The 54629-nt window shown below is 69.3% G+C and carries 58 protein-coding genes and 1 tRNA gene (2 of these 59 running past the window's edge); 37 read left to right on the forward strand and 22 right to left on the reverse strand.

All coding sequences use genetic code 11. The features are described 5' to 3' along the window. The 6 genes from ACFWP7_RS03985 to ACFWP7_RS04010 form a co-directional block, all read left to right on the forward strand. Window positions 1-302, forward strand: the 3' portion of a protein-coding gene (locus ACFWP7_RS03985; protein WP_384375575.1) for an MFS transporter. The gene continues 1150 nt to the left of window position 1, outside the view; 302 of the gene's 1452 nt are visible here — the last part of the coding sequence; its start codon lies off the left edge, out of view; it ends in the stop codon at window positions 300-302. 47 nt (window positions 303-349) lie between these two features. Further along, window positions 350-541, forward strand: coding sequence for a hypothetical protein (locus ACFWP7_RS03990; RefSeq protein ID WP_384375578.1), 192 nt, complete (start codon window positions 350-352; stop codon window positions 539-541). Next, window positions 538-771, forward strand: coding sequence for a hypothetical protein (locus ACFWP7_RS03995; protein ID WP_384375581.1), 234 nt, complete (start codon window positions 538-540; stop codon window positions 769-771). The genes ACFWP7_RS03990 and ACFWP7_RS03995 overlap by 4 nt, the downstream gene beginning before the upstream one ends. A 117-nt stretch (window positions 772-888) precedes the next feature. Further along, a complete protein-coding gene (locus ACFWP7_RS04000) occupies window positions 889-2691 on the forward strand; it encodes a DEAD/DEAH box helicase (RefSeq protein ID WP_384375584.1) in 1803 nt (600 codons plus the stop codon). A 492-nt stretch (window positions 2692-3183) separates the two neighbouring features. Then, window positions 3184-3825, forward strand: a complete 642-nt coding sequence (locus ACFWP7_RS04005) for an IclR family transcriptional regulator (RefSeq protein WP_384375587.1) — start codon at window positions 3184-3186, stop codon at window positions 3823-3825. A 181-nt stretch (window positions 3826-4006) separates the two neighbouring features. Next, the gene (locus ACFWP7_RS04010) at window positions 4007-4795 is read left to right on the forward strand and encodes a S16 family serine protease (RefSeq protein ID WP_384375590.1); all 789 of its coding nucleotides are present in this window, start codon (window positions 4007-4009) and stop codon (window positions 4793-4795) included. A 96-nt stretch (window positions 4796-4891) separates the two neighbouring features. On the opposite strand, the gene ACFWP7_RS04015 is transcribed toward ACFWP7_RS04010, so the two are convergent. Further along, a complete protein-coding gene (locus ACFWP7_RS04015) occupies window positions 4892-5362 on the reverse strand; it encodes an Lrp/AsnC family transcriptional regulator (protein WP_384375593.1) in 471 nt (156 codons plus the stop codon). 122 nt (window positions 5363-5484) lie between these two features. On the opposite strand from ACFWP7_RS04015, the gene hppD reads away from it, so the two are divergent. Further along, window positions 5485-6633 carry a 4-hydroxyphenylpyruvate dioxygenase gene (gene hppD, locus ACFWP7_RS04020; RefSeq protein ID WP_384375596.1) on the forward strand — a complete coding sequence of 383 codons (1149 nt, stop codon included), beginning with the start codon at window positions 5485-5487 and terminating at the stop codon, window positions 6631-6633. Here hppD and ACFWP7_RS04025 read toward each other — a convergent pair. Beyond that, window positions 6578-8116 carry a tetratricopeptide repeat protein gene (locus ACFWP7_RS04025; RefSeq protein ID WP_384375599.1) on the reverse strand — a complete coding sequence of 513 codons (1539 nt, stop codon included), beginning with the start codon at window positions 8114-8116 and terminating at the stop codon, window positions 6578-6580. The genes hppD and ACFWP7_RS04025 overlap by 56 nt on opposite strands. 92 nt (window positions 8117-8208) lie before the next feature. Between ACFWP7_RS04025 and ACFWP7_RS04030 the strand changes: the two genes are divergently transcribed. Continuing rightward, the gene (locus ACFWP7_RS04030; protein ID WP_384375601.1) at window positions 8209-9615 is read left to right on the forward strand and encodes an FAD-binding oxidoreductase; all 1407 of its coding nucleotides are present in this window, start codon (window positions 8209-8211) and stop codon (window positions 9613-9615) included. An 84-nt stretch (window positions 9616-9699) separates the two neighbouring features. Here the strand turns inward: ACFWP7_RS04030 and ACFWP7_RS04035 are convergent, their stop codons facing one another. Continuing rightward, window positions 9700-10176, reverse strand: coding sequence for an SsgA family sporulation/cell division regulator (locus ACFWP7_RS04035; protein WP_384375604.1), 477 nt, complete (start codon window positions 10174-10176; stop codon window positions 9700-9702). Window positions 10177-10408: 232 nt separating this feature from the next. Here ACFWP7_RS04035 and ACFWP7_RS04040 point away from each other — a divergent pair, with 232 nt between their 5' ends. Together ACFWP7_RS04040 and ACFWP7_RS04045 are read left to right on the forward strand one after the other, a co-directional pair. Then, entirely contained in the window at window positions 10409-11872 is a 1464-nt protein-coding gene (locus ACFWP7_RS04040) for an RDD family protein (protein ID WP_384375607.1), read from the forward strand. Window positions 11873-11986: 114 nt separating this feature from the next. Next, window positions 11987-12646, forward strand: a complete 660-nt coding sequence (locus tag ACFWP7_RS04045) for an RDD family protein (protein WP_384375610.1) — start codon at window positions 11987-11989, stop codon at window positions 12644-12646. A gap of 130 nt (window positions 12647-12776) precedes the next feature. Here the strand turns inward: ACFWP7_RS04045 and ACFWP7_RS04050 are convergent, their stop codons facing one another. After that, a complete protein-coding gene (locus ACFWP7_RS04050) occupies window positions 12777-13073 on the reverse strand; it encodes a hypothetical protein (protein ID WP_384376094.1) in 297 nt (98 codons plus the stop codon). A gap of 489 nt (window positions 13074-13562) precedes the next feature. Here ACFWP7_RS04050 and ACFWP7_RS04055 point away from each other — a divergent pair, with 489 nt between their 5' ends. Together ACFWP7_RS04055 and ACFWP7_RS04060 are read left to right on the forward strand one after the other, a co-directional pair. Then, on the forward strand, window positions 13563-15893 hold the full coding sequence (locus ACFWP7_RS04055; RefSeq protein ID WP_384375613.1) for an immune inhibitor A domain-containing protein: 2331 nt from the start codon (window positions 13563-13565) through the stop codon (window positions 15891-15893). 123 nt (window positions 15894-16016) lie between these two features. Further along, entirely contained in the window at window positions 16017-16391 is a 375-nt protein-coding gene (locus tag ACFWP7_RS04060) for a hypothetical protein (RefSeq protein WP_384375616.1), read from the forward strand. 66 nt (window positions 16392-16457) lie between these two features. Here the strand turns inward: ACFWP7_RS04060 and ACFWP7_RS04065 are convergent, their stop codons facing one another. Next, on the reverse strand, window positions 16458-17042 hold the full coding sequence (locus ACFWP7_RS04065) for an isochorismatase family protein (RefSeq protein ID WP_384375619.1): 585 nt from the start codon (window positions 17040-17042) through the stop codon (window positions 16458-16460). A 243-nt stretch (window positions 17043-17285) separates the two neighbouring features. Beyond that, window positions 17286-18614: a nicotinate phosphoribosyltransferase gene (locus tag ACFWP7_RS04070; protein ID WP_384375620.1), complete on the reverse strand. Its 1329-nt coding sequence runs from the start codon at window positions 18612-18614 to the stop codon at window positions 17286-17288. A gap of 112 nt (window positions 18615-18726) precedes the next feature. Here ACFWP7_RS04070 and clpS point away from each other — a divergent pair, with 112 nt between their 5' ends. The 7 genes from clpS to ACFWP7_RS04105 all read left to right on the forward strand — a co-directional run bounded on the left by clpS (window position 18727) and on the right by ACFWP7_RS04105 (window position 23630). After that, window positions 18727-19044: an ATP-dependent Clp protease adapter ClpS gene (clpS, locus tag ACFWP7_RS04075; RefSeq protein WP_384375623.1), complete on the forward strand. Its 318-nt coding sequence runs from the start codon at window positions 18727-18729 to the stop codon at window positions 19042-19044. Window positions 19045-19114: 70 nt separating this feature from the next. After that, window positions 19115-19717 (forward strand): DUF2017 domain-containing protein, encoded by a 603-nt coding sequence (locus tag ACFWP7_RS04080; protein ID WP_384375626.1) that lies wholly within the window; start codon window positions 19115-19117, stop codon window positions 19715-19717. A 389-nt stretch (window positions 19718-20106) separates the two neighbouring features. Beyond that, window positions 20107-21567 (forward strand): amino acid permease, encoded by a 1461-nt coding sequence (locus ACFWP7_RS04085; protein WP_384375629.1) that lies wholly within the window; start codon window positions 20107-20109, stop codon window positions 21565-21567. Between the two features lie 76 nt (window positions 21568-21643). Then, a complete protein-coding gene (locus tag ACFWP7_RS04090; protein WP_384375632.1) occupies window positions 21644-22075 on the forward strand; it encodes a Mov34/MPN/PAD-1 family protein in 432 nt (143 codons plus the stop codon). A gap of 90 nt (window positions 22076-22165) precedes the next feature. After that, entirely contained in the window at window positions 22166-22267 is a 102-nt protein-coding gene (locus tag ACFWP7_RS04095; protein ID WP_384375635.1) for a putative leader peptide, read from the forward strand. Window positions 22268-22383: 116 nt separating this feature from the next. After that, window positions 22384-22662: a MoaD/ThiS family protein gene (locus tag ACFWP7_RS04100; protein WP_384375638.1), complete on the forward strand. Its 279-nt coding sequence runs from the start codon at window positions 22384-22386 to the stop codon at window positions 22660-22662. Window positions 22663-22679: 17 nt separating this feature from the next. Beyond that, window positions 22680-23630 carry a PLP-dependent cysteine synthase family protein gene (locus tag ACFWP7_RS04105; protein WP_384375641.1) on the forward strand — a complete coding sequence of 317 codons (951 nt, stop codon included), beginning with the start codon at window positions 22680-22682 and terminating at the stop codon, window positions 23628-23630. 236 nt (window positions 23631-23866) lie between these two features. Here ACFWP7_RS04105 and ACFWP7_RS04110 read toward each other — a convergent pair whose 3' ends face one another. After that, window positions 23867-24319, reverse strand: coding sequence for a type II toxin-antitoxin system PemK/MazF family toxin (locus ACFWP7_RS04110; protein WP_384375644.1), 453 nt, complete (start codon window positions 24317-24319; stop codon window positions 23867-23869). 263 nt (window positions 24320-24582) lie between these two features. On the opposite strand from ACFWP7_RS04110, the gene ACFWP7_RS04115 reads away from it, so the two are divergent. Continuing rightward, window positions 24583-25335 (forward strand): MBL fold metallo-hydrolase, encoded by a 753-nt coding sequence (locus ACFWP7_RS04115; RefSeq protein ID WP_384375647.1) that lies wholly within the window; start codon window positions 24583-24585, stop codon window positions 25333-25335. 98 nt (window positions 25336-25433) lie between these two features. Here the strand turns inward: ACFWP7_RS04115 and ACFWP7_RS04120 are convergent, their stop codons facing one another. Further along, window positions 25434-26684, reverse strand: a complete 1251-nt coding sequence (locus ACFWP7_RS04120; RefSeq protein ID WP_384375650.1) for a PTS transporter subunit EIIC — start codon at window positions 26682-26684, stop codon at window positions 25434-25436. 273 nt (window positions 26685-26957) lie between these two features. Then, window positions 26958-28244 (reverse strand): PTS transporter subunit EIIC, encoded by a 1287-nt coding sequence (locus tag ACFWP7_RS04125; protein WP_384375653.1) that lies wholly within the window; start codon window positions 28242-28244, stop codon window positions 26958-26960. A 175-nt stretch (window positions 28245-28419) separates the two neighbouring features. On the opposite strand from ACFWP7_RS04125, the gene ACFWP7_RS04130 reads away from it, so the two are divergent. The 4 genes from ACFWP7_RS04130 (at window position 28420) to rdgB (ending at window position 30729) form a co-directional block, all read left to right on the forward strand. Next, window positions 28420-28653: a glucose PTS transporter subunit EIIB gene (locus ACFWP7_RS04130; RefSeq protein ID WP_112449866.1), complete on the forward strand. Its 234-nt coding sequence runs from the start codon at window positions 28420-28422 to the stop codon at window positions 28651-28653. A gap of 114 nt (window positions 28654-28767) precedes the next feature. Continuing rightward, complete coding sequence (gene rph, locus ACFWP7_RS04135; protein WP_384375657.1) at window positions 28768-29502, forward strand: ribonuclease PH; 735 nt, start codon at window positions 28768-28770, stop codon at window positions 29500-29502. Between the two features lie 176 nt (window positions 29503-29678). After that, window positions 29679-30071 carry a hypothetical protein gene (locus ACFWP7_RS04140; RefSeq protein WP_384375660.1) on the forward strand — a complete coding sequence of 131 codons (393 nt, stop codon included), beginning with the start codon at window positions 29679-29681 and terminating at the stop codon, window positions 30069-30071. Between the two features lie 55 nt (window positions 30072-30126). Then, window positions 30127-30729 carry an RdgB/HAM1 family non-canonical purine NTP pyrophosphatase gene (gene rdgB, locus ACFWP7_RS04145; protein ID WP_384375663.1) on the forward strand — a complete coding sequence of 201 codons (603 nt, stop codon included), beginning with the start codon at window positions 30127-30129 and terminating at the stop codon, window positions 30727-30729. A gap of 54 nt (window positions 30730-30783) precedes the next feature. Here rdgB and ACFWP7_RS04150 read toward each other — a convergent pair. The 4 genes from ACFWP7_RS04150 to bcp all read right to left on the reverse strand — a co-directional run bounded on the left by ACFWP7_RS04150 (window position 30784) and on the right by bcp (window position 32846). Next, window positions 30784-30859, reverse strand: a tRNA-Leu gene (locus ACFWP7_RS04150). A gap of 17 nt (window positions 30860-30876) precedes the next feature. Next, complete coding sequence (locus tag ACFWP7_RS04155) at window positions 30877-31581, reverse strand: HNH endonuclease (protein ID WP_384375666.1); 705 nt, start codon at window positions 31579-31581, stop codon at window positions 30877-30879. After that, window positions 31578-32240: an HNH endonuclease signature motif containing protein gene (locus ACFWP7_RS04160; protein ID WP_384375669.1), complete on the reverse strand. Its 663-nt coding sequence runs from the start codon at window positions 32238-32240 to the stop codon at window positions 31578-31580. The genes ACFWP7_RS04155 and ACFWP7_RS04160 overlap by 4 nt, the downstream gene beginning before the upstream one ends. 138 nt (window positions 32241-32378) lie before the next feature. Beyond that, window positions 32379-32846, reverse strand: coding sequence for a thioredoxin-dependent thiol peroxidase (gene bcp / locus ACFWP7_RS04165; protein ID WP_384375672.1), 468 nt, complete (start codon window positions 32844-32846; stop codon window positions 32379-32381). Window positions 32847-32977: 131 nt separating this feature from the next. Here bcp and ACFWP7_RS04170 point away from each other — a divergent pair, with 131 nt between their 5' ends. Both ACFWP7_RS04170 and ACFWP7_RS04175 read left to right on the forward strand, forming a co-directional pair. After that, on the forward strand, window positions 32978-33331 hold the full coding sequence (locus ACFWP7_RS04170) for a DUF3618 domain-containing protein (protein ID WP_384375675.1): 354 nt from the start codon (window positions 32978-32980) through the stop codon (window positions 33329-33331). A 100-nt stretch (window positions 33332-33431) separates the two neighbouring features. Next, the gene (locus ACFWP7_RS04175; RefSeq protein WP_326790934.1) at window positions 33432-33734 is read left to right on the forward strand and encodes a co-chaperone GroES; all 303 of its coding nucleotides are present in this window, start codon (window positions 33432-33434) and stop codon (window positions 33732-33734) included. Between the two features lie 520 nt (window positions 33735-34254). On the opposite strand, the gene ACFWP7_RS04180 is transcribed toward ACFWP7_RS04175, so the two are convergent. The 3 genes from ACFWP7_RS04180 to ACFWP7_RS04190 all read right to left on the reverse strand — a co-directional run bounded on the left by ACFWP7_RS04180 (window position 34255) and on the right by ACFWP7_RS04190 (window position 37368). Further along, window positions 34255-34836, reverse strand: coding sequence for a TetR/AcrR family transcriptional regulator (locus ACFWP7_RS04180; protein ID WP_384375678.1), 582 nt, complete (start codon window positions 34834-34836; stop codon window positions 34255-34257). Continuing rightward, window positions 34833-35981: an MFS transporter gene (locus ACFWP7_RS04185; protein ID WP_384375681.1), complete on the reverse strand. Its 1149-nt coding sequence runs from the start codon at window positions 35979-35981 to the stop codon at window positions 34833-34835. The genes ACFWP7_RS04180 and ACFWP7_RS04185 overlap by 4 nt, the downstream gene beginning before the upstream one ends. A 424-nt stretch (window positions 35982-36405) precedes the next feature. Continuing rightward, a complete protein-coding gene (locus ACFWP7_RS04190; RefSeq protein ID WP_384375684.1) occupies window positions 36406-37368 on the reverse strand; it encodes an NAD-dependent epimerase/dehydratase family protein in 963 nt (320 codons plus the stop codon). Window positions 37369-37426: 58 nt separating this feature from the next. Between ACFWP7_RS04190 and ACFWP7_RS04195 the strand changes: the two genes are divergently transcribed. Then, complete coding sequence (locus ACFWP7_RS04195; protein WP_384375687.1) at window positions 37427-38002, forward strand: TetR/AcrR family transcriptional regulator; 576 nt, start codon at window positions 37427-37429, stop codon at window positions 38000-38002. A gap of 422 nt (window positions 38003-38424) precedes the next feature. Here the strand turns inward: ACFWP7_RS04195 and ACFWP7_RS04200 are convergent, their stop codons facing one another. After that, on the reverse strand, window positions 38425-40932 hold the full coding sequence (locus ACFWP7_RS04200) for a transglycosylase domain-containing protein (RefSeq protein ID WP_384375690.1): 2508 nt from the start codon (window positions 40930-40932) through the stop codon (window positions 38425-38427). Between the two features lie 203 nt (window positions 40933-41135). On the opposite strand from ACFWP7_RS04200, the gene ACFWP7_RS04205 reads away from it, so the two are divergent. From ACFWP7_RS04205 to ACFWP7_RS04220, 4 genes are read left to right on the forward strand one after another with little or no spacing between them, the layout of a single operon-like run. Then, window positions 41136-41936, forward strand: a complete 801-nt coding sequence (locus tag ACFWP7_RS04205; protein WP_384375693.1) for an ABC transporter permease — start codon at window positions 41136-41138, stop codon at window positions 41934-41936. 16 nt (window positions 41937-41952) lie between these two features. Beyond that, a complete protein-coding gene (locus tag ACFWP7_RS04210) occupies window positions 41953-42804 on the forward strand; it encodes an ABC transporter permease (protein WP_384376097.1) in 852 nt (283 codons plus the stop codon). Window positions 42805-42813: 9 nt separating this feature from the next. After that, window positions 42814-43818, forward strand: a complete 1005-nt coding sequence (locus tag ACFWP7_RS04215) for an ATP-binding cassette domain-containing protein (RefSeq protein WP_384375696.1) — start codon at window positions 42814-42816, stop codon at window positions 43816-43818. A 10-nt stretch (window positions 43819-43828) separates the two neighbouring features. After that, the gene (locus ACFWP7_RS04220; protein WP_384375698.1) at window positions 43829-44764 is read left to right on the forward strand and encodes a DUF1707 domain-containing protein; all 936 of its coding nucleotides are present in this window, start codon (window positions 43829-43831) and stop codon (window positions 44762-44764) included. Window positions 44765-44922: 158 nt separating this feature from the next. Here ACFWP7_RS04220 and ACFWP7_RS04225 read toward each other — a convergent pair whose 3' ends face one another. Further along, complete coding sequence (locus tag ACFWP7_RS04225; RefSeq protein ID WP_384375701.1) at window positions 44923-46248, reverse strand: SGNH/GDSL hydrolase family protein; 1326 nt, start codon at window positions 46246-46248, stop codon at window positions 44923-44925. Window positions 46249-46422: 174 nt separating this feature from the next. Here ACFWP7_RS04225 and ACFWP7_RS04230 point away from each other — a divergent pair, with 174 nt between their 5' ends. From ACFWP7_RS04230 to ACFWP7_RS04245, 4 genes are all read left to right on the forward strand, one after another. Continuing rightward, complete coding sequence (locus tag ACFWP7_RS04230; RefSeq protein WP_384375704.1) at window positions 46423-47826, forward strand: DUF445 domain-containing protein; 1404 nt, start codon at window positions 46423-46425, stop codon at window positions 47824-47826. Between the two features lie 172 nt (window positions 47827-47998). Then, the gene (locus tag ACFWP7_RS04235) at window positions 47999-49498 is read left to right on the forward strand and encodes an MFS transporter (RefSeq protein WP_384375707.1); all 1500 of its coding nucleotides are present in this window, start codon (window positions 47999-48001) and stop codon (window positions 49496-49498) included. A 109-nt stretch (window positions 49499-49607) separates the two neighbouring features. After that, complete coding sequence (locus ACFWP7_RS04240; protein WP_384375710.1) at window positions 49608-50087, forward strand: hypothetical protein; 480 nt, start codon at window positions 49608-49610, stop codon at window positions 50085-50087. A gap of 13 nt (window positions 50088-50100) precedes the next feature. Further along, a complete protein-coding gene (locus ACFWP7_RS04245; protein WP_384375713.1) occupies window positions 50101-50478 on the forward strand; it encodes a VOC family protein in 378 nt (125 codons plus the stop codon). On the opposite strand, the gene ACFWP7_RS04250 is transcribed toward ACFWP7_RS04245, so the two are convergent. After that, entirely contained in the window at window positions 50475-50951 is a 477-nt protein-coding gene (locus tag ACFWP7_RS04250; RefSeq protein ID WP_384375716.1) for a hypothetical protein, read from the reverse strand. The two genes, ACFWP7_RS04245 and ACFWP7_RS04250, sit on opposite strands and share 4 nt — an antisense overlap. A gap of 174 nt (window positions 50952-51125) precedes the next feature. On the opposite strand from ACFWP7_RS04250, the gene ACFWP7_RS04255 reads away from it, so the two are divergent. Next, entirely contained in the window at window positions 51126-52112 is a 987-nt protein-coding gene (locus ACFWP7_RS04255) for a GlxA family transcriptional regulator (protein WP_384375719.1), read from the forward strand. Between the two features lie 79 nt (window positions 52113-52191). On the opposite strand, the gene ACFWP7_RS04260 is transcribed toward ACFWP7_RS04255, so the two are convergent. Continuing rightward, window positions 52192-52497 (reverse strand): hypothetical protein, encoded by a 306-nt coding sequence (locus ACFWP7_RS04260; RefSeq protein WP_384376100.1) that lies wholly within the window; start codon window positions 52495-52497, stop codon window positions 52192-52194. A gap of 348 nt (window positions 52498-52845) precedes the next feature. On the opposite strand from ACFWP7_RS04260, the gene ACFWP7_RS04265 reads away from it, so the two are divergent. Continuing rightward, entirely contained in the window at window positions 52846-53409 is a 564-nt protein-coding gene (locus ACFWP7_RS04265; RefSeq protein WP_384375722.1) for an HAD domain-containing protein, read from the forward strand. 48 nt (window positions 53410-53457) lie between these two features. Here the strand turns inward: ACFWP7_RS04265 and ACFWP7_RS04270 are convergent, their stop codons facing one another. Both ACFWP7_RS04270 and ACFWP7_RS04275 read right to left on the reverse strand, forming a co-directional pair. Beyond that, complete coding sequence (locus ACFWP7_RS04270) at window positions 53458-53559, reverse strand: hypothetical protein (RefSeq protein ID WP_384375725.1); 102 nt, start codon at window positions 53557-53559, stop codon at window positions 53458-53460. Between the two features lie 401 nt (window positions 53560-53960). Then, a protein-coding gene (locus ACFWP7_RS04275; RefSeq protein ID WP_384375728.1) for a protein kinase crosses the window boundary here: on the reverse strand, window positions 53961-54629 show its final stretch. 1188 nt of this gene lie beyond the right edge of the window; 669 of the gene's 1857 nt are visible here — the last part of the coding sequence; the start codon falls outside the window, past its right edge — the gene reads right to left on this strand; the stop codon is at window positions 53961-53963.

Consider the following 54629-nt stretch of genomic DNA (forward strand, 5'->3'; position numbering starts at 1 on the left):
GGTTCGGCTGCCTCGGGATGGGGCTGGTGATCGCCTCGACCAGCGTGCTGCTGCTCCATCTCTCGGCGCCCGCGGAGGCCGGCACCAACTCCGCCTCCCTCCAGATCTCCGACGGCCTGGCCAACGTGCTGCTGCTCGCCGCGGGCGGCGCCGCCTTCGCCGCGCTGGGCGGCGGCACGGTGAGCCACACGGCCACCTCGACGTCCGGCTCCCATCCGGCGGCCTTCGCGGCGGTGTTCCTGCCGATGGCGGGGGTGGCGTTGGTGGGGGCGTGGGTCACTACGCGGGTGCGGGAGCGGTGATCGTAAACCCGGTCGAAACCGGCTGGCTCGTGCCCTACGTTCTTCGCATGGAACTTCGCCTCCACCCCGCCCTGGAGAGGGCCCTCGCCGACCTCGCCGACGCGCAGGACCGTCTGCCCGAGGAGGTCGCGCGGGAAGCCGTACGCAGGTATCTGCGGGACGAGGGCGCGGTCGTCCGCTCGCTCGCCACACGGCTGGCGGCCGAGCACGCCGAGTTGCTGCGGAGGTTGGGCGAATGACCCGCCACCTCACCGTCGCCGAAGTGACGGACCTCGCCGAGGTCGCCTTCGGCGGGCGGGTGCCCGAGATGCGCGAGCCCGGGCTGCTGGCCTCGGCCGTGCACCTCGCCGCGAACGGGGTCGATCTCGCGGACTGCGACCAGGACATGGCGTACGACCTGGTCATCGACGTGGCCTCCAGCCGCGAGAGTGACATCGGTGTGATCGCGGGGCGACTGCGCGCTCTGTGACCTGAGTCCCATCCGCCGGTGACCCGGTGTCGTCCGCGCGTTGACGCGTCCGGGTCGCCGGTAGGGTGGCCCGGTTGTCATATGTAGCCGAGCCGCTCGACCCCACACACGGAGACCGTGACTACCACCGCCGCCAGCGCCGCTGCCTCGTCCCACCACCTCTCACCCGCCTTTCCCGGCCGCGCCCCCTGGGGCACCGCCGGCAAGCTGCGTGCCTGGCAGCAGGGGGCGATGGAGAGGTACGTCCAGGAGCAGCCACGCGACTTCCTGGCCGTCGCCACGCCCGGCGCGGGCAAGACCACGTTCGCGCTGACCCTCGCGTCCTGGCTGCTGCACCACCATGTCGTGCAGCAGGTGACGGTGGTCGCGCCGACCGAGCATCTGAAGAAGCAGTGGGCGGAGGCGGCCGCGCGGATAGGGATCAAGCTGGATCCCGAGTACAGCGCGGGGCCGCTCAGCAAGGAGTACCAGGGCGTCGCCGTGACGTACGCCGGAGTCGGTGTGCGGCCCATGCTGCACAGGAACCGGGTGGAGCAGCGCAAGACCCTCGTCATCCTCGACGAGATCCACCACGCCGGTGACTCCAAGTCGTGGGGCGAGGCGTGCCTGGAGGCGTTCGAGCCCGCCACCCGGCGCCTCGCGCTCACCGGTACGCCGTTCCGGTCCGACACCAACCCCATCCCCTTCGTCGCGTACGAGGAGGGGAACGACGGGATTCGGCGGTCCTCGGCCGACTACACGTACGGGTACGGGGCCGCTCTCGGTGACGGGGTCGTCCGGCCCGTCATCTTCCTCTCCTACAGCGGCAACATGCGGTGGCGGACCAAGGCGGGCGACGAGATCGCCGCCAAGCTCGGCGAACCCATGACCAAGGACGCCATCTCGCAGGCCTGGCGCACCGCCCTCGACCCGCGCGGCGAGTGGATGCCGAGCGTGCTGCGCGCCGCCGACCAGCGACTGACGGAGGTCAGGAAGGGCATTCCGGACGCGGGTGCTCTGGTCATCGCCTCCGACCAGGAGTCGGCCCGCGCCTACGCCAAGCTCATCCGCGACATCACCGGGACCAAGGCCACCCTCGTCCTGTCCGACGACACCGGCGCCTCGAACCGTATCGACGAGTTCAGCCACAGCGAGGACCGGTGGATGGTCGCCGTGCGCATGGTGTCCGAGGGCGTCGACGTGCCGCGGCTCGCCGTCGGCGTGTACGCCACCACCATCTCCACGCCCCTCTTCTTCGCCCAGGCCGTCGGCCGCTTCGTGCGCTCCCGGCGCCGCGGCGAGACCGCCTCCGTCTTCCTCCCGACCATTCCCAACCTCCTTGGTTTCGCAAGCGAGATGGAGGTCGAGCGCGACCACGTCCTCGACAAGCCCAAGAAGGAGGGCGAGGAGGACCCGTACGCCGACTCCGAGAAGGAGATGGAGGAGGCGAACCGCGAGGAGGACGAGGACACCGGGGAGCAGGAGCAGTTCTCCTTCGAGGCGCTGGAGTCCGAGGCCGTCTTCGACCGGGTGCTGTACGACGGCGCCGAGTTCGGCATGCAGGCCCACCCGGGGAGTGCGGAGGAGCAGGACTACCTGGGGATTCCCGGGCTGCTCGAACCCGACCAGGTGCAGTTGCTGCTGCAGAAGCGGCAGGCGCGGCAGATCGCGCACAGTCGCAAGAAGCCCGACGAGGACGCCGATCTCCTCGAACTGCCCGCCGAGCGGCGGCCCGTCGTCTCCCACAAGGAGATGCTGGAACTCCGCAAGCAGCTCAACACCATGGTCGGCGCGTACGTCCACCAGAGCGGCAAGCCGCACGGGGTGATCCACACCGAGCTGCGGCGTGTGTGCGGGGGGCCGCCGAGCGCGGAGGCGACGGCGGGGCAGCTGCGGCAGCGGATCGCCAAGGTGCAGGAGTGGGCCACGCGAATGCGGTGACGCCGGGCGCTGTGCCTGGGCGGCGTCGGTGGGGGTGCCCGGCGGTTGTGCCCGGCCGTTGCGCCTGGGCGGCGTCGGTGGGGGTGCCCGGCCGTCGTGCCCGGTTGTCGTGCCTGGGCAGGGCGTGTGGACCGGTGTGTGCGTGGGGCGGGTTTTCGCTGGCCCGGCGTGCACCGTGGCGTGTGCGCTGTGTGTAGGGGTGGTGTACGCCGAGTGGCGAGCGCCGTGCGAATCAGGGCAAACGAAGTGAGTCCGGGCCGGCCGGTGCCCGGATTCTGGACGGAGCCTTCCGCTGAGCGAACCGGCTCGCTACTGTCCCGCTACGCACACGCCCCGTGGCAGCGCAGCCGCGGAGCGCAGCCGTGAAGCGACTCCGCCCGGGAGCACCGGGTCGCCAGCCGACCGGCGGCCTCTGAAGCGCGTCGCCGACGGGACTCGGTGCCGCGACCGCCGCGAGGGGGCCGTCGACCTCACCACTAAGGAGTGGGCGTCGTGACCGCGGAGACCTCTCAGACGCTCGACCGGGGACTGCGCGTCCTCAAGCTGCTCGCCGACACGGATCACGGGCTGACCGTCACCGAACTCTCGAACAAACTGGGCGTCAACCGGACCGTTGTGTACCGGTTGCTCGCCACCTTGGAGCAGCACGCTCTCGTACGCCGTGATCTGGGCGGCCGTGCCCGGGTCGGGCTCGGGGTGCTGCGGCTCGGCCGGCAGGTGCATCCGCTGGTACGGGAGGCGGCGCTGCCCGCGTTGCGCTCGCTCGCGGAGGACATCGGGGCGACGGCTCATCTCACGCTGGTCGACGGGAGCGAGGCGCTTGCGGTCGCGGTCGTCGAGCCCACGTGGACGGACTATCACGTCGCCTATCGCGCCGGGTTCCGGCATCCGCTGGACCGGGGGGCCGCGGGGCGGGCGATTCTCGCTGCGCGGCAGGCGCCGGTGGGGGAGTGCGGGTTCACGCTGACGCATGGGGAGTTGGAGGCGGGGGCCAGTGGGGCCGCGGCTCCGCTGGTCGGTGTGACCGGGGTCGAGGGGAGCGTGGGTGTGGTGATGCTTGCGGATGCGGTGCCGGAGCGGGTGGGGCCGCGGGTGTTGGACGCGGCTCGGGAAGTGGCGGATGCGTTGCGCTGAGCGCGGGCTGGTGGGGGCGAGGCTTGGGCCTGGCCGGGCGGGTGCCCGGGGTGGGGGCTGAGGTCGGGGTGGGTCGCGTGGCCCGGCGCTGTACGGGGTGCCGCTGTGCCCACCCGTGCCGCCCCTGGCGGCACGCATGCCCGCAGCTGGGACGTTTACAGGCTCACGTTAGATTGACCTCGTGCTCTCTCGTCTCACGCGCCCCAAGGCCGTTGCTGTCTGTGCTGTTCCCGTTGTGGCTCTGCTGGCGGTGGCGGTGTTCGCGCCGCTGCCGTTCTCGCTGACGCAGCCGGGGATGACGGCGAATGTCCTCGGGGAGAACAAGGGGGACTCGGTGATCACGATCACGGGCGCGGCCACCCGCAAGACGAGCGGGCAGCTTCGGATGACGACGATCGAGGCGACGGGACCGGACGCGAGCGTCCACCTCGGGGACGTACTCGATGCCTGGTTCCGTACGGACAAGGCCGTGATGCCGCGTGACTCGGTCTACCCCAGCGGCGACAGTGTCAAGGAGATCGAGCAGCACAACGCGGACCAGATGAAGGAGTCGCAGGACACGGCCTCCGAGGCGGCGCTCTCGTACCTGGGCGAGAAGGACGACGTCAAGGTCACCCTCAGGCTCGCCGACGTCGGCGGCCCCAGCGCCGGACTGCTCTTCTCGCTCGGCATCGTCGACAAGCTGGACGGCGACGGCAGCGGCGGCGACCTCACCGGCGGACGCACCATCGCGGGTACGGGGACGATCGACGCCGACGGCAGTGTCGGCGCGGTCGGTGGCGTCGCCCTCAAGACGCAGGCCGCCCGGCGCGACGGCGCGACGGTCTTCCTGGTCCCGAAGGCGGAGTGCTCGGACGCCAAGGCGGAACTGCCCAAGGGGCTGCGCCTGGTTCCGGTGACCACCCTCAAGGGAGCGGTGGAGTCCCTGGTGGCCCTTGAGAAGGGGACCGGCTCGGTACCGAGCTGCTGAACACACCGGGTGTCAGCCCCCGCCACAAACCCCTCCCCCTTCACTGAAGTTCACCCCACTTCACCCCACTTCACCCCATGTCACCCCGGTCCTCGGTCACTGCTCGATCGCGGCTTGCTCCACCAGCGGGATGATCCGCAGCGGAACGGGGTTCTCCATGACGATCGCCGTGGAGGCCCGGACGATGCCATCGAAACCGACAACCCGGTCGATCACCCGCTGGAGATCGGCGTTCGAGCGGGCGACGAGCCGGCACAGCATGTCGCCGCCGCCCGTGGTCGTGTGCAGCTCCAGCACCTCGGGCACGGTCGTCAAGTGGGCTCGTACGTCCGTGCCTTGCCCCTGCCTGATCTGCAGGGTCGCGAACGCCGTGACCGGGTATCCCAGCGCGGCCGGATCCACCTGCGGCCCGAACCCCCGGATGACTCCATGCGATTGGAGCCGGTCGAGCCGCGCCTGCACGGTGCCGCGCGCGACGCCGAGCCGTCGGGACATCTCCAGGACGCCGATGCGCGGTTCCTCGGCGAGCAGCACGATGAGCGCGCCGTCCAGATGATCGATCGCCATGGGGTCCTCCGAGGTGGTCACCTTGTACATACCGCCCGCTGAAACGGGCGATCGTATGAGCATAGTGTCCAGCGAATACTCAAACCATTGCGCACCTTGCCAAGCAGGGGGAGTCTGCGAACATGAGCCAGACCACAGAGCACCGCACTCCCGACACCGCCCGGCAGGCAGATCCCTTCCCGGTGAAGGGAATGGACGCGGTCGTCTTCGCCGTCGGCAACGCCAAGCAGGCCGCGCACTACTACTCCACCGCCTTCGGCATGCGCCTGGTCGCCTACTCCGGACCGGAGAACGGCAGCCGCGAGACCGCCTCGTACGTCCTCACCAACGGCTCGGCACGCTTCGTCCTCACCTCCGTGATCAAGCCCGTCACCACCTGGGGCCACTTCCTCGCCGAGCACGTGGCCGAGCACGGCGACGGCGTCGTCGACCTCGCCATCGAGGTCCCGGACACCCGGGCCGCGTACGCGTACGCCGTCGAGCACGGCGCCCGCTCCGTCGCCGAGCCGTACGAGGTGAAGGACGAGCACGGCACGGTCGTACTCGCCGCGATCGCGACGTACGGCGAGACCCGGCACACCCTGGTCGAGCGCTCGGGCTACGACGGCCCCTACCTCCCCGGCTTCACCGCCGCGGCGCCGATCGTCGAGCCGCCTGCCCACCGCACCTTCCAGGCCGTCGACCACTGCGTCGGCAACGTCGAACTCGGCCGTATGAACGAGTGGGTCGGCTTCTACAACAAGGTCATGGGCTTCACGAACATGAAGGAGTTCGTGGGCGACGACATCGCGACCGAGTACAGCGCGCTGATGTCCAAGGTCGTCGCGGACGGCACGCTCAAGGTCAAGTTCCCGATCAACGAGCCCGCCATCGCCAAGAAGAAGTCCCAGATCGACGAGTACCTGGAGTTCTACGGCGGCGCGGGCGTCCAGCACATCGCGCTGAACTCGGGCGACATCGTGGAGACGGTACGCACCATGCGCGCGGCCGGGGTTCAGTTCCTCGACACCCCGGACTCCTACTACGACACCCTCGGCGAGTGGGTCGGCGACACCCGCGTCCCCGTCGACACCCTGCGCGAACTGAAGATCCTCGCCGACCGCGACGAGGACGGCTATCTGCTGCAGATCTTCACCAAGCCGGTCCAGGACCGCCCGACCGTCTTCTTCGAGATCATCGAACGGCACGGCTCGATGGGCTTCGGCAAGGGCAACTTCAAGGCGCTGTTCGAGGCGATCGAGCGGGAGCAGGAGAGGCGGGGGAACCTGTAGCGGGCGCGGCCCGCGAGGGCTCCGCCGAGGATTCCTCCGCCGGCTCACCCGGCACGTCCTGCGCCGGGGGCTCACCCAGCTCCTCCAACGCCGCCTCCGCCTGCGGGGCGAGCTGGAGCGAGAAGTACGGGTTGATGCGCAGGGCCTCGGCGAGGTGGCGGCGGGCCGGCCCGTACCGCTCCAGGGTGCGTTCGATCTGGCCGCGGTGGTAGGCGTACAGCGCACTGCGTACGCCGCCGCCGTGCTCCCTGTCCATGGCCCTGGTGGCGAACTTCAGGGCCTCCTCGTGCTCCCCGGCCCGGTGCAGCGCCCAGCCCAGCGCGTCCGCGACGGCGATCCCGGGGTGCTGCTTCCACTCCTCGCGCAGCAGCGCCACGGCAGTCGCGGTGTCGCCGTGGTCCGCCTCGAAGAGCCCGAGGACCAGCTCGTCGTCCACGCCCCAGGCGGCCTCCTGCCGCACCCGCTCCCGCAGCAGGTCGTACTGGACGCGTGCGGCCCCCTGGAGGCCGAGCTTCTCGTACAACTCGCCCAGCTCCAGCGCGTACCGCGGCTCGGGCCGCTTGGCGAGCGCCGTCTGGTACGCCCGCAGCGCCTCCGACGTGCGCCCCAGCGCGGCCAGCGCGCGCCCCTGCCCGGCGTGCGCCCCGTACTCGTCCGGGTCGGTGCGCAGCGCGCGCTCGTAGTAGGCCAGCGACTGCTCGCGGTCGCCGCGTTCCCAGGCCAGTTCGCCGGCCTGCTGGAGGAACGCCGCCTGCTCGGCGGGGGTCGCCGCGCGCGTCGCGGCCACGGCGACGGCGGCCGCCGCGTCCTCGCGCCAGCCGCGGTCCCAGTAGACCCGCGCGGCCCGCGCCAGCACCGTCGGCCCGGAGCGCAGCTCCAGCAGCTTGTCGAGGGCCTTGCGGGTGGCCTTGTAATCGCCGAGGCCGTTGTACGCGTCGATCAGCAGCGGATACGTCGTCCAGCGCTTCGGCGACAGCTTCACGGCCGCCTCGCCCCACTTCTTCCCCTCCCGGAAGTCACCGCGGGCGTTGGCGAGTGCCGCGAGGCCGTCGAACGCCTCCGCGTTCCCCCTCGGCCGGGTCCTCAGCGACGTACGCAGCGCCTCCTCCGCCTTCGGGTAGTAGGCGGGTGTCGCGGTCCGCCGCGCCTGCTCCACGTAGGCCGCACCGAGCACGGCCCACGACCGGTCGTCGCCCGGATGGGCCCGCAGATACGCCTCGCGGTCGCCGATGAGCGCCGCCAGATCGGGCAGCGCGGCGGGCACCCCGGAGCCCACCGCCGTCTGCGCCCGCGCCACCGGACCCGGAGCGGGCGGCGCCGGGTCCCGCCCCGCCGAGGGCAGCAGGAACAGCAACGCGCCGAGTACGACACCTCCGGCGACGGCGCCGATCAGCGCGCGCTTGACGAAAGGGGAGAAACGGGACCCGGGAGGCTCGGAATCCTGAGGCCGCGCTGTCGCCGGTCGCTGCTCTTCGATCTCCATGGCGCTCACTGTGCGTCAGTACGAAGACCACATCACGGCAGGCGTCGGTTGCCGCAGACGGGGTTCACACCGATGGCCCCGGGTGCGAGGCTGTGATCATGAGCCGTATCGAAGCCCCGCGTGACGAGGTGACCGGCAACCTCGTGGACCGTCTCCTCGCCGGCCTGCCGACCGAAGCCGTCCTCATCGACCCGGACGTCACGGCCTCATACGCGAACGACATGGCGAGCTTCTGCGAGGCGGGCACCCCCGCAGTCGTCGTCCTGCCCCGCACCGTCGAGCAGGTCCAGCACGTCATGCGTATCGCCACCGAGCTGCGCGTCCCGGTCGTCCCGCAGGGCGCCCGCACCGGCCTGTCCGGCGCCGCCAACGCCTCGGACGGCTGCATCGTGCTGTCCCTGGTGAAGATGGACCGGATCCTGGAGATCAACCCGGTCGACCGGATCGCGGTCGTCGAGCCAGGCGTCATCAACGCGACCCTCTCGCGCGCCGTCAACGAACACGGCCTGTGCTACCCGCCGGACCCCTCCAGCTGGGAGATGTGCACGATCGGCGGCAACATCGGCACCGCGTCGGGCGGCCTGTGCTGCGTCAAGTACGGGGTGACCGCCGAGTACGTCCTCGGGCTGGACGTCGTCCTGGCCGACGGGCGGCTCATGACCACCGGCCGCCGCACGGCGAAGGGTGTCGCCGGGTACGACCTCACCCGCCTCTTCGTGGGCTCCGAGGGCTCGCTCGGCATCGTCGTACGGGCGACTCTTGCGCTGAAGCCGCAGCCGCCCGGGCAGCTCGTGCTGGCCGCCGAGTTCCCTTCGGCGCGGGCCGCGTGCGACGCCGTGGTCAAGGTGATGGAGGGCGGTCACGTGCCGTCCCTCCTCGAACTGATGGACCGTACGACGGTGAAAGCCGTCAACGAACTTGCCCACATGGGCCTCCCGGAGACCACCGAGGCCCTCCTCCTCGCCGCCTTCGACACCCACGACCCGGCCGCCAACCTCGCCGCGGTCGGCGCCCTGTGCGAGGCCGCGGGCGCCACCCAGGTCGTACCGGCCGAGGACGCGGCCGAGTCCGAACTGCTGCTCCAGGCACGGCGGCTGGCGCTCGTCGCGCTCGAAGCGGTCAAGGGCACCACGATGATCGACGACGTGTGCGTGCCGCGTTCCCGGCTCGGCGACATGCTCGAAGGCATCGAGCGCGTGGCCGACAAGTACGCCCTGACCATCGGGGTCTGCGCGCACGCCGGCGACGGCAACACCCACCCCACCGTCTGCTTCGACGCCTCCGACCCCGAGGAGTCCCGGCGCGCCCGCGAGTCCTTCGACGAGATCATGGCCCTCGGCCTGGAACTCGGCGGCACGATCACCGGCGAGCACGGCGTGGGCGTCCTGAAGAAGGAGTGGCTGGCGCGCGAGATCGGCCCGGTGGGCGTCGAGATGCAGCGTGCGATCAAGGCGGCGTTCGACCCGCTGGGGCTCCTCAACCCCGGCAAGCTCTTCTGACGTACCTCTTTGCGGCTAAACCGCCCCGCTCTCGCGGACATGGCCGATCGCCGTTGTGGTTCCTCAATTGATGGTTGCGGTCGCTCACTCTCCTCCGTCCGTCGATTCGTCCGACGGCCAGGGATCCCGCAGCCAAAGGTCGTCGGCCGGAGTCGGGGCAAGCAGCTCGGCGAGGCCGTCGTCGATGCCGAGCTGCTCCGCCTCAGAGCCCGGGGGGACCGCCCGGAGGGTGCGTTCCAGCCAGGCGGACACCTGCGCGGCGGGCGCTTCGAGCAGCGCGTCGCCGTCGGGCGAACTCAGTGCCATCAGCACGACACCGCGGCCCGCGACCTTCGTCGGCCACACCCGCACATCGCCGTGCCCGCACGGCCGGAACACCCCCTCGACGAGCAGTTCGCGGGCGAAGGTCCAGCTGACCGGATGGTCGGAGCCGACGTGGAAGGTGATGTGGACGGCGTACGGATCGTCGGTGCGGTAGCTGAGCCGAGCCGGGACAGGGATGCTGCGCTCGGGCGACAGGACGAGTTTGAGCTCCAGTTCGCGTTCCACCACGGTGTGCATGTCGATGCGTTTCCCTTCTCGTAAGAGGCCCTGTGGGCGGGCCCGTACGAGTGGAGAGCGCGTGCGGGCGGAATCATTACGCGGGTTCCGAGAAGTTTTCTCGCCCTGTCTCCGGACGTAGCGGATCCATGCACGAACGGGGTGGGTACGGCGGGAGCGGCAGTGGCGGGTGCGTCGGTCTGATAGATGTGGATCCCCCAAAAAGCCCCCGAGCAGATACGGGACGACGGACATGAGCGCCCCAACCCCGGCACCCGGTGACGACAGGCCCCGCGAAGGGTATTACCCGGATCCCTCCATTCCTGGATATGTCCGGTATTGGAACGGTGCCGCCTGGGTACCGGGTACGAGCCGTCCGGCACCGTCCGACGGCGTACCTCCCGGCACGCCTGCGGCGTCCGTGCCCGCGCAGGGTCAGGCGCCGGGTCAGGCCTCGGCTCTCGCCGAGGAGACCGGGCCGTACTTCTTCGACGAGGATCCGCAACAGTCCGGCGCTGCCCGGCAGGTGAGCCCGGCCGACGCCCAGCACGGCAGCCGTCCCGAGCCCGCGGCCGCGTGGGGCGCCGACCGCTCCCAGCAGTCCGGGTTCGGCCGCGGCCAGGACCGCCGGGTGTCCTGGGGCGCGCCCCAGGGAACCGCCGACCCGCGCGTGCCCCGGGCCTCGGGACCGGCCGACCCGATCGTCCAGCCCGACGGCCGGTCCTCCCGCACGGACGGCACGGCGACGATCCCACCCGCGGACTCGGGCAGCCCCCAGCACCCGGCGTCCGGCGGCAGCGTGGTGTTCCGGCGCCCGAGCGGACCGGTGCGGCCCGCGGGGGCGGAGGGTCCGTCCGGCACCGGACCCGGCGCCGAGGACCTCCCCTCCGAGGGCACCATGACCTTCCGTCCGGTCTCCCCGCGCACGGCGCCGGAGCAGGGGAGCTCGGGCTCGGCAGCCCCCACGGCGGGTGGCGGCTTCGGAGCCGGCCAGGCCGCCGCCGCCCAGGCGGCCCAAGCCGCGGCCGCCCAGCCCGCTCCCGCCGCCGCGCAGAACCCCGCCGTCCCCCAGCAGGCGGGCGGCACCCCCACGACGTCCGGCATCGGCGGCGGACAGCCCTCCTGGGCCCAGCAGGTGCACCGGCTCGCGGGTGAGGAGGGGCAGCCTGTCGCGCCGTGGAAGCCGCCGGTCGAGGACATCTTCACGGCGGCCGCGCGCAGGCAGTCGGCGACGCGTCCCGCGGGCCTGGGCAGGCGGCTGGCCGCCCGGCTCGTGGACACCGTCGTGCTCGCCGGTGTCACCGCCGTGGCCGCCGTACCGCTGGGCACCAAGGCGATCGACCATGTCGACGAGAAGGTCGACGCGGCCAAGCTCTCCGGCGAGACCGTCACGGTCTGGCTGCTCGACGGCACGACCACCGTCTACCTAGGGATCGTCCTCGCCGTCCTCCTCCTCTTCGGCGTCCTCTACGACGCGCTGCCCACCGCCAGATGGGGCCGCACCCTCGGCAAGAAGCTGTGCGGCATCGCGGTGTGCGACATCGAGGGCCATGAGCCCCCGTCCTTCGGCTCGGCGCTGCGCCGCTGGCTCGTCTACGCCGTCACGGGCGTCCTCGGGGTCGGCGTCCTCGGAGTCCTGTGGTGCCTGTTCGACAAGCCGTGGCGCCAGTGCTGGCACGACAAGGCGGCCCACACCTTCGTGGCGGCGCGGTCGTAAGGCGCGCCGCCGCAGAGGGCGTACACGGCCACGGCTCATCGGCGTACCTGATCCGGTAGCCCGGACGGCCGCTCGCCGGATGCGGAGCCGGAGGGTTCGCGGTCCACTCGGGCCATGAGCAGCGAACCGCCGCCTCCAGGCTCCGGCCGGTCACCGGACGACGACCCGTTCAAGAAGCAGCCCCCGCCCGACGAGGGCGGCGGCTCCCCGTACGACCCCCCGTACGGCAGCCAACCCCCGCCGCCCGGCGACCAGCCGCCGCCGCCCCCCTTTGGCGGAGGCGGTGATCCCTACGGCGCGGGCGGCCCCTACGGCGGCGATCCGCTCGCCGGCATGCCGCCACTCGCGGACAGCGGCAAGCGGGTCCTTGCGCGGATCATCGACATGATCATCGTGGGCATCGTGGTGTGGCTGCTGTCGTGGGCGTTCGGGGTCACCGAGTACAACACGGACAAGATCGACACCGGCAAGTCCTTCGGGCAGTCGCTCGTCGCCGCCGTGCTCTACATCGGCTACGACACCGTCATGATCAGCCGCACCGGGCAGACCCTCGGCAAGCGGCTGTTCAAGCAGCGGGTGGCCAACCTCGACAACGGCGCCACGCCCTCCGTGCAGACCACGCTGATCCGCTCGCTGGTCCTGTGGATCCCGTTCGCGTTCTGCTGCGCGTGCATCTGGACCGCGATCGCGGGCGGTTGGAGCTTCTTCGACAAGCCCTACAAGCAGGGCCTGCACGACAAGGCGGCCAAGACGGTGGTGGTCAGCACCGGTTGACCCTTCGACCGGCAGGGCGGTGGGGGAGCGGCAAAGAAAACCGGCGGATCCGTGAGACACGGGTCCGCCGGTTCGCGTATGCGGTGACGCTCTACGGGTTCCCGGGTTCCCGGGTTCCCGGTTCGCGGGATTACGGGTTCGCCGGCTCCCGTACGGGCTCGGAGGCCACGGATGCGGCCACGGACGCGGTCTCGCGCTGCGCGGGGACGCGCTTCGCCGGCACGGGCACGACGGGCACCTGCACGGTGCGCGCGGGCTTCGGCAGCGGAACCGTCATGGCGACGAGGAGCCCGAGAACGAGTGCCGAGAGGGTGATCGCCACGATCCCCACGCCCGAACTCGTCTGAGACAGCAGCAGCATGGCGAGGGTGGAGAGGATCACGGTGCAGGAACCGTAGGCGAGCTGTGCGGCGGTCGGACGAGGCATGGCAGTCGTTCGAGGCATGGCAATCGTTTCCTCGGGTGGACGTGCTCCCCCCGGGTGCCTCTCGCGATGGGGGAGGGGGCGGATGAAGCATTGAGGGTGAGCCGGTGAATCGGGGGCCGACAACGGTGTCGACTTGGCAATCCATCGAAATTCCGACGTGCCGCCAAACGACTCTATTCGCCTGCATGCCCGAGTGGAACGGCCGGTAAGCGTGACCTAACCCACGGTGCCGGAGCACAGGGGGCGCACGGAGTCATCACGTCCAGGAAGTGGACGGCCGGGCGCGCCCGTTGAGCGGTGTGGTGGCCCTCCGGTAGAGCGAGCGGATGGCGAACGGCTGCTCCACATAGTGCAGTTGCCAGGTTCAAGTCAAGATCTGTCTTTTCTTTGGTAACTCCGATCCAATGTCGTCACTTGACACGCGTACACGCGCGCGGACCCCATGACCTGGACCCCCTCCATCCGCGCGGGCGCGAGGGAGGACATCAAGTGACCAGCAGATCATGGACGTTCAGAGGGGCGGCGGTGGGCGTTGCCCTCGCCGCTGCCACTGCCACGTTCTCGACGTTCGCCGTGGCGCAGGCCGGCGCCGGTGCGTCGGCCCCGACGGTGGACCGCCGTGACCCGGCAGCGCCCGCCGCGAGCGACACCGAGCACGACCTCAAGGGCCCGTTCACGGACAGCGAGGCAGCTCAGCGCGAAGAGGCCCTTCAGCAGGTCATATCCGGCGAGGCCACGGCGCAGGAGCGCAACGGCTCGCAGGTGGTACAGCTCAGCAAGGGCAAGTACGTCGAGCTCGCCCGCGAGAAGACCGACAAGATCTTCACCATCCTGGTCGAGTTCGGCGATCAGGTCGACCCCCGCTACGGCGGCACGGTCGGTCCGCTGCACAACGCGATAGCCGAGCCTGACCCCACCAAGGACAACAGCACGGCCTGGCAGGCGGACTACAGCCAGGAGCACTTCAACGAGCTCTACTTCGGCACCGGTAAGGGTGTCGACTCGATGAAGACGTACTACGAAAAGCAGTCGTCCGGCCGTTACTCGGTCGACGGTGAGGTCTCGGACTGGGTCAAGGTCCCCTACAACGAGGCCCGTTACGGCTCCAACGACGCGAACACCGGCGCCTGGTACGCGGTGCAGGACGGCGTCACCGCCTGGGTCGCGGCGCAGGAGGCAGCAGGCGCGACCGACGCGGAGATCAAGGCCCAGCTGGCCGAGTACGACCAGTGGGACCGCTACGACTTCGACGGCGACGGCAACTTCAACGAGCCCGACGGCTACATCGACCACTTCCAGATCGTGCACGCCGGTGAGGACGAGTCCGCCGGCGGCGGCGCCCAGGGCGCGGACGCCATCTGGGCGCACCGCTGGTACGCGTTCGGCACCGACACCGGTGCCACCGGACCCGAGGGCAACAAGCTCGGCGGCGCCGCGATCGGCGACACCGGCATCTGGGTCGGCGACTACACCATCCAGCCGGAGAACGGCGGACTCGGCGTCTTCGCCCACGAGTACGGCCACGACCTCGGTCTGCCGGACCACTACGACACCAGCGGCGGCGAGAACTCCACCGGCTTCTGGACGCTGATGTCGTCCGGTTCCTGGCTCGGCACCGGTGAGGGCGAGATCGGCAACCTGCCCGGCGACATGACCGCCTGGGACAAGCTGCAGCTCGGCTGGCTCAACTACGACACGGCGAAGGCCGCGACGAAGTCGAAGCACACCCTGGGCGTCGCCGAGTACAACACCAAGAACGCGCAGGCGCTCGTGGTCGAGCTGCCCGAGAAGACGGTCACCAACGAGATCGTCGAGCCGGCGCAGGGCGCGACCCAGTGGTGGAGCGGCAGCGGCGACGACCTCTCCAACACGCTGACCCGTTCGGTCGACCTGACGGGCAAGTCGGCGGCCACGCTGACCCTCGACGGCTGGTGGGACATCGAGGCCGGCTTCGACTACCTCTACACCGAGGTGTCCACCAACGGCGGCGCCAGCTGGACGGCCATCGACGGCACCGCGAACGGCGCGGCCATCAGCCGTGACGGCAGCGGCAAGCCGGCGCTCGATGGCACCACCGAGGCGTACACGAAGCTGTCGTACCCGCTGGACGCCTACGCGGGCCAGAACATCGGCCTGCGCTTCCGCTACGCGACCGACGGCGGCGTGGCCCAGAAGGGCTTCGCGGCCGACTCGATCTCCGTGACGGCGGACGGCGTTGCCCTCTTCTCGGACAACGCGGAGACCGCGGACGCGGCTTGGACCGTGGACGGCTTCTCCCGTGTCGGCGCGGCCATCACGGACGACTACGCGCAGTACTACATCGCCGAGAACCGTCAGTACGTGTCGTACGACAAGACCCTCAAGGTCGGCCCGTACAACTTCGGCTTCGCGTCCCGTCCGGACTGGGTGGAGCACTTCCCGTACCAGAACGGCCTGTTGATCTGGAAGTGGGACACCTCCCAGCAGGACAACAACACCAGCCAGCACCCCGGTACCGGTCTGGTGCTGCCGGTTGACGCCCACCCGGCCGCGCTGAAGTGGTCGGACGGCACGCTGATGCGCAGCCGTATCCAGTCCTACGACTCGCCCTTCAGCCTGTACCGCACCGACGGCCTCACGCTGCACAAGGCGGACGTCGTGACCAAGATCCCGTCGAAGAAGGGCGTATCGGTCTTCAACGACCGCACCAACACCTACTACGACACGAGCACCCCGCTCGCCGGGGTCAAGATCACTGACACCAACACGAAGATCACGATCGTCAAGGAGGCCTCGAACGGCTCCACGATCTCGCTCCAGGTCGCCCCTGCGGTGAAGTAAGCGTCATTTCCCCAGGTCAGAGCATGATCGGCCGTGACCCCCTGGCGGGTCGCGGCCGATCGTGTTTAGGTGCGTCCTGTGATTCCCTTATTGACACCGGACCGCACGGGGGTGTGACTTTTCATGGCCGCAGGAGGTTTCTGCAAGCTGCCGAACGGCAGCGTGGTGGTGGCGCTGAACCTGCCCAGCCCGTCCGGCGCCTACGGATCGGCCGGCGGCGTGCGCGTGCTCGTACTGGCCCGGAACCGGGCCCGCGCGCTGACGAGGCTGCGCAATCTGGGGATGCGTGCGGTGTACCTGCGGGGCAACGCCCAGCCGCCCACCCCGGACGAGATCACCGCGGTCCTGCACCATCCCGACGGCCTGATATGGCGCACGGCGCCGCTCCCTGACAACGGTGTCGCCGTCACCGCGAACATCGGCCCGGAGCGCGTCCAGGAGCTCTGGCACCCGATCCGGGCGCTGATGCGCAGACCCACGGCGCCCCAAGGTCTGTAGGGCCCGTCTGGCGACGACGGGAATTGTCAGACAGGCCCCAGGGGCTCCCTGCGGGCCCTGGGCGGGTCAGACCACCGGCTTGCCGGTCAGCTCCACGCCCGCGGCCCGCAGCTCCTCCAGCGCACGGTTCGTGGTCTCCTCGGCCACGCCGGCCGTCAGGTCGAGCAGCACCTGCGTACGGAAGCCCTCGCGGGCGGCGTCCAGGGCGGTGGCGCGTACGCAGTGGTCGGTGGCGATGCCCACCACGTCCACCTCGTCGATCTCCCGGGCCCGCAGCCAGTCCGCCAGCGTCACGCCGTTCTCGTCGGCGCCCTCGAAGCCGCTGTAGGCCGCCGCGTACGCGCCCTTGTCGAAGACGGCGTCGATCGCGCCGGAGGCGACGACCGGGGCGAAGTTCGGGTGGAAGCCGACGCCCTCGGTGCCGGCCACGCAGTGCGCGGGCCAGGAGTGGACGTAGTCGGGGTTGTCGGCGAAGTGGCCACCGGGGGCGATGTGGTGGTCGCGGGTCGCCACGACATGGCGGTAGCCGGCGGGCGCCTGCCCGATCAGCTCCGTGACGGCGGCGGCCACGTCGGCGCCCCCGGCCACCGCGAGACTGCCCCCCTCGCAGAAGTCGTTCTGCACGTCTACGACGATCAAGGCGCGGCGCATGGTCGGTGTCCTTCGGCTCGGCGGGCGATCGGTGGCGTCGGTAAAGGGCGTCGGTAAAGGGGGCCCGGCCTGTGGGTTACCGAGCCTAGAGACTTCGAGTGCACTCCGGGAGGGGGCATTCGGCTGCCGCGCCGTGCCTCAGGGGGTGTGGAGGGGGCGCTTGTGCGGTGTGCAGGGGGCGTGGCCGTTGCATTCCCGCTCACCGGTTGTTCATGCGCCCGCCCCATGGCCGTACGGGGTACGTCAGACGTACTCCGTCGGGATGACCGCCTCCCCGCGCGAGAGCTGGGTCGCCGACAGCGGCAGGTTGGCGCGGGCCGCCGCATGCCGGTCCCGTACGACGTCCAGGGGCTCGCGGGCGATGACCTGACCGCCCTTGACCAGCTCGACCAGGAGCTGGCTGTCGGCCAGCTCGGCGGGCACCGGACCGACACCGATCACCTCGGCGTCGGCGATCCCGTGCTCGTCCAGGCGCCGCGCGGCCCACTTGCGCCCGCCGATGGACGTCTTGCCGCCGGTGGACTTCTTGGCCACCGCCTCCAGCGGATCCTTCGGGTCCGCCGACTCGGCGCGGGCGACCAGCTTGTAGACCATGGAGCAGGTCGGATGGCCGGATCCCGTCACCAGCTGGGTGCCGACGCCGTACGCGTCCACGGGCGCCGCCGCCAGCGAGGCGATCGCGTACTCGTCCAGGTCGGAGGTCACGATGATCCGCGTGGCGGTCGCGCCGAGCTCGTCCAGCTGCTGGCGGACCCGGTGCGCGACGAGGAGAAGGTCCCCGGAGTCGATGCGGACGGCGCCCAGCTCGGGCCCGGCCACCTCGACGGCCAGCCGGACCGCCTCCGCGACGTCGTAGGTGTCCACGAGCAGCGTGGTGCCCCGGCCCAGCGAGGTCACCTGGGCCTGGAAGGCGTCCCGCTCGTGGTCGTGGAGCAGGGTGAAGGCGTGCGCCGACGTCCCCACGGTCGGGATGCCGTAGCGGAAACCGGCGGCCAGGTCGGAGGTGGTCGTGAAGCCACCGACGTACGCGGCCCGTGCGGCGGCCACGGCGGCCAGCTCGTGGGTGCGCCGGGCGCCCATCTCGATCAGCGGACGCCCGCCCGCCGCCGAGGCCATCCGGGAGGCGGCGGCCGCGATCGCCGAGTCGTGGTTGAGGATCGAGAGGATCACGGTCTCCAGGAGCACGCACTCCGCGAACGAGCCCTCGACCCGCAGGACCGGCGAGCCCGGGAAGTACACCTCGCCCTCCGGGTAGCCCCAGATGTCGCCGCCGAAGCGGTAGCCGGCGAGCCAGTTCAGGGTCGGCTCGTCCACGATCTTGCGCTCACGCAGAAAGCCGAGGACGTCCGCGTCGAAGCGGAAGTTCTCGACGGCGTCGAGAACGCGTCCGGTCCCAGCCACCACTCCGTAGCGCCGCCCCTCGGGCAGCCTCCGGGTGAAGACCTCGAAGACGGAGCGCCGCTCGGCCGTCCCCGCCGCCAGGGCGGCCTGCAGCATCGTCAGCTCGTACTGGTCGGTGAAGAGCGCCGTAGAGGGGACGTCCACCGGCAGCCCAAGGTCCGCTGTGTTCATAGGACCGGATCGTACCCCCATCTCGTCACTCTGACGATTTGTGGGTCCGGGTTTGTGGGACCCACCGGCGTTGGGGAGTCCGTTTGTGCGAGTACCCCCCTCTGGTGGCAGCATGGGCCGTGTGACGGCTCCCGCACCCCTAGAGACCGAGAAGACCGAGTCGGCGGAGGAGGTCTTCGCCGTACCCGAGCCGGACGTCCCCTGGCTGACGATCGTCCACAACGACCCGGTCAACCTCATGAGCTATGTGACGTATGTCTTCCAGACGTACTTCGGCTACACCAAGGACAAGGCCACCAAACTCATGATGGACGTCCATCACAAGGGCCGGGCGGTGGTCTCCAGCGGAACCCGCGAGGAGATGGAGCGCGACGTACAGGCCATGCACGGCTACGGTCTGTGGGCCACCCTTCAACAAGACCGCAAGTAGCCACAGCAGGACCGGAAACAGCCCGAGCCCTGGAAACCCCGAGCAGGACCGGAAGCAGCGAACTCACTCCATGCCTGGACACTTCGAACCGATCCCCGGCGGCGGCGCGGCCGTCGCGCTCGACGAGGTCGAGATCTCCATCATCCGCTCCCTCGCCGTCCAGCTCCTGGAGCTCATCGGTCCCGGGCCGGCCGAGAACGCCGCCGACGACCCGCTCGCCGAACTGTTCGCGGAGGGCCCCAGCGAGCCGCCCTCCGACCCCGTGCTGCAACGCCTCTTCCCCGACGCGTACAGCGGCCCCGACGTCGAGGCCCACTCGCCCGAGCAGGCCGAGGAACAGCGCGCCCACTCCTCGGAGTTCCGCCGCTTCACCGAGAACGACCTGCGCGCGGGCAAGCGCGGATGCGCCCTCACGGTGATCCGCTCGCTGGACGCGGTGGCATCCGGCGACGGCGGGGCGGTCGTCAAGCTGTCCGCCGACGAGGCCGAGCAGTGGCTGCGCGCCCTGAACGACCTGCGCCTGGCGATCGGCGCCCGGCTCGACGTCGTCGCCGAGGAGGACACCGACCTCCTCTACCGTCTGCCGGACGAGGACCCGCGCAAGCCGATGGTGATGGCCTATCTGTGGCTGGGCGGCCTCCAGGAGACGCTCGTCGAAGCCCTGATGTCCTGAGCCGCGGCGGGGTCCGCGTTCGCTCAGGAGACGCTCGTCGAAGCCCTGATGCCCTGATCCACGACGAGGCCCGCGCTCGCTCGCAGGACGCTCAGAGGACGCTCAAATCCGGATAACGATCACGTCACCATGACCGCGTCCTATGGGGCGCGGTTCGACTTTTGTCCAGGTCTTTCTGTGGTGTGCGCAACATGATCCCCCGCCGATCACCATTGCGGCCGTGATAAATCTTCACGACCGCCCGACAGGACACCACCCAGGTCCGGTCGGGTGCGCCACCGAGCCGGCGGATCGCCGGCCAGGCACAGCTCCACGTTTCCAGGGGGATCGGAACCCGAGCCGAGGCCAGGTCAATGGCCCGGACCGGCATGGAGAAAGGCGCACCACACATGACCTCGTCGCAGGTCGACCAGACCGACGAGCCGAGTGCCGGCAGTGCGGCCGTGGGCGGCGACGCCCCCGAAGAGGGGTACGAGCGCGGGCTCGGCAGCCGTCAGGTCCAGATGATCGCGATCGGCGGCGCCATCGGCGTCGGCCTCTTCCTGGGCGCCGGGGCGAACATCGCCAAGGCCGGCCCCAGCCTCATCCTCATGTACGCCCTCGCCGGCGTGATCATCTTCTTCATCATGCGGGCGCTCGGCGAACTGCTGCTCTACCGCCCGGTGTCGGGCTCCTTCGCGGAGTACTCCCGCGAGTTCCTCGGCCCGTTCTTCGGCTTCTTCACCGGCTGGACGTACTGGCTGATGTGGGTCGTCACCGGCATGGCGGAACTCACCGCCGCCGCGATCTACGTCCACTACTGGTTCCCGTCGATCCCGCGATGGGTGACGGCGCTGGTCTTCCTGGTCGTCCTGTTCGTGGCCAACCTGATCTCGGTGAAGCTCTTCGGCGAGATCGAGTTCTGGTTCTCGATGGTCAAGGTCACCGCGCTCATCGGCATGATCGTGATCGGTCTCGGCGTCCTCACCTTCGGCTTCAGCGCGGCCGGTGACACCGCCACCGTCGCCAACCTCTATCAGGTCGACGGCTTCTTCCCCAAGGGCATCGGCTCCTCCCTGATGACCCTCCAGGGCGTCATGTTCGCCTACCTGGCGGTCGAACTGGTCGGCGTCACGGCAGGCGAGTCCGAGAACCCCGAGAAGACCCTCCCCAAGGCGATCAACACCCTGCCCTGGCGCATCGCGCTCTTCTACGTCGGCGCCCTCACCGTCATCCTCTGCGTCGTGAAGTGGACCGAGTTCGCACCAGGAGTCAGTCCCTTCGTGGAGGCCTTCGCGAAGATCGGCATCCCCGCCGGCGCGGGCATCGTCAACTTCGTGGTCCTCACCGCCGCCCTCTCCTCCTGCAACTCAGGCATGTACTCCACCGGCCGCATGCTGCGCACCCTGGCCGACAACGGCGAGGCCCCGAAGATCTTCGGCAAGCTCTCCTCGACCAGGACCCCGGCCCTCGGCATCACCGTCTCCGTGCTCTTCATGGGCATCGGCGTGGTCCTGAACTACGTCGTCCCGGAGAAGGCCTTCGGCTACGTCGTCTCGGTGGCCACCGCGGCCGGCATCTGGACCTGGCTGATGATCCTGATCAGCCACATCCTGTACCGCCGCGCGGTCGACGCCGGACGCCTGCCCGCCTCCGCCTTCCCGGCCCCGGGCGGCGCGAGGTTCAGCTGGGTCGCGGTCGTCTTCCTGCTCTTCGTCACCTGCCTGATCGCGTACGACGCCGACTCCCGCGTCTGCCTGTACGTGATGGCTGTCTGGTCCGCCGCCCTGGGAATCGGCTGGGCCATCCTCAAGGTGCGGAACCCGCAGGTCGCCGAGCGCCGCGACCCGGCCTTCGAGGAGACCGGCTGACCTTCCCGGTTCCACCATGCGGGCTGCCCCGTACCGCTCCTCGGTACGGGGCAGCCTTCTGCTTATCCTGGCGAACATGCTGACCATCACCCAGGCGCTGTTCGACCAGATCGTCGCGCACGCGCGCCAGGACCACCCCGACGAGGCATGCGGCGTCGTAGCGGGCCCGGAGGGCACCGACCGCCCCGAGCGGTTCGTCCCGATGCTCAACGCGGCCCGCTCACCCACGTTCTACGAGTTCGACTCCGGCGACCTGCTCAAGCTGTACCGCGAGCTGGACGACCGCGACGAGGAGCCCGTCGTCATCTACCACTCGCACACGGCGACCGAGGCGTACCCCTCCCGCACCGACATCGCCTACGCCAACGAGCCGGGCGCGCACTACGTGCTGGTCTCCACGGCGGACTCGGACGACGCCGGGCCCTTCCAGTTCCGCTCCTACCGGATCGTCGAGGGCGAGGTGACGGAGGAGGAGATCAAGGTGGTGGAGGCGTACGCAGCCCCGTAACGGTGCGACGGTCCCGCATTTCGGTCGGAATTCATCCAGCATCTGAGATCACACTCCGGGATCCGGACCGGGAATCGATACGATGACCCCATGGTTCTCCACGACGTGAGCGACAAGACGCCGGGCATGCTGCTCGTGGCGCGGCTGCACGTCGATCTGTGCCGGCTGCAGAGCGCCATCTGTACGCGCTGACCCTGCCGCCGCCGTACGGCCGTGAGCCGCGGCTCCGCAAACCGGCGTACACCCTGATCCACCGCGCTGCCGCGCGCCCACCGACCTGACTTTCCTCCCGACAGGAGCCCGCAACCATGGCCATCGAGGTCCGCATCCCCACCATCCTCCGCACCTACACCGACGGCCAGAAGGCCGTCGAGGGCGGCGGGGAGACCCTCGCCGAGCTGTTCGCCGACCTCGAAAGCCGGCACACGGGCATCCAGGCCCGCATCGTGGACGGCGGCGAACTGCGCCGCTTCGTCAACGTCTACCTGAACGACGAGGACGTCCGCTTCCTCGAAGGCATCAACACCAAGCTGACCGACGGCGACAACGTGACGATCCTGCCGGCCGTCGCCGGCGGCATGGTCTGATCGGGCTCTGATCACTGATGCGTTACGACTCCCCGCTCGCCGCGGTGGGCAACACCCCTCTGGTGCGCCTGCCGCGGCTCTCGCCGTCCCAGGACGTGCGTATCTGGGCCAAGCTGGAGGACCGCAATCCGACCGGCTCGGTCAAGGACCGTCCGGCACTGCACATGGTCGAACAGGCGGAGAAGGACGGCCGGTTGACGCCCGGCTGCACGATCCTGGAGCCGACGTCCGGCAACACCGGCATCTCGCTGGCCATGGCGGCGAAGCTCAAGGGCTACCGCATGGTCTGCGTCATGCCGGAGAACACCTCGCGGGAGCGGCGCGAGCTGCTGGGCATGTGGGGCGCCGAGATCATCCCCTCGCCCGCGGCCGGCGGCTCCAACACCGCCGTGCGCGTCGCCAAGGAACTCGCCGCCGAGCACCCGGACTGGGTGATGCTCTACCAGTACGGCAACCCCGACAACGCGGGCGCCCACTACGCCACGACCGGCCCGGAGATCCTCGCCGACCTCCCCTCCATCACCCACTTCGTGGCAGGCCTCGGCACCACCGGCACCCTCATGGGCGTCGGCCGCTTCCTGCGCGAGCACAAGCCGGACGTGAAGATCGTCGCAGCCGAGCCGCGCTACGACGACCTCGTCTACGGGCTTCGCAACCTGGACGAGGGCTTCGTCCCCGAGCTGTACGACGCGTCCGTCCTCACCACCCGCTTCTCGGTCGGCTCCGCCGACGCCGTCACCCGCACCCGGGAGCTGCTCCAGCAGGAGGGCATCTTCGCGGGCGTCTCCACCGGGGCCGCGCTGCACGCCGCGATAGGGGTCGGCAAGAAGGCCCTCGCCGCGGGGGAGTCCGCCGACATCGCGTTCGTCGTCGCTGACGGGGGCTGGAAGTACCTGTCGACGGGGGTCTACACGGCCGCGACGACGGAGGAAGCGATCGAGAGGGTGCAGGGGCAGTTGTGGGCGTAGGGGGTGGCGGGTGGTTTCTTCGCCCCCTCCGCCCCTGCCCGTCCCTTGTTTCTGGGGCTCCGCCCCGGACCCCGCTCCTCAAACGCCGGAGGGGCTGACAATCTCACCCGCGGCGGAGGTCTTCAGCCCGTCCGGCGTCTGAGGACGAGCGCGTTCAGCGCGATACGGGGGTCTGGGGGCAGGGCCCCCAGAAACAAGGGACGGGCAGGGGCGGAGGGGGCGAAATCCTCCCCACCTCAGCCCGCCAGGTACCTCACCTGATCCCACAGCACCGGATCCACCGCCCCCACCCGCCGCCGGAAGTCCCGCACCGGGACCTCCCGCAGCTCGTCCGTCTCCAGGAAGCTCGCCCGCCCCCGGGCATCGCCCACCGCGCCGGGCGGTAGCGGAATCACCCCGGCCCGCTCGTCGTGGTACTTGCTGGTGATCTTCGCGACGGTGACCACCTCGCCCCGCACCCCCAGCACGAGACACGGCCGGTCCTTGCCCCCGGGCCCGTCCTCGTAGGGAACGCTCGCCCACCAGATCTCCGCCGCCCGAGGCCGCGGCACCCGCCGGGGCCCACGCGGCCGCCCGGGCGGCCGGGTACGCCGGGACGGCCGACGCCCCCGCCCCCAGCCATCTACAAGCGTCGCGACCAGCGCGAGCAGCACCACGGCCGCCAGCGCGAGCCACCAGGACGTGTCCATAGCAACGAAGGTACCGGTGCGTCCCGCCGACCGCCCCCTGCCCGGACGAGGCGGCCCCGCCCAAGGTCCATCCGAACCGGTGACAACACAGGTGAGTTCGCCCACAACGGCCCCTGGCGGAGGAGCGACCGGCCCTTTTGCGCCTTACGCTCGACGGACCGCACGACCCCCGTTTCCCGCATCTGCTCCGAGTGTCCGCGCTGAGGATCCGCTCACGGCGTCCACTCCCTGCACTTCCTGTCAGCGCGGAGGTTCCAGCTCATATGAAGCTCACCGTCGTCGGCTGCTCGGGGTCGTTCCCGTCCGCGGAATCGGCCTGTTCGAGCTACCTCGTAGAGGCCGACGGCTTCCGGCTGCTTCTCGACATGGGCAATGGTGCCCTTGGCGAGCTGCAGCGCCACTGCGGTCTTTACGACCTCGACGCGATCTTCCTCAGCCATCTGCACGCCGACCACTGCATCGACATGTGCGCGTACTTCGTCGCGCGCTACTACCGCCACGACGGCGGCCGCGCCGGCCCGATCCCCGTCTACGGACCCGAGGGCACGGAGCACCGCCTGACCACCGCCTACGCGGACACGCCCACCGCCTCGTCGATGAGCGAGGTGTTCGACTTCCACACGGTCAAGCCGGGCACGTTCGAGGTCGGCCCGTTCACCCTGCACACGGACCGGGTGCGCCACCCCGTTGAGGCGTACGGCATCCGCGTGGAGCACGGCGGACGTGCGCTGACCTACTCCGGGGACACGGGAGTGTGCGAGTCCCTCGACGAACTCGCCCGCGACAGCGACCTGTTCCTCTGCGAAGCCGCGTTCACGCACGGCAAGGAGAACATCCCCGACCTCCACCTCAACGGCCGCGAGGCAGGCGAGACCGCCACCCGCGCCGGCGCCCGCAAGCTCGTCCTCACCCACATCCCGCCGTGGACGGACCCCCGGATCAACCTGGCGGACGCGCGCGCGGTGTACGGCGGGCCGGTAGAGCTGGCGTCGCCCAGGATGTCGTACGAGATCTAGAGCCGGTAACAGGGAGGGCCCCGGAACCGAACGGTTCCGGGGCCCTCGTCCTGCCGTACGAGTTCACGTCATACGAACTCATGCCGTACGTACGAGGCTCACACCTTGGTGAGGTCCTCGACCTCCTCCTCGGGCTCGCGGCCCGGGGTGGGGAGGTTCCACTTGACGATCGCGAAGCGGAAGACGACGTAATAGATGGCGCCGAAGACGAGGCCGATCGGAATGATCAGCCAGGGCTTGGTGGCCAGGTTCCAGTTCATCGCGTAGTCGATGAAGCCGGCGGAGAAGGTGAAGCCGTCGTGCACGCCGAGCCCCCAGGTGACCGCCATCGAGAGGGCGGTCAGCACCGCGTGGATCCCGTACAGCACGGGCGCGATGAACATGAAGGAGAACTCGATCGGCTCGGTGATGCCGGTGACGAACGAGGTCAGGGCGAGCGAGATCATCATGCCGAGGACGGCCTTGCGGCGCTCCGGACGGGCGGTGTGCGCGATCGCCAGCGCGGCGGCCGGCAGGCCGAACATCATGATCGGGAAGAAGCCGGACATGAACTGGCCGGCGGTCGGGTCACCCGCGAAGAAGCGGTTGAGGTCGCCGTGGACGACTGCGCCGGTGGCGGGGTTGGTGTAGTCGCCGAGCTGGAACCAGGAGACCGTGTTCACGAACTGGTGCATGCCGACCGGGATCAGCGCGCGGTTGATCAGACCGAACAGGCCCGCACCCAGCGAGCCCAGGCCGGTCATCCACTCGCCGAAGTTGGAGATGACCTCACCGATCGGTTCCCAGACCAGACCGAAGAGGACACCCATCGCGGTGCCGACGAAGGCCATGATGATCGGGACGAGGCGGCGGCCGTTGAAGAAGCCGAGCCAGTCGACCAGCTTGGTGCGGTGGAACTTCTGCCACAGCACGGCCGACAGCAGACCCATGATGATGCCGCCGAGGACACCGGGGTTGTTGTAGGTCGCGGCTATGTCCGCGCCTGTCTGGACCTTGGCCTCGGTGACGGGGAAGGCCTTGAGCACGTTGCTGTAGACAAGGAAGCCGACGAGGGCGGCGAGGGCCGTGGAGCCGTCCGACTTCTTGGCGAAGCCGATCGCGACGCCTATACAGAAGAGCAGCGGCAGGTTGTCGAAGATCGCGCCACCGGCGGTGGCGAAGACCGCCGTCAGCTTGTCGGGGAAGTTGAACTTGTCGTGGATGTCCGGCTGCCCGAACCGCAGCAGGATCCCCGCCGCCGGCAGAACGGCGATCGGGAGCTGGAGACTGCGGCCGACTTTCTGCAGGCCTTGGAACAGACCGGATCCCCGCTTCTTCGCGGGTGCCGCCGTTGTGGTGGCGGTGCTCATAGTTCCTCCATGTACCGGAGCTGCCCGGGGGGACGAGAAGGGGGGAAACGGGGGTGAAACGGGTGGTAGGCAGCTTCACGTGGTCTACACCACTTGGTGGCGTAGACCTGTTTTAGCACGGTGAAGGTGGGATAAGGAACCCGCCAATTTTGTGGCCTGGGCCATACCGGAAGAACCGGTCGCAAGTATTCGTATTCATGACAAAGGGCCCCCGGACCAGGAGGTCCGAGGGCCCTTGAGCAGGGAAGGCCTACGCGCGGGTGTGGTAAAGGATCATGCCTTGGTGGTGTCCTCGCGATCCTCGTCCGGCTCCCGCCCCGGAGTCTTCAGATCGAACTTGGTGATCGCGAAGCGGAAGACCACGTAGTACACGACGGCGAAGCACAACCCGATCGGGATGATCGCCCAAGGCCTGGTCGCCAGGTTCCAGTTGATGACGTAGTCGATCAGACCCGCTGAGAAACTGAAGCCGTCGTGCACCCCCAGGCCCCACGTCACCGCCATCGAGACACCGGTGAGAAGCGCGTGCACCGCGTACAGCAACGGTGCGATGAACACGAAGGAGTACTCGATCGGTTCGGTGATGCCCGTGACGAACGAGGTCAGCGCGATCGACAACATCAGACCGCCAACTTCCTTGCGGCGATGGGGCTTTGCGCAGTGCGTCATGGCCAGACAGGCGGCCGGCAGCGCGAACATCATGATGGGGAAGAAGCCCGAGGTGAACTGCCCCGCGTTCGGGTCGCCCGCCAGGAACATGTTGATGTCACCGTGCACCACCGTCCCGTCCGGCTTGGTGTACGTGCCGAACTGGAACCAGATGGGCACGTTCAGGAACTGGTGCAGACCGATCACCAGCAGCGCGCGGTTGGCGATACCGAACACACCCGCGCCCCAGGCACCGAGCCCGACCAGCCAGTCGCTGAAGTTCTGCAGACCGTCACCGATCGGCGGCCACACCCACAGACACAGCGCGGCGAACGCGATCGCGACGAACGACATGATGATCGGCACGAGCCGGCGCCCGTTGAAGAAGCCGAGCCAGTCCACCAGCTTCGTACGGTGGAAACGCTGCCAGAAGTACGCGGACAGCAACCCGATGACGATGCCGCCGAAGACCCCGGGATTCTGGTAGGAGAAGGCGGCCACCGTACCGTCCGACGCCTGACAGCCGGCCGCGACCTTCTGCGCCCCGCTCGCGCAGGCCACCGGGAACTGCCGCAGCACGTTGTAGTAGACGAGGAACCCCGCGACCGCAGCCAGCGCCGTCGACCCGTCCGACTTCTTCGCCATCCCGATGGCCACGCCCACACAGAACAACAACGGCAGCCCCAGCGAACCGTCCAGCAGCGCGCCACCGGCACCCGCCATCACCTTCGAGACGTTCGTCCAGCCGAGACCGTCGTCACCGAACACGTCCGGCTGACCCAGCCGGTTGAGAATGCCCGCGGCCGGCAGTACGGCGATGGGAAGCTGAAGACTCCGGCCCATCTTCTGCAGACTCTGGAACAGGTTGCTCCAAGGCGTGCGCGCGGGTGCGGCGGCACTGCTGGCACTCATGGGCGTCCTCCGGGCGGAACCGGGCTTGGCGCCCGTTCGTCGACTGGTGTAGACCAGTCCCTGAACGGTCGCGCTGTCGTGAACGCCATGATTCGGTACCCATGACATGACCGCTCGCGAAGATGGGCCAACTGTGGGTTACTGCGACAAAGCGGTTCGGATCAGGGAGTAGGACATGGCCACCAAGGCTGAGAAGATCGTCGCCGGGCTCGGCGGCATCGAGAACATCGAAGAGGTCGAAGGCTGCATCACCCGCCTCCGCACCGAGGTCATCGACCCGAGCAAGGTCGACGAAGCCGCCCTGAAGGCCGCCGGCGCCCACGGCGTCGTCAAAATGGGCACCGCCATCCAGGTCGTCATCGGCACCGACGCCGACCCGATCGCGGCGGACATCGAAGACATGATGTGAACCACGTCTTCTAGAACGCCTTCTAGACGCCTTCTAGAACGATGGCTCACCCCTGAGGGGCTGCTTCCCTAACCGGCGGCAGCCCCTCACCCGTATACGGCTAGGCTCATCGCCATGTCTCGTATCGACGGCCGCACCCCCGAACAGCTACGCCCCATCACCATCCAGCGGGGCTGGAGCAAGCACGCCGAAGGCTCCGTCCTCGTCTCCTTCGGCGACACCAAAGTCTTCTGCACCGCCTCCGTCACCGAAGGCGTTCCGCGCTGGCGCAAGGGCAGCGGCGAGGGCTGGGTCACCGCCGAGTACTCGATGCTCCCGCGCGCCACCAACACCCGCGGCGACCGCGAATCCGTCCGCGGCAGGATCGGCGGCCGCACCCACGAGATCTCCCGCCTCATCGGCCGCTCCCTGCGCGCCGTCATCGACTACAAGGCACTCGGCGAGAACACCATCGTCCTCGACTGCGACGTCCTCCAGGCCGACGGCGGCACCCGCACCGCCGCCATCACCGGCGCCTACGTCGCCCTCGCCGACGCCATCACCTGGGCCCAGGGCAAGAAACTCGTCAAGGCCGGCCGCCAGCCCCTCACCGGCACCGTCTCCGCGGTCTCCGTCGGCATCGTCGGCGGCATCCCGCTCCTCGACCTCTGCTACGAGGAGGACGTGCGCGCCGACACCGACATGAACGTCGTCTGCACCGGCGACGGCCGCTTCGTCGAGGTCCAGGGCACCGCCGAGGCCGAGCCCTTCGACCGCAAGGAACTGAACGCCCTGCTCGACCTCGCCGTCGCCGGCTGCGACGAGCTGGCCGCCGTACAGCGCGCGGCACTTGAGGCAACCACCAGTTAACCCTTCGCGTTCTAAGGGGTACGGGCGTACGGTCCAGCCGTGCGCCCCAGCCCGGCCCCGGCACGGGGCCCGGCCGACCGCACCAAGGGGTCGATCACGCCAAAGGGTCGATCACACCAAGGGGTCGATCACACCAAGGGGTTGACCACATCTTGCCCACGGGGAGGGACCGTTCCATGGCCGCGCGCCAACGCCGACGCACCGCCGCATTCGCCGTCATCGCCGCACTCGTCGCCATACCGGCGGCAGTCGGCTGCGACGCCGTCAACAAGGCCCTGGACTGCGTCCAGACCGCCGACGCCATCGCCGACAGCGTCACCGACCTCCAGCAGGCCGTAGAGAACGCGGCGAACGACCCGACGCAGACCGAAGAGTCCCTCAACTCGATCGAGCAGAACCTCGACGAGATCGGCGACAAGACCGACAACGCCGACGTGAACAAGGCGGTCGACGACCTTCAGCAGGCCGTCGGCAACGTCCGGACGGCGATCCAGAACGGTGACGAGACGCCCGACATCAGCCCGGTCACGGACGCGGCGGGTGAACTGACCAAGGTCTGCACGCCGTAGCCGGCACGCGGGTCTGGGGACACTGCCACGCAGGGGCTTGGGGATACTGAGGGGCATGACCCGCCTGATCCTCGCCACCCGCAACGCCGGAAAACTCACCGAGCTGAAGGCGATCCTCGCCGACGCAGGTCTCACGCACGACCTCGTCGGCGCGGACGCCTACCCCGACATCCCCGACGTCAAGGAAACCGGCGTCACCTTCGCCGAGAACGCCCTCCTCAAGGCCCACGCCCTCGCCCAGGCCACCGGCCTCCCCGCCGTCGCCGACGACTCCGGCCTCTGCGTCGACGTCCTGGGCGGCGCCCCCGGCATCTTCTCCGCCCGCTGGGCGGGACGGCACGGCGACGACACCGCGAACCTGAACCTGCTCCTCGCCCAGCTCGGCGACATCGCCGACGAACACCGGGGCGCCCACTTCGCGTGCGCGGCTGCCCTGGCCCTCCCCGACGGCACGGAGCGGGTGGTCGAGGGGCAGCTACGGGGTCTGCTGCGACACGCTCCCACCGGCACGAACGGCTTCGGCTACGACCCGATCCTCCAGCCGGAGGGGGAGACGCGGACGTGCGCGGAGATGGACCCCGCGGAGAAGAACGCGATCAGCCATCGGGGGAAGGCGTTCCGGGGGCTGGTGCCGGTGGTTCGGGAGTTGTTGGGCTAGGGGTATCAACGGCGAAGGCCCAGCTCGCGGTGTACGCGTGCTAGGCCTTCGGCCTGGTGCGCCCGGTCGGATTCGAACCGACAGACACGACCACCTAAAGATCGCCGCTCAGCCCTTGGCGTACGGGCGCAGGCACCGAGCCCTACTTTACTGGGAGAAGCCGACTGTCGGTGAAGCTAGGCCGATTATGGGGCGTCGCCGTCGTCCACCTCGGCACCAGGTACTGGTGATCGCGTGACAGTTGGGACACAGCAACCGCAGGTTCTCGCGCCGGTCGTCGCTCCAGTCGCCGTTGATGTGGTCGACCTCCAGCGTCATCGGTTTGTCACGCCATTCAGGGCCGGTGCCGCACCTGGCGCATTGCTCGGGTACGCCAACCTCGCGGAGCGCTCGACGAAGCTGTGGAGTCTTCGTGCGGTGCTTGCGGCCGTGTCGGATCAGGATGTCCTCCGGAGGTTTGACCGGGTTCATGCTTGGCTTCCCTCGTTGATGCGACTGGCCCAGAAAGTGCGCGGTCGAGAGGCGCTCCTCGGCGATCCACTCTCGTAACATCGCGCGTTGGCTGCCGTTGTCTGGGCGCCCGAGGTGGCACAGGACTTCGGCGATGGAAGTGGACTCACCGATCGCAGCGCACAAGTCCATGCTTGCGGGTCGCGTGCGACGTTTGGTGTGCCTGCCGCGGTGGCGGAAGTGCGAGATGTCGATGTCAAACTTCTCGAAGCGTTTGTGCAGGTGCCGCCTGAGGCTGCCGTATGGCCGGGTACCGAAGAAGGCGATGACCTCATCGATGTCCGAGCATTGACCGGCTGCTTCTACCAGCCGCTCGCGGGTGTATTGGACTCTGCTGCTCACGAGACACTCCCATGGAAGCGACCCGTGCTACGACCACGGTAAGTGTCTGTCGTGGAGTGGCAGTTGGGGCACAGTAGCCGTAGGTTCTCGACCCGGTTGTTTCGCCAGTTGCCGTCCATGTGGTCGACCTCAAGCGGCAGCGGCTCTCCCAGCCAGACCGCCTTATTGCCGCACAGAGCGCATTGCTCGCTGATGCCGAGTTCGAGGAGCGCCCTCTTGAGCCGGTTGCTGGGGGTGCGCCTGGCGTGCGCAGAGGAGTTCTCCACGAGGATCTCCTCTGCGGTGCGGCGGCGCAGATTTTCCCGCATCCTCTCCGTGCGGACCGCCGACGTGAAGTGTGAGGTGTCGATCCCATGCGCCTTGATCCGGCGGCTGATGTGCGTGTGCTGTCCGCCGACGACCTCAACCCCGAGACGGCGCAGCACCTCACACATGTTCGTCGAGGCCGATACCGCAGCTTCAAGGATCCCTCTTGTCCACCGCACCCCGTCCCGCTCGAAGTGCGACATGTCCACCCCTAGCTTCTTCATACGCTCCCGGATGTAGTTTCGCCTCGAACTCTTCGGATCCACCCCCAACTTCCCCAACGCCTCAGACAACGTCCGTGACGAGCTCGCCGCCTCCTCCAGGCGCTCCCTGGTGTAAGGGCTGACCGGCATGATTCCCCTCCGTTCCGGCCACACGTTCGTGACCTCGTACGGAGTAACGAACCGTTTATCGGACAGTCACGCCCGAAACGTAAAACGGCCCGTAACCGGATCGCGCCGGTACGGGCCGTTCCTGAAGCGCCAGCGACCTCAGATCCCCAGATCCTTGATGATCTTCGCGACGTGGCCCGTGGCCTTGACGTTGTAGAAGGCGTGCTCGATCTTGCCTCCCTCGTCGACGACGAGGGTGGAACGGATGACGCCGACGTACGTCTTGCCGTAGTTCTTCTTCTCGCCGTAGGCGCCGTAGGCCTCGATGATCTTGGTGGAGGGGTCGCCGACCAGGGTGACCTTCAGGTTCTCCTTCTCGCGGAACTTGGCGAGCTTCTCGGGCTTGTCGGGGGAGACGCCGATGACGTCGTAGCCGGCGGTCGCCAGGACGTCGAGGTTGTCGGTGAAGTCGCAGGCCTGCTTGGTGCAGCCGGGGGTCAGGGCGGCCGGGTAGAAGTAGACGATGACCTTGCGGCCCTTGTGGTCGGCGAGGGAGACCTCGTTGCCGTCGGCGTCGGGCAGGGTGAAGGCGGGGGCGGTGTCGCCGGGCTGGAGTCGCTCGCTCATCGGTACCTCACGTGGCCGGGGGTGGGTGGAAATGGGTTATGGACTGCAGAACGAGCGTAATGGGGGTGCCGAGGGGTGCGTCGCCGCCCGAGCTGACAGACTGTCGGGAGCAAAGGACCAGATACACGATCATGGGAGGCAGCGCGGTGCCGGACACGTCGGACACGTCGGATACCAGGACTCCGGCGCAGATCGAGGCGGACATCAAGCGCCGCCGCGAAACCCTCGCCGAGACGCTCGACGAGATCGGCGTGCGCGTGCACCCGAAGACCGTCGTCGGGGACGCGAAGGCCAAGGTCGCCTCCCATATCGATCACACGCTGGGGCGCGCGTACGTCGGCGTCAACCGGGTCGTCAGCGATGTGAAGGGGCAGTTCGTCAGCGAGGAGGGCGCGCCGCGGCTCGAACGCATCGTGCCGGTGGCCCTTGTCGTGGTCGGGATCGTCGGGTTGCTGGCCGTCGGCTCGCGTCGGCGCAAGCGCTGACCCGGCGGCGTACGGACCGGTCGAGGGCAGGTAGGTTCGGGGAGTGAGCGCCAACCGGGACAAGCAGAGCACCCACCCTGACGACAAGTTGCCCATCCGCATGCTGCACGACCGTGTGCTGGTGCGGCAGGACGCCGCCGAGGGCGAGCGGCGTTCCGGCGGCGGCATCCTGATCCCCGCGACGGCGGCCGTCGGTCGGCGTCTGGCGTGGGCGGATGTGGTCGCGGTCGGGCAGAACGTACGGACGGTGGAACCGGGCGACCGCGTCCTGTACGACCCCGAGGACCGTGCCGAGGTCGAGGTGCGCGGGACCGCGTATGTGCTGATGCGTGAGCGGGATCTGCACGCGGTAGCCGCGGACCGGTTCGAAGGGTCCGAGGACTCCACGGGCTTGTACCTGTGATGGGTAGGCCGTCGGTTCGGGTACTAACTGGGATGTCATGAACCGCTTGGTCGTCGAGGCCGAATCGCCGGACGCGACGCGAACGATCCTCCATCGCATCCGCCGAGAAGCCTGATCGGAGCCGATCAGGGACGCCCGATGCCGGACGGAATTCGTGTCAGTCGTCGCGCCCGGCGACTGGTGCGCGCCCAGTGCTCGCAGCGACCGCCGAGTGGACCGGCAACCGGCGGGTCTCACAGTGCTTGCGGCTGACGCCGCCGTGCTGGTGGACCTCCGCCGGGAGGCCCCAGGCATCGGTGTCAGGGCGCCATCACGAGTACGACCCGCGCCTGGTTCGAGCAGTTCCGGACCATCGAAGTAGCGCGCGAGCTGAGCCGTCAGGACCGAGCGGGTGCTGTGGGAGACGGGCAGGAAGGTCGGCCGCGACGGCTCCGTGACAACGATGGACTCGATCCGTACGAAATCGCGGTGGGCCGAACCTCAAAAGATCTGCACCCAGTGATCTTTCGGTTTGGCGACGTCAGGCGGCGGTGATCAGCGTCTCGGCGGCAGCCCGTGTGGCGGCGATCAGGCTGCTGCGCCGGCTGCTGCTGCTGACGACGACACCGGCGCCGTGGAACAGCATGTCCAGCTGGGCGGCGAGCATCTCGGGATCCCGTACGTCTGCCCGGGTGGCCAGTTCTGAGAACAGCTCATGGATCGCGGCACGGTAGGCGTCGGTGGCCCGCTGGACCTGCCCGCCCGCGGCGGGCTCGGCGCTGGCCCGCGCGAACGCGCAGCCACGATATGTACGGCGCCGCAGCCAGCGCGCCTGCGTGTCGAACACCGCGAGGATGCCGTCATGAGGATCCGAGAGCCGCCCGGCGGCGGTGCGCAGTTCGGCCAGATTCCGCTCGTGCCGGGCGCCCAGGTACGCGGCGACGAGCTCTTCCTTGCTGCCGAACAGGCGGTACAGCGATGCCTTGGCCACCCCGGCGTGCTCGATCACGCGGTCGATGCCTACGGTGTGCACGCCTTCGCTGTAGAAGAGCTCGTCGGCGGAGGCGAGCAGGCGTTCGCGGGGGGAGCGCGCCGCCGCTTTGCCGGGGATGTGAGTGGTCACGAGTTCGTCCCTTCGTTGTCGCCGGTCAGGCGGAGGACACCGGCCGCCGTCGCGGCGAGCAGTGCGAGAACGACGGCGTAGCCGAGCGTCGTCGCGGTCAGGTTTCCGGTGCTCTGCAGCACGATGCCCGCCACGATGGCCGGTACGCCGAACCCGAGGTAGGAAGCGATGTAGAGCAGCGACAACGTGTCCGCGCGCTCGGACTCCTCGACGGCGGGCAGCACCAGGTCCATGGCACCGCGGAAGCCGAAGCCGAATCCGGTGCCCGCTACCACCGCACCCGCCAACAGGAGCCACATCTGGCCCAGCAGCAGCGAAAACGCGGTGACTACGACCGCCATCAGCAGGCCCGTGATGCCGTATGCCAGTGACCTACGCCCGGCCAGCCCGGCGGTGGAGAACGCGACCACCGGGGCCACCGCCCCGACGATCGCGATGGGCAGTGCGCCGAGTATGGGGGATGACGAACCGGTGAGCAGGGTGGCGAGGTGCGGGCCGAACGCCCCGAACAGGCCCGATACGGCCCATACGGAGAACAGGACGGGCACGGCGGCGCCCAGCAGCGCCAGTATCCGTCGCGGTGCGTGCAGCCTGGGTCGTAGGGAGCGCACCGCTCCCGGCGTGTGCGGCGCGGTCTCGGGCAACCGGGACAACGCGACGATCTGTAGTACCAGCACCATGGCGAACACCAGGTACACCAGGCGGGTCGGCATGGGGGCGAAAGTGACCAGCACGGCCGAGCTCAGAGCCCCGAGTGCCGACCCGATCGGAGGCGCTGCGGAGTTCGCGATCCGGCCACGCTCGGCGTCGGTGTCGAGCAGCGCCGCCCCCACCGCCGCTAGACCCGCGCCCGTGGACAGCCCCTGAAGCACGCGCCCCACGAGCAGCTCGCCGACGCCCCCGGCGGTGGCGAACACGAGCATCGCCACCACCTGCACGAGGAGTGCGGGCCAGATGACCGTCCTACGTCCGATGTGGTCGGAGACCCGACCGAGCACCAGCAGGGCCAGCAGCAACGCGAGGGCGTACGCGCCGAACACCACCGATGTCGCCGCCGCCGACACCCCCCACAGCTGGGCATACACGCCGTAAAGAGGAGTCGGGGCGCTGGAGGTCGCGAGGAACATCGCGCTGATCGATGTCAACAGGGCGATATGCACCGTTACGCCGGGGCGTGTTGACACGGCCCAATCTGGTCGAGCGTCCGTTGCGGTCATGTCCGTACCCTACCCGAATAAGACAGATCTGTCTCTTGAAAAGAGACAGATCTGTCTCAAGATCGGTTCGCCCGCACGGAAGCGCTCGCCCGGGCTGGACGAGCTGCCTTGTGCGGGGACCCCGCAGCCGTGAAAACCGGCTCGTACCGAAGTCGAGGACGGTGCGGTCGGCTCCGGCGGCAGACTGTTCCCGCGAGTGCGGGGAGCACCCTCCCGGGCGGCCTTGACGCACCGCTCATCTGGCGGGCCGGGGGGCCGCGATCTTGACCAGGCTCCGCCGCCGTGCGTGGCGCCGCTGCCGGCGTGCTGATCAGCGGGCGGCTCGAGTGGCGGCGCTGAATCCTGGCCGGCGTCAGCGCAGTTCGGCCAGTCCCTGCTGCTGGGTCTTGATGGGCTGGTAGCCGAGTTCTGTGCGTGCTTTGGTGATGTCGATGGTGCACTCGCGGCTGGACACCCACATGCCCATGTAGTCCAGCGGGGGCGCGCCCTTGAGTCGCAGGCCTCGCCAGAGCGTTTCGCCGACTGCGGCGACCGTCTTGGCCACGCCGTAGGGCAGGGACCGGGTTGGCGCGGAGACACCCTGGGTGGCCAGCAGCTCGGTGAGGATGTCGCGGAAGACGACGGGCGCCCCGTCGGTCACGAAATACGCCTGGCCGGGGCGGCCGCGCTCGGCCGCGAGCATCAGCCCTTCCACGGCGTTGTCGACGTGCGTGGTGTCGGTGCGGTGCCGACCGCCGTCGATCCATGCGAAACGACCGCTGTTGACCATGTCCACCAGTGCGGGCAGCACCGTGGTGTCTCCCGTGCCCCAGACGAAACGCGGACGCAGCACGATGGTCTCCAGGCTGCCGTTGGCTTTGATCACGATCTGTTCGGCGGCCGCCTTGGACGCGGCGTAGTGGGCGCGCGAGTCCGGCCGCAGCGGGGCTGACTCGTCCACGTTGACCAGCGGCTGGCCGTTCATGATGGATGCCTCGGTGCCGACGTGGACCAGTCGTCGCACCCCCGCCTCGCGCACGGCGCGTACGAGGTTGGCGGTGCCGTCGACGTTGTCCGTCCAGAACTGCTTGCGGGTGCCCGGGCCGGCGATGCGTGCTGCGGAGTGGAAGGCCAGCTCGCTCCCTGCTGCGGCGGCGCGCAGGCCGGCCAGGTCTGCCAGGTCCCCCCGCACCGGGACGGCGCCCAGGTCTTCGACCTTGCCGGCCGCGCCGTCACTGCGCGCCAGTGCGCGGACGGCATGTCCGTCCTTGATCAAGCGGGTGATCAGCCGGCTCCCGACGAACCCTGAACCGCCGGTGACGAAGACGGTAGCCATGATGCGGCTCCTTACTATAGTGATCGGTATAGCTATGTCGTTCACTATACTTACGGGCATGGCGAGACCCAAGTCGGATTCACGGGAGAAGATCCTCTGCGTGGCGCATCTACTGCTGTGCCGTCAGGGCTTCAAGGGGACAGGACTGGCGCAGATCATCGAAGAGTCCGGCGCGCCTCGCGGATCGGTCTACTACCTCTTCCCGGGCGGCAAGGAGGAGATCGCGGTCGAGGCCGTCCGGATCGCCACGGCGGACTCGGTGGCCTTCATCGACGCCACCCGCCAGGCCAGCCACACCGCCCGGCAATGGGTCACTGCGCTGTTCGAGAACTGCTCACGCAACCTGCGGGACAGCGGCTTCACCGAGGGGATGCCGATCACCACTGTCACCCTCGACTCCGTGCCCGGCTCCGCCGCGCTCACCACGGTCTGCCACGAGGGCTACGAGTCTCTGGTGTCGGCCCTGCAAAAGGGCCTGGAAGGTTACGGAGTCTCCTCCGCGGAACAGGCCCGCGGGCTCGCCACACTCCTGCTCTGTGCATTGGAAGGCGCCATGATCCTTGCCCGCGCCCACCAGTCCCTGGATCCCTTCCAGCAGATCACGCCGCACCTCCTCCCTCTGCTCCCCGAATGAGCGGCCGCTGACTGCGGACGCAGAGTCGGGGGCCGACAGGAACCAGCCCGGTGCCCACGTGGCCCCGACGATCCACGATGGATCTTGAACTGACGGGTCGGCGTGCTGCCGTAACTGGCGGGATCCGAAGGGCGATGGCCTTGCAGTGGCCGCGGATCAGACCGACCACCATCGTGGTGGTCCGTGTGGTCCGCGTGGACAGCAGGAGGCGGGACTGGTGGACAGCGTATTCGGCGCCCTCGGCTGGGCCTTGGTTGTTCCTCTGGACTGTCAACCCGCCGGGTTCCTTTACGTAGCGGGCGCTTGACGGATGGTCAGAGCAGATGATCACGGCCCGCAGTCCGCGGACTCACCCGTGACCGCTGCCGGGCCAGGTCCTCCCCCCTGCAGAATCAGGACGGAAGCTGCTCACTGAGACTTGCTTACGGTTTTCGCGATGCGGGCCGGTTCAGCGGCCCCGCCCCCGCGATCGCCCCCACGTCCGTCCCCCCGTCCGTCGTTGCGCCGTCGGTGGTGGTGCCGCCGTCCGCGGTGCCGCCGGTGGTTGTGGTGCCTCCGTCGGTGGTGCCGGTGGTGGTTCCGCCGTCTGTGGTTCCGCCGTCCGTGGTGGTGCCGTCCGTGGTGGTGCCGCCTGTGGTCGTGGTGGTGCCGCCGTTCGTCTGGCCCTGGGTCTGGCCGTTCGTCTGGCCCGGGGACTGGGTGGGGGACTGTGTGCCGCCGGTCGTCGTGCCGCCGTTGTCCTGGCCGCCGATGGCGGGGGGCTCGGTGGTGGGCTCGTCGGTCGGGAGTTGCGGTTCCTCGGCGCCCGGCTGGAGTTCGAGGTCGAAGTCGGTCGCCTCGGTGCCGTCCAGAGCGGCCTTGGTGAACTGGGCCCAGATCTGCGCCGGGGGCCCGCCGCCGTTGATGCGGGCCTGGCCGAGGGCGCCGTACAGGGACTTGTGCGCGCCGGTGTCGGGGTCCTGGCCCATGACGGAGACGACGGTGGCGAGGTCGGGGGTGTAGCCGGCGAACCAGGCGGCCTGGTCCTCCTCGGCGGTGCCGGTCTTGCCGGCGGCGGGCCGGTCGGCGCCCTGGGCCGCGGTGCCGGTGCCGCCGTCGACGACGCTCTGGAGCATGGACGTGGTCGTGTCGGCGGCCTCGCGGGTCACCACCTGCTGGGTGTCCTGCTTCGGCAGCTGTACGTCCTGCGCGCCGTCGTTGGTGATCTTGTCGACCAGGGTGTACGTGCCGTGCTTGCCGTGGTTGGCGAGGGTGGCGTAGGCCTCGGTCATGTCGAGGACGCTGGCGGTGGCCGGGCCGAGCGCGATGGAGGGGGTGGCGGTCAGGTCGGGGGTGTTGGCGGGGAGTCCGAGGTCGATCGCCGTCTGCTTGACCTTGGCGGGGCCGACGTCCACCGCCATCTGTGCGTAGACCGCGTTCACCGACTTGTCGGTGGCGGTGCGGACGGTGATGTCGCCGTAGGAGACGCCGTCCTCGTTCTCGGGCGCGTAGGTGCCGCCGTTCCAGCCCTCCACCGGGCGCCGGTCGGTGCCGTCGTAGAGCGTGTTCGGGGTGATGGTCCGGCCGTCCTGGGTCTCTGAGTCGTTCTGGACGGCCGAGGTGAAGACGAAGGGCTTGAAGGTGGAGCCGACCTGGTAGTCGCGGCGGGTGGCGTTGTTGACGTACTGCTGGGTGTAGTCGATGCCGCCGTACATCGCGACGACCTTGCCGGTGGAGGGGTCGATGGCGACGCCGCCGGCGCGGACGTAGGTGTCGACCTTGCGGTTCTCCTTGTCGAGCTTGTCCGTCACCTGGTCGTTGACGGCCTCGACGAAGGCGTCCTGCCTGGGTTTCTGGATGGTGGTGGTGATGCGGTAGCCGCCGGTGGCGAGGGTGTCCTCGTCGATGACCTTGTTGGTGGTGAGGTAGTCCTTGACCGCCTGGACGAGGTAGCCGCGCTGGCCGGACATGCCCGCCGAGCCCTTGGCCTCCTTCGGCGCGGGGAACTTGACGGCGGCGCGGTCCGTGGCGCTCAGCCAGTCCTTCTTGACCATGCCGTCGAGTACGTAGTTCCAGCGGGCCTCGGCCGCGGACTTGTTCTCGGGGTGCGCGATCACGTCGTATTCGCTCGGTGCGTTCAACAGCGCGGCCAGGTAGGCACCTTGACCCACCGTCAGGTCGATGGCGTCGACGCCGTAGTACGCCTGGGCGGCAGCCTGGATGCCGTACGCGTTGCGGCCGAAGTAGCTGGTGTTGAGGTAGCCCTCGAGGATGTCGTCCTTGCTCTTCTCGCGGTCGAGCTTGATGGAGATGAAGAACTCCTTCACCTTGCGGGTGACCGTCTGCTCCTGGCCCAGGTAGTAGTTCTTCACGTACTGCTGGGTGATCGTCGAGCCGGACTGCTTGCCCTTGCCGGTGGCCGTGTTCCAGGCGGCGCGGATCATCGCCTTGGGGTCGACGGCCGACTCGGAGTAGAAGTCCCGGTCCTCGGCGGCGAGTACCGCGTGCTGGGCGTCCCTGGAGATCTGCGCGAGCGTCACGTTCTCGCGGTTGATCTCGCCGTCGCGGGCGAGCTGGCTGCCGTCGGCGTAGAGGTAGACGTTGCTCTGCTTGGTCGCGGCGGCGTTCGCGGGCGGGATCTTGACGAGGTAGTAGCCGAGTGCGAAGAGGCCGATCAGGAGCAGGATCACGGTGAGGAAGGCGCCGAGCACCATGCGCCAGGTGGGGATGATCCGCCGCCAGCCGGTGCGCTGGCGCTTCTGCTTCTTCTGCTTCCCGCCGGGCGCCGGCTGCGGCACGGGCCCAAATCCCGGTCCCGGTCCTTGACCCGGTCCCGGTCCTTGACCCGGTCCCTGCCCCTGACCAGGTTCCTGTCCTCGTCCCGGGCCCGGGTGCGGTTCCCTGGGCGCCCAGCCCTGGCTGTTCTGCTGTGGCTGCGGCTCGTCGCTCATCTGTTCGCCGGACTCCCGTTTCGCGTCGTACGTTCCCGTACGCCCTCGTACGCCTGTTGCGCCCCCTCTTGAAGACTCTCGCACCATGCGTTCCGTTCCCTCATCTCGGCACGCGTCGGGCCCGGAAAATGCCTGGCGGGGTGGGGCACCCGGCGGCTAGGGTCGTGCGCTTCGGCCTTGACGCGCTGAGGGAGGGCCTCTTTGTGGGCACAGGGCGGTTGTACGTCGCCGTCGCAGTCGGCGGCTTCCGTCGGTACGCCACCTATCGGGTGGCCACTGCGGCGGGCCTGTTCACCAACACCGTCTTCGGGCTGATCCTGGCGTACACCTTCATCGCGCTCTGGGACGAGAAACCGCACCTCGGCGGCTACGACCAGGCGCAGGCGCTCACCTATGTGTGGCTCGGGCAGGGGCTGCTCGCGGCGGTGGCGGTGATGGGCGGCGGTTTCGAGGACGAGCTGATCGAGCGGATCCGTACGGGGGACATCGCGATCGACCTGTACCGGCCCGTCGATCTGCAGTTGTGGTGGCTGGCGCAGGACATGGGCCGGGCGCTGTTCCATCTGCTGGCGCGCGGCGCGGTCCCGCTGGCGTTCGGCGCGTTCTTCTTCGAACTCGCGCTGCCCACCGACCTGTTGACGTGGATCGCGTTCATGGTCGCGGTCGCCCTCGGGGTGCTCGTCAGCTTCTCGATCCGCTATCTGGTGGCGCTGTCGGCGTTCTGGCTCATGGACGGGGCGGGCGTGGCGCAGATGGCCTGGATCCTGGCGATCTTCTGCTCGGGGATGGTGCTGCCGCTGAACGTCTTCCCGGGCGTGCTCGGCGAGGTCGTACGCGCCCTGCCCTGGTCGTCCCTGATCCAGGCGCCCGCGGACGTGCTCCTGGGCACGGCCGATCCGCTGGGTACGTACGCCTTCCAGATCGCCTGGGCGCTCGCGCTGCTCGCGACCGGGCGGCTCGTGCAGTCGGCGGCGACGCGGAGGGTGGTGGTGCAGGGTGGCTAGCCAGGTCGAGGGGCGGGTGGCGGATGCCTCGTGGCCGGCGCCCAGGCAGCGGGCGTACGCCCGTGTGCGTGACGGCTTGCGCGCCTATCGCATGATCGCCGCCATGTGGATCCGCTCCACGATGGCCTACCGTGCCTCCTTCGCGATGACCCTGTTCGGCAACTTCGTGATGACCGGCCTGGACTTCGTGACGATCCTGCTGATGTTTTCGCAGGTCGACCGGCTCGGGGGTTACTCGCTTCCGGAGGTCGCCTTCCTGTACGGCCTCGGGGGCACCGCCTTCGGGCTCGCGGACCTGGGGTTCGGCACGATGGACCGGCTGGGTCGGCGGGTGCGCGACGGTACGTTCGACACGCTTCTCGTGCGGCCGGTGCCCGTCCTGGCCCAGGTCGCCGCCGACCGTTTCGCGGTGCGCCGTATCGGCCGGGTCACCCAGGGACTGCTGGTCCTCGGGTACGCCCTCGTCGCGCTCGACATCTCCTGGACGCCGCTCAAGGTGCTGCTGATCCCGCTGGCGCTGCTCAGCGGCGGTGCGATCTTCGGGGCCGTGTTCGTGGCGGGCGCGGCTTTCCAGTTCGTGGCGCAGGACGCGTCCGAGGTGCAGAACTCCTTTACGTACGGCGGCAGTACGCTCCTGCAGTACCCGCCGACCGTCTTCGCGAAGGACCTGGTGCGCGGGGTGACCTTCGTGTTCCCGCTGGCCTTCGTCAACTGGCTGCCCGCGCTGTATGTGCTGGGGCGGCCCTATCCGCTCGACCTGCCGACGTGGGTCGCCTTCACCCCACCGCTGGTGGCCGCGGTCTGCTGTGTGCTGGCGGGCCTTGCCTGGCGGGCGGGACTTCGTTCGTACCGGAGCACGGGGAGTTAGGGGATTTTCTTGTACGCCGATGTGGACGTGGACAGCGAACTCGCGTGTGTGGACGGTGACTTCATCGTGCTCGAAGGCGTCGAGAAGGTCTTCGACGTGCGCAAGAAGACCGGGTTCCTGCGCAGTGAGCGGCGGCAGGTGCGGGCGGTCGACTCGATCTCCTTCACCGTGCCGCGTGGGCAGATGGTCGGCTACATCGGTCCGAACGGTGCCGGGAAGTCGACCACCATCAAGATGCTGACCGGCATCCTCACTCCGAGTGGTGGCCGGCTGCGGGTCGCGGGCATCGACCCGTCGCGCGAGCGGACCCGGCTCGCGCAGCGCATCGGCGTCGTCTTCGGGCAGCGTACGACCCTGTGGTGGGACCTTCCACTGATCGACTCGTACCGGCTGATGCACCGCATGTACCGGATCCCGGACGCCCGTTACCGTGAGAACCTCGACCGGTGTGTCGAACTTCTGGAGCTGGGTGCCCTGTTGGACGTGCCGGTGCGGCAACTGTCCCTGGGGCAGCGGATGCGCGGTGACATCGCGGCGGCTCTGCTGCACGATCCTGAGGTGCTGTATCTCGACGAGCCGACGATCGGGCTCGATGTGATCAGCAAGGCGCGGGTGCGGGAGTTCCTGCGTGACCTGAACGCCGAGCGCGGTACGACGGTCCTGCTCACCACCCATGACCTCACGGACATCGAGCAGTTGTGCAAGCGGGTGATGGTCATCGACCACGGGCGGCTGATGTACGACGGTGCGCTGTCGGGGCTGCACGAGGTGGGGGAGAGCGAGCGGACGCTGGTGGTGGACCTGGAGCGGGAGCTTCCGCCGATCGAGGTCGGCTTGGCGCGGGTGGTGAAGGTGGAGGGGCCGCGGCAGTGGCTCGCGTTCCCGGCGGCTCAGTCGGCGGCTCCGCTCGTGGCGCGGATCGCGGCGGAGTATCCGCTGGTGGACCTTTCGGTGCGGGAGCCGGACATCGAGGCGGTCATCAGCCGCATGTACGCGGAGAAGGCGGTCTCGTAGGCTGCCTTCCATGAGTGAGCCTGTGCCTTCCGAGGGACGCGACGACGGGCGGCTGACGCCGCGGGACCCCGGACTCCCCGACCCAGGACTCCCCGGACCCGAACTCCGGGCTTCGGATGCCGACCGGGAGAGAGTCACCGAAGTGCTGAGGGACGCCCTCGCGGAGGGCCGCCTCGACATGGAGGAGTTCGAGGAGCGGCTGGAGGCGACGTACAAGGCGCGTACGTACGGGGAGTTGGCGCCGATCACCCGTGATCTGCCGGCCCCGGGCGTGACGCCGCCCGTGGTGAACATGGTCAAGCAGCCCGCCGGGAGCGGGACGGGGGGCTGGGCGGACCGGATCGTCGGCGGCGAGGGTTCGTCCTCGTGGGGTGTCGCGATCATGGCGGGTTTCCAGCGCAAGGGGCGCTGGACGATGCCCAGGCGGTTCAACTCCTTCGCGTTCTGGGGTGGCGGCGAGATCGACCTGCGCGAGGCGTACTTCGCGGACCGCGAGGTGGTCGTCAACTGTGTCGCGATCATGGGCGGTATGAACGTCGTCGTACCGCCCGGTGTCGAGGTCGTCGTGCGTGGCATCGGCATCATGGGCGGCTTCGACCACCGTGAGGAGGGTGTCCCGGGCGAGCCCGGTGCGCCGCGGGTGGTCGTCACGGGCTTCGCCTTCTGGGGCGGTGTGGGCGTGGAGCGGAAGCTGACCCGCGCCGAGCGCCAGCGCCTGAAGGAGGAGCGCCGCCAGGAGAAGCTGGAGCGGCGCGAGGCCCGCAAGGAGCTGCAGGGTTCACGCGGCGACCGCGACGGTCTCGGCGACGCGTTCGACGTGCTGGACGAGGCCCGCGACCTGGTCCGCGAACGGCACGAGGAGCGCAGGGATCGGCACGAGGAGCGCCGGGAACGGCATCAGGAGCGGCGCGATGAGCGCCATCGGCGGCGGCACGGGGGCCATTGACGTCCGGCTGCGGCTGCGGCTCCGGCTTTGGCTTCGGCTCCGGCTTCGGCTCCGGAGCACCCGGTGTGTGACCTCTCGGGTGTCGGAGCACCCGGTGTGTGACCTCTCGGGTGCTCCGACGCTTGGTGTGATCGGCTCGTGCGAAAGGCGGTCGGCCCCTACGTCGTGGCCGTCACCGATTGCGTCAGTGATCCCAGGTCGAAGACCTCCGCCATCCGCTTGTATCCCTTGTCACTGGGATGCAGATGATCGCCGGAGTCGTAGTCCGGGCGGAGCCTGCGCGGGTCGTACGGATCCTGCAGCGCCTCATCGAAGTCGACCACCGCGTCGAACACCTTTCCCGCCCGGATCTCCGCGTTGATGGCCTGGCGGACGGCCTCACGCGGGTCGGAGTAGCCGCCGGACCGCTGGAACGGCATCAGGGTCGCCCCGATGACGACGAGCTGGTGAGCGTGCGCCTGCCGGACCAGCGTGCGCAGTCCGGCGGTGATCGTCCTGGCATTGACCTTGTTCGGGTTGCGCAGGAGGTCGTTGATGCCGAGGTCGATGACGACGGCCTTGACGTTCGGACGGCCGAGGACGTCGCGGCCGAAGCGGGACAGGGCGCTCGGGTTCTCGGCCGGGCTGCCGGACCGGGAGGTGAGGAGCTGGTTTCCGCCCATGCCCTGGTTGACGACGCTGTAGCGGGGCGCTCCGTCGTCGGCGGCGGCGCGGAGCCGCTCCGAAAGGTAGTCGGGATAGCGGTGGTTGGCGCCCACGGTGGCGGTGCCGCCGTCGGTGAGGGAGTCGCCGAGGGCGACGATGGTTCCCACGGACTCGTCGCTGAGGACGTCGACGGCGGTCAGATAGCGCCAGTACCGCGTCTCCTCGGTGTACGAGACTCCGCTCACCTCGCCCGAGAGGTCGCCTTCGGCGGCGTAGGAGATCTGGCGTGCGTGCGGGTGGAAGGTGACCGGGCCCGACCGCGTCGGCGAGAACGTGGTGACGAGTACGTCCGAGTCGCTCGGGATCCGCACGGTCACCGCGTCGCTCAGCACCTGCTGCCCGGGGGGAATGACCACGGAGGTGTTGCCGCCGAAGGTGAGGCGGGTCATGGTGCCCGCCGCGGCGGCGGCGCTGTTCGCGGTCGCCGCGACGGCGATCGTGGCGTGCGTGATGGCGAGACGCTGTCGTCCGTAGAGGTTGGAGAGCGTGATCCGGGCACTCGTTCCGCTCGCACTCGTGTGGATGATGTTCCGGACCGATCGGCCGGCCATGCCGTTGGTGCCGGTGCCCGGCTCGGCTCCGGCGGGGGAGGCCGACCAGGCGCCGACCCAGATGCCGGTGGAGGCGGGAGCGGCGGTGCCCCGCGGGGAGCGGGGGCCGGCGAGGTTGCTCTGTCCGCCGCGCTCGTCGGCGGCGACGCCGACGTATATGGCGGCGGAAACGACCACGACCATGGCGACGATCCCGGCCAGCAGGGCATAACCACGACGCTTGGTCATGCGATGCGTTTCTCCTCGGGCGAGGGGAGCCCGAGGCTCCGATGCGATCACCCCATGATGCGTCATGGGCCGGGCGAAACCGCCACACTCGTGCAACTTCAGCCGGAACTCTGCCCCGCGGGCAGCCGCCGGGAACTCCTGTCCCGTTCCGGGAGTCGGTCAGGAAGGGACAATGTGTACGGGGGACGCGAACGGGTGGAGTGGATGGAACGTACGAATCCGGAAGAAGCGGGCGCGGATGCCGATGGGCAGCATGCCCTGCCGGACGCCGCGATGAACCGGGAGGGCCCGCCCAAGGCCGACGCGCGCCGTGCGATGACCTCTTTCAGCCCTGCCGACGAGGAGAAACAGCGGGGCGTACGCCGGATGAAGGCGACGGCGGTCGGCCTGCTGCTCTTCGTGGCGGTCGTGTACGTCCTCGCCAAGTGGGCGTCGAACGAGGGCGCCGGCCCGTGGGCCGGATACGTCGCCGCGGCCGCCGAGGCGGGCATGGTCGGCGCGCTCGCCGACTGGTTCGCGGTGACGGCCCTCTTCCGCCACCCGCTGGGCCTGCCCATCCCGCACACGGCGATCATCCCCACCAAGAAGGACCAACTGGGCGTCTCGCTCGGTGAGTTCGTCGGGGAGAACTTCCTCTCGGAGGAGGTCGTACGGGGTCGGCTGCGCGCCGTCGGCATAGGCAGCCGTCTCGGTGCCTGGCTCGCCGAACCGGAGCACGCCGACCGGGTGACGGCCGAGCTGGCCGCCGCACTCCGGGGGGCGCTGACCGTGCTGCGCGACTCCGACGTACAGGCGGTGGTCGGCGAGGCGATCACGCGGCGCGCGGATGCCGCCGAGATCGCGCCCGGCATAGGAAAAATGCTGGAGAAGATCGTCGCGGACGGTGGCCACAAGCGCATCGTGGACCTGGTCGTGGCGCGCGCTCACGACTGGCTCGTACTGCACGACGCGCAGGTCATGGACGCGGTGCAGGGCGGCGCCCCCGGCTGGACCCCGCGGTTCGTCGACAAGAGGGTCGGCGAGCGCGTCTACAAGGAACTGCTCCGTTTCGTCACCGAGATGCGTGACGCCCCCTCGCACCCGGCCCGCGGCGCCCTGGACCGATTCCTCACCGACTTCGCCTCCGACCTCCAGTCCGACACCGAGACCAGGGCCCGCGTCGAGCGCCTCAAGGGCGAGGTTCTCGGCCGCGGCGAGGTCCAGGACCTGATCGCGTCCGCCTGGACCGCCGTACGGTCCATGATCGTGTCCGCCGCGGAGGACGAGCGGAGCGAGCTGCGGCTGCGGGTGCGGGCGTCGTTGCTGTCGCTGGGTGCCCGGATGGCGGTGGAGCCCAAACTCCAGGCCAAGGTCGACGGCTGGGTCGAGGGCGCGGCGGTGTACGTCGTGACGACGTACCGGCGCGAGATCACCTCCCTGATCACTGACACCGTCGCGAGTTGGGACGCCGAGCACACGACCCGGAAGATCGAGGCCAACATCGGGCGTGACCTGCAGTTCATCCGGATCAACGGCACGGTGGTGGGGTCGCTGGCGGGGCTGCTGATCTATGCGGTGTCGCGGGCGTTGGGGGCGTGAGCGTCGGCTGCGGGTTGGGGTTCGGCGTCGGGTGGCGTGCTCGGCGTCCGGCAGGCCGCGCGCTGTTCGACGGGCGTGAGAAGCACAGATCAGGGCACTCTGGTTGGGTCACCCAAGGATCACTCACTGATCGCCAGTCGATCACCCAGGGTCACTCGACGGAGAGGGAGCCATGACAGCATCAGCGACGCCGGGCGCCGTGCCCGCCTCCACGGGAACGGTCACCACGTCGGTACCGGCCCGTCTGGACCGGCTGCCGTGGTCCCGCTGGCACTGGATGATCGTGATCGGCCTGGGAACCGTATGGATCCTGGACGGCCTGGAGGTCACCACCGTCGGCAACATCGCCGGCCGCCTCTCCGAGGAGGGCAGCGGGCTTGCCGTCTCCACCGCGCAGGTCACCGGTATCGCGGCGGCGCTCTACGTGGCGGGTGCCTGTGCGGGCGCGCTGTTCTTCGGCTGGCTGACCGACCGCTACGGCCGCAAGAAGCTCTTCATGATCACCCTGGCGGTCTATCTCCTCGCGACGGCTCTCACCGCGCTGTCCTTCTCGCCCTGGTGGTTCTTCGTCTTCCGCTTCCTCACCGGCTTCGGTATCGGTGGCGAGTACGCCGCCATCAACTCGGCGATCGACGAGCTGATCCCGTCCAAGTACCGCGGCCGGGTCGACCTGATCATCAACGGCAGTTACTGGCTGGGCGCGATCGGCGGAGCGCTGCTGTCCGTCGTCATGCTGAACACGTCCATCTTCCCCAAGGACGTCGGCTGGCGGCTGACCTTCGCGCTCGGCGTCGTACTGGGTCTGGTGATCCTGCTGGTCAGACGGCATGTGCCGGAGAGTCCGCGCTGGCAGTTCATCCACGGCCACGGCGAGGAGGCCGAGGCCCTGGTCTCCTCCGTGGAGCGCGAGATCGAGCAGGAGAAGGGCGAACCGCTGCCACAGCCCGACCGTGAGATCACCATCCAGCAGCGCAGGAGCGTCGGCTTCGGCCTCATCGCCAGGACCGTCTTCGGCCGCTACCGGAAGAGGGCCACGCTCGGTCTCGCCCTCTTCATCGGGCAGGCGTTCCTCTACAACGCGATCACCTTCGGCTTCGGCGCCATCCTCACCACGTTCTTCGACGTGCCGACGGGCAGTACCGGTTACTACTTCGCCGTCATCGCGGCCGGCAACTTCCTGGGCCCGCTGCTGCTGGGCAAGCTGTTCGACACGGTCGGCCGACGCGTCATGATCTCCTCGACGTATCTCCTCTCCGGCATCCTGCTGTTCGGCACGGCCTGGCTCTTCGACCGGGGCTCGCTGAGCGCGGTGACGATGACGGCCTGCTGGTGCGTGGTGCTGTTCTTCGCGTCGGCGGGCGCGTCCAGCGCGTATCTGACGGTCTCCGAGGTGTTCCCGATGGAGACCCGCGCCATGGCCATCGCCTTCTTCTACGCGCTCGGCACGGCGGCCGGCGGTATCAGCGGCCCGCTGGTCTTCGCCGACCTCACGAAGTCCGGCGTCGTCGGCGACACGGTGCTCGCCTTCCAGATCGGAGCGGGCCTGATGTGCGCGGCGGGCCTGGTCGCGGTGTTCTTCGCGGTGAAGGCGGAGGGCCGTTCGCTGGAGGACATCGCCACGCCGCTGTCGGTGGTGGAGAAGGAGTCGCCGTCCTCGGCACCGGCGACGTGAGGCGGGCGTTGCGGGCACTCCTCAGGCGGGAGGCCTTTGAGTAGCGGGGCGGAGGGCCTGAGTACCCGTACTCTGTCGGGCCACCGCACGCCGCGCAAACCTCGTACGCATGACCGAGAAGCTGTTGAGCCCTCTGCGAACGCGCCCCTGGCCGGAACGCTGGCTGACGCGCGTGCTCGGCGCCGCCCTCTCCGGCGCGGCGTACCTCGTCTGCGTCCCGTGGAATCTGAACAACCGCGCCCGGACGCTCGGTTCCGCCGACGAGACGACCCCGGTGACGGTCATCGGGGTCGTCGGGGTCATCGGTCTGGCCCTGGTCCTGCTGACACTGGCGGCCTACTTCGGCCACCGGGACTACCTGGGCTGGCCCCTGCTGCTGGTGGCGGGACCCCCTGCTGCCCTGCTGTACGTCTCCCTGCGCACGAATCCCGGATCGCCGGACGGCATGGCGCACTCGTGGCCCCTGACGTGGGGGTTCTGCACGTTCCTGATCGGTGTCGCGGTGCTTGTCACGGCGACGGTGGCCCGCCGGTTCCGGCCGGCTGAGGAAGACTCGACGGACGGACTGCTGTACGCCCACCTCACCTGAGGAGCCGCTCCCCATGACCGTCCGCAGGATCGTCCCCGACATCCAGGTCGACTCCGAGGAGTCGATGAGGACCAACAGTGACTTCTACGGCCTGCTCGGCCTGGAGCAAGTCATGCACCTGGGCTGGGTCATGACCCTCGCCTCCCCTTCCAACCCCACCGCCCAGATCAGCTTCTTCACCGAGGAGCGGACCGCCCCCGTCGTCCCCGACCTGAGCGTGGAGGTCGACGACGTCGACGCCGTGTACGCGCAGGTGCTCGCCTCGGGCGCGGAGGTCGTACGGGAGCTGCGGGACGAGGAGTGGGGCGTACGGCGCTTCTTCGTACGGGATCCGAACGGGCGGGTGGTGAATGTGCTGGGGCATAGGGGAGCGGAACCCCTCACGGGTTAAGCCCCCGTCGTAGAACCCGGCCGGATGATCATCAGGACCGTGACGGTGGCCCAGAGCAGGTTGAAGATCCCGGTGAACATGGCGAGCTGTGCGGTCGCCCGCGGGGTCACCGTGACCGCACGGCCCCCGGCGTCCCAGATGCCCTCCATGATCGACGCCTGCCTCGGCAGCACCAGCGCGGCGAGGACGACCGCGGCGAGGGCCGTCAACGCCATCGAGACGATCAGCCAGGTGTCGCCGAGTACGCCCATGTTGTTCGCCGTGGCGAACCCGAAGACGGGAACGGCGACGCTGACGGTGGCGTACACCTGGCAGATGCGATGCAGCAGGCGCGTGGTCGCGAGGGTCTGCGCGTCCCCCGGTTCGGCGAGCGCCTTGCGCGCGGTGGGCGGGAACATGCTGGCGGCGACCGTGACGGGCCCGATGGCGACGATCGCGACGATGACGTGGACGGCGAGGAGGAACTTGGTCACGGGGTGACGGTAGGGGCGGCGGGGATCTTCCAGAAGTGGCGATATTGCCAGTACTCAACGGATTCTCGCCAGGGCGGTTGGGGAGGGTGCCAGAGTCGCCCGAGCTCGTGCTTCCCGGCGCGTGTGATGCGTACCGCTGCTGACCGGAAACCGTCGCACCCCTACCCTTTTGCCATGCACACCGTTGCCGTACTCGCGCTCGATCAGGTCATCCCCTTCGATCTCTCCGCCCCGATCGACACCTTCGGCTGGGCGCGGCTGCCGGACGGGCGGGAGGCGTACCGGATCCGGGTCTGCTCGGTGACGGAGGAGGTGAGCGCGGGTCCGTTCGCGGTGCGAGCCCCGTACGGCCTGGAGGCGCTGGCCGAGGCGGACACGATCATCCTGCCGGGTGTCGCCGACCCGACCGTGCCGCTTCCGCCGGGCGTCGCGGAGGCGGTGCGCGCGGCGGCCGCGAACGGCACCCGGATCGCCTCGATCTGCGTGGGCGCGTTCGTCTTCGCCGCCACCGGCCTGCTGGACGGGCTGCGCGCGACGACGCACTGGATCGCGGCCCGGGACCTCGCGCAGATGTACCCCGCCGTGACCGTCGACCCGAATGTCCTCTACGTCGACAACGGCCAGTTCCTCACCTCGGCGGGCGCCGCCGCCTCGATCGACATGTGCCTGCACATGATCCGCAAGGACCACGGCTCGGCCGTCGCCGCGCACGCGGCCCGGATGTCGGTCGTGCCGCTCGAACGGGAGGGCGGCCAGGCCCAGTTCATCATCCACACCCGGCCACCGGTACCGGCCGGCGCCACCCTGGAGCCCCTCCTCGACTGGCTGGAGGAGAACGCCGAGCGGGAACTGACCCTGGAGGACATCGCCGCCCACGCCGACATGAGCACCCGTACGCTCAACCGCCGCTTCCGGGAACAGACGGGCACGACGCCTCTGCAGTGGCTGCACCGGGCGCGGGTACGGCGCGCACAGTACCTCCTGGAGACGACCACGTATCCGGTCGAACGCATCGCGTCCCAGGCGGGGTTCGGCTCCCCGACGGCGTTCCGGGAGCGGTTCAAGAGGGTGGTGGGGACGAGTCCGTATGCGTATCGGCGGGCGTTTCAGGGGGTGGACGGGGCGGGGACGGGCTCGGCTGCCGCTGCCGTTGCCTCGTAGGCGAGGTTGTCGGGGCCGTTCGCTGCTCAGGCGGCCCGTCGGTCGGCTACGGCTCAGAGGGGTCGGGGCCGTGTGCTGCTCAGGCGGCCCGTCGGTCGGCCACGGCCCAGGAGGCGAGGGCGACGGCCCCGGCGGCGCCGAACACGGCGGGCCAGGCGCCCACTTTCTTGGACAGCGGATGAGACCCGGCGAAGGCGGCGACGTACGCGACGGTCAGCGCCCCGGCGGCCCTCCCGCCGGCCTGCTGCCGCCACTGCTGAGCGGCCGTGGCTCCGGCGGCGGCCAGCACGATCCCGCCGAGCTGCCGCTTCTTGGTCCAGCGGGCCACGCCGTACCCACCAATGAGTCCACTCGCGGCCACCACCGCGGCCGGTACCCTCGCCACCTTCGCCATCACTGCCTCCACTGCCTCCACTGCTACGTGTCTCGGACGAACCGAGGCTAGCTCGCCGCGGCGCGGTGCTGGGGGATGGGTCCAGAGGATCGGGTCAGGCTCGGACGCCGAGGCGGAGGCCGCCGTTGGCGTCGAGGACCGGGCCGGTGATCCAGCGACCGTCGTAGGAGGCGATGACATCGACAACATCGGCGATATCGGCGACGTCCTCGGCTCCGCCGAGGTGGTTGAGGACGGTCTGGCCGGTGAGGAACCACCAGTCCCGTAACCCTGGCGATCAAAGATCAACCTTCACCTGAACGGCATCGATCGGGTCCCGACGCGCGCTATCGTCCAGCCGTGACCGGTTCCGAACAGCGCCCGTTGCTCTTCCTCGATGTCGACGGACCGCTCATCCCGTTCGGGGCGCCGCCGCCGCAGTATCCCCGCGGGCATCCGACCTACCAGCCCGGTCCCGAACCACACCGCGCCGATTCGAATCCACTCCTGACCAGGATCAATCCCGAGCACGGCCCCCGCTTGGCGGCGCTACCGTGCGAACTCGTCTGGGCCACGACATGGATGACCGACGCGAACGAATCCGTCGCACCACGGCTTGGTCTGCCGGAGCTGCCGGTGGTGATCTGGCCGGCCCCTTCGGACGCCGACGAGCAGGACGAGCGCCACGGCCTGCACTGGAAGACCCGCCCCCTCGTTGGCTGGGCAGTCGGCCGCGACTTCATCTGGGTCGACGACGAGATCACCGACACCGACCGGGCCTGGGTATCGGCCCACCATCGAGGTGAGGCCCTGCTTCATCGCGTCGATGCGCGCCAGGGTCTCACCGACGCCGACTACGCGGCTCTCAACGACTGGCTGTGCAGAGAATCCGCGAGCCGACCCTTCCCGGATGCCCGGGACTGAGCGCTCCCGCCGTGATTTGGGACAGTCTTCGAAGGGCGCTCTTGAGGCTCACCCCATGGCGCGCGAGAGGAACCGCACGACTCCGGGAAGGCGGACGGTCTCGGCCTCCAAGTCGTCGGTGACCAGGTCCATATGGACACGGTTCTTCACGCGCTTGGGCTCCGGTACGAGTTGGAACCACAGGCGGGGCCACCGCCCTGTGGCTCAAGGAGCGCGGTCGGGTCGTCCTCAGGGCCTGCGGTCCCCAGCGCACGGAGCCGCGCGAGTTCCGGATCGTCGTACGGCGCAACGACGTACGCATTCAGTACGGCAGCCCAGAAACGGGCCGCAGTAGCGGGGGAGCCAAGTCGACGACGATGTCACGCAGGCGTGCCATTCATTCACTCACTCGCCCTGCGCAGTGAGACAGACGATGTCACGACACGCTTGCGCAGGACTTGGAAGCCGCATCGCAACCGGACTTGATCGCCTCGCTCGGGACTCGGAAGCCGTGTCTCAGGCGGACTTGATCGACTCGCGCTCTGGTCGGCCCGGCCGCGCAGCCTGTCGGGTCAGCCAATCGTCCAGGTCTGGTTGTCCCGGCCGTTGCACTCCCAGAGGACCGCTCCTGTTCCGCTCTCGCCCCCGAAAATGTCGACGCATTTCTGTGACTGATCAGCCAGGAGTTCCGTACCGGAGAGGTGGAATTGCTGGCTGGCGTCGCCGCTGCAGCCGCTCAGTTGGATCTCGGTCCGGTCATCGGTCGCCCCTCCGGCCACGGTCATGCATTTCCCCGACGACCGGAGGCTCCCATTCGATCCGACCTGCCATCGCTGCGCCGCGGAACCGTTGCACGTGGCCTGGATGAGCTGTATCCCCTCGGTCCCGGCGCCGCTGCTCAGGCACTTCCCGGAGGCGGCGACCACCAGGGTATGGCCGGTGGCGGGGGCGACCGATGAGTCGGATCCGCTGTCGGTGGTCGGGTTCTCGTCTCCGGGTTCAGGGGCGGGACCCTCCTGTCCGGCCTTGGGCGTCGACTGCTGCGACGGGGGGTGCGCCGTCGATGACGTGCCGCTGGAAGCCGTAGAGCTCGACGGTGAGGAGGAGACGGAAGAGGCCGTCGGCGTGTTCGCGGACTGCGACGGCGTGGTGCCGCCGACCGGGAGCGGGCCGGATGACGCTGTGGCGTCGCTGGTGTTCTTCTCCGGCGCAGTGTTGATCAGCAACGAGATCGTGATCAG

Origin of the sequence: Streptomyces sp. NPDC058470 (assembly GCF_042721055.1) — a bacterium.
In the GTDB taxonomy this organism is placed as follows: Bacteria; Actinomycetota; Actinomycetes; order Streptomycetales; family Streptomycetaceae; genus Streptomyces.

What these genes read in the sequence shown, in the direction of transcription:
- ACFWP7_RS04060 (WP_384375616.1), top strand. Translation starts at nt 16,017, where the DNA reads ATGGCCGCAGGAGGTTTCTGCAAGCTGCCGAACGGCAGCGTGGTGGTG.
- ACFWP7_RS04110 (WP_384375644.1), bottom strand. Translation starts at nt 24,319, where the DNA reads ATGGACACGTCCTGGTGGCTCGCGCTGGCGGCCGTGGTGCTGCTCGCG.
- ACFWP7_RS04080 (WP_384375626.1), top strand. Translation starts at nt 19,115, where the DNA reads ATGCCTGGACACTTCGAACCGATCCCCGGCGGCGGCGCGGCCGTCGCG.
- clpS (WP_384375623.1), top strand. Translation starts at nt 18,727, where the DNA reads ATGGGCCGTGTGACGGCTCCCGCACCCCTAGAGACCGAGAAGACCGAG.
- ACFWP7_RS04115 (WP_384375647.1), top strand. Translation starts at nt 24,583, where the DNA reads ATGAAGCTCACCGTCGTCGGCTGCTCGGGGTCGTTCCCGTCCGCGGAA.
- ACFWP7_RS04105 (WP_384375641.1), top strand. Translation starts at nt 22,680, where the DNA reads ATGCGTTACGACTCCCCGCTCGCCGCGGTGGGCAACACCCCTCTGGTG.
- ACFWP7_RS04255 (WP_384375719.1), top strand. Translation starts at nt 51,126, where the DNA reads ATGCACACCGTTGCCGTACTCGCGCTCGATCAGGTCATCCCCTTCGAT.
- ACFWP7_RS04235 (WP_384375707.1), top strand. Translation starts at nt 47,999, where the DNA reads ATGACAGCATCAGCGACGCCGGGCGCCGTGCCCGCCTCCACGGGAACG.
- ACFWP7_RS04195 (WP_384375687.1), top strand. Translation starts at nt 37,427, where the DNA reads ATGGCGAGACCCAAGTCGGATTCACGGGAGAAGATCCTCTGCGTGGCG.
- ACFWP7_RS04190 (WP_384375684.1), bottom strand. Translation starts at nt 37,368, where the DNA reads ATGGCTACCGTCTTCGTCACCGGCGGTTCAGGGTTCGTCGGGAGCCGG.
- ACFWP7_RS04015 (WP_384375593.1), bottom strand. Translation starts at nt 5,362, where the DNA reads ATGGCGATCGATCATCTGGACGGCGCGCTCATCGTGCTGCTCGCCGAG.
- bcp (WP_384375672.1), bottom strand. Translation starts at nt 32,846, where the DNA reads ATGAGCGAGCGACTCCAGCCCGGCGACACCGCCCCCGCCTTCACCCTG.
- ACFWP7_RS04090 (WP_384375632.1), top strand. Translation starts at nt 21,644, where the DNA reads ATGCTGACCATCACCCAGGCGCTGTTCGACCAGATCGTCGCGCACGCG.
- ACFWP7_RS04240 (WP_384375710.1), top strand. Translation starts at nt 49,608, where the DNA reads ATGACCGAGAAGCTGTTGAGCCCTCTGCGAACGCGCCCCTGGCCGGAA.
- ACFWP7_RS04130 (WP_112449866.1), top strand. Translation starts at nt 28,420, where the DNA reads ATGGCCACCAAGGCTGAGAAGATCGTCGCCGGGCTCGGCGGCATCGAG.
- ACFWP7_RS04220 (WP_384375698.1), top strand. Translation starts at nt 43,829, where the DNA reads ATGAGTGAGCCTGTGCCTTCCGAGGGACGCGACGACGGGCGGCTGACG.
- ACFWP7_RS03995 (WP_384375581.1), top strand. Translation starts at nt 538, where the DNA reads ATGACCCGCCACCTCACCGTCGCCGAAGTGACGGACCTCGCCGAGGTC.
- ACFWP7_RS04100 (WP_384375638.1), top strand. Translation starts at nt 22,384, where the DNA reads ATGGCCATCGAGGTCCGCATCCCCACCATCCTCCGCACCTACACCGAC.
- ACFWP7_RS04070 (WP_384375620.1), bottom strand. Translation starts at nt 18,614, where the DNA reads ATGAACACAGCGGACCTTGGGCTGCCGGTGGACGTCCCCTCTACGGCG.
- ACFWP7_RS04040 (WP_384375607.1), top strand. Translation starts at nt 10,409, where the DNA reads ATGAGCGCCCCAACCCCGGCACCCGGTGACGACAGGCCCCGCGAAGGG.
- ACFWP7_RS04160 (WP_384375669.1), bottom strand. Translation starts at nt 32,240, where the DNA reads ATGCCGGTCAGCCCTTACACCAGGGAGCGCCTGGAGGAGGCGGCGAGC.
- rdgB (WP_384375663.1), top strand. Translation starts at nt 30,127, where the DNA reads ATGACCCGCCTGATCCTCGCCACCCGCAACGCCGGAAAACTCACCGAG.
- ACFWP7_RS04025 (WP_384375599.1), bottom strand. Translation starts at nt 8,116, where the DNA reads ATGGAGATCGAAGAGCAGCGACCGGCGACAGCGCGGCCTCAGGATTCC.
- ACFWP7_RS04035 (WP_384375604.1), bottom strand. Translation starts at nt 10,176, where the DNA reads ATGCACACCGTGGTGGAACGCGAACTGGAGCTCAAACTCGTCCTGTCG.
- ACFWP7_RS04200 (WP_384375690.1), bottom strand. Translation starts at nt 40,932, where the DNA reads ATGAGCGACGAGCCGCAGCCACAGCAGAACAGCCAGGGCTGGGCGCCC.
- ACFWP7_RS04170 (WP_384375675.1), top strand. Translation starts at nt 32,978, where the DNA reads ATGGGAGGCAGCGCGGTGCCGGACACGTCGGACACGTCGGATACCAGG.
- ACFWP7_RS04175 (WP_326790934.1), top strand. Translation starts at nt 33,432, where the DNA reads ATGCTGCACGACCGTGTGCTGGTGCGGCAGGACGCCGCCGAGGGCGAG.
- ACFWP7_RS04065 (WP_384375619.1), bottom strand. Translation starts at nt 17,042, where the DNA reads ATGCGCCGCGCCTTGATCGTCGTAGACGTGCAGAACGACTTCTGCGAG.
- ACFWP7_RS04225 (WP_384375701.1), bottom strand. Translation starts at nt 46,248, where the DNA reads ATGACCAAGCGTCGTGGTTATGCCCTGCTGGCCGGGATCGTCGCCATG.
- ACFWP7_RS04245 (WP_384375713.1), top strand. Translation starts at nt 50,101, where the DNA reads ATGACCGTCCGCAGGATCGTCCCCGACATCCAGGTCGACTCCGAGGAG.
- ACFWP7_RS04120 (WP_384375650.1), bottom strand. Translation starts at nt 26,684, where the DNA reads ATGAGCACCGCCACCACAACGGCGGCACCCGCGAAGAAGCGGGGATCC.
- ACFWP7_RS03990 (WP_384375578.1), top strand. Translation starts at nt 350, where the DNA reads ATGGAACTTCGCCTCCACCCCGCCCTGGAGAGGGCCCTCGCCGACCTC.
- ACFWP7_RS04125 (WP_384375653.1), bottom strand. Translation starts at nt 28,244, where the DNA reads ATGAGTGCCAGCAGTGCCGCCGCACCCGCGCGCACGCCTTGGAGCAAC.
- hppD (WP_384375596.1), top strand. Translation starts at nt 5,485, where the DNA reads ATGAGCCAGACCACAGAGCACCGCACTCCCGACACCGCCCGGCAGGCA.
- ACFWP7_RS04095 (WP_384375635.1), top strand. Translation starts at nt 22,166, where the DNA reads ATGGTTCTCCACGACGTGAGCGACAAGACGCCGGGCATGCTGCTCGTG.
- ACFWP7_RS04140 (WP_384375660.1), top strand. Translation starts at nt 29,679, where the DNA reads ATGGCCGCGCGCCAACGCCGACGCACCGCCGCATTCGCCGTCATCGCC.
- rph (WP_384375657.1), top strand. Translation starts at nt 28,768, where the DNA reads ATGTCTCGTATCGACGGCCGCACCCCCGAACAGCTACGCCCCATCACC.
- ACFWP7_RS04085 (WP_384375629.1), top strand. Translation starts at nt 20,107, where the DNA reads ATGACCTCGTCGCAGGTCGACCAGACCGACGAGCCGAGTGCCGGCAGT.
- ACFWP7_RS04045 (WP_384375610.1), top strand. Translation starts at nt 11,987, where the DNA reads ATGAGCAGCGAACCGCCGCCTCCAGGCTCCGGCCGGTCACCGGACGAC.
- ACFWP7_RS04050 (WP_384376094.1), bottom strand. Translation starts at nt 13,073, where the DNA reads ATGCCTCGTCCGACCGCCGCACAGCTCGCCTACGGTTCCTGCACCGTG.